This window comes from cyanobacterium endosymbiont of Rhopalodia gibberula (assembly GCF_003574135.1).
Taxonomy (GTDB): domain Bacteria; phylum Cyanobacteriota; class Cyanobacteriia; order Cyanobacteriales; family Microcystaceae; genus Rippkaea.
On sequence record NZ_AP018341.1, the window covers coordinates 2,768,230 to 2,825,900 of the forward strand.

The 57,671-nt window shown below is 33.7% G+C and carries 36 protein-coding genes and 3 pseudogenes (1 of these 39 running past the window's edge); 14 read left to right on the forward strand and 25 right to left on the reverse strand.

The genetic code is table 11. The features are described 5' to 3' along the window. The 3 genes from RGRSB_RS08985 to RGRSB_RS09005 form a co-directional block, all read right to left on the reverse strand. On the reverse strand, nucleotides 1–693 hold the 5' portion of the coding sequence (locus tag RGRSB_RS08985) for an Mrp/NBP35 family ATP-binding protein (RefSeq protein ID WP_119260755.1). It extends 369 nt beyond the left edge of the window; only the first 693 of its 1,062 coding nucleotides appear in the window; its start codon is at nucleotides 691–693; the stop codon falls past the left edge of the window. Between the two features lie 849 nt (nucleotides 694–1,542). Further along, nucleotides 1,543–2,136 (reverse strand): PAP/fibrillin family protein, encoded by a 594-nt coding sequence (locus RGRSB_RS09000; protein ID WP_119260758.1) that lies wholly within the window; start codon nucleotides 2,134–2,136, stop codon nucleotides 1,543–1,545. A gap of 96 nt (nucleotides 2,137–2,232) precedes the next feature. Beyond that, nucleotides 2,233–2,979, reverse strand: a complete 747-nt coding sequence (locus RGRSB_RS09005; protein WP_119260759.1) for a phycocyanobilin:ferredoxin oxidoreductase — start codon at nucleotides 2,977–2,979, stop codon at nucleotides 2,233–2,235. A 236-nt stretch (nucleotides 2,980–3,215) separates the two neighbouring features. On the opposite strand from RGRSB_RS09005, the gene RGRSB_RS09010 reads away from it, so the two are divergent. Next, nucleotides 3,216–3,383 carry a Sec-independent protein translocase subunit TatA/TatB gene (locus RGRSB_RS09010; protein WP_119260760.1) on the forward strand — a complete coding sequence of 56 codons (168 nt, stop codon included), beginning with the start codon at nucleotides 3,216–3,218 and terminating at the stop codon, nucleotides 3,381–3,383. Between the two features lie 884 nt (nucleotides 3,384–4,267). Then, nucleotides 4,268–5,557 carry a phosphopyruvate hydratase gene (gene eno / locus RGRSB_RS09015; RefSeq protein WP_119260761.1) on the forward strand — a complete coding sequence of 430 codons (1,290 nt, stop codon included), beginning with the start codon at nucleotides 4,268–4,270 and terminating at the stop codon, nucleotides 5,555–5,557. Nucleotides 5,558–5,850: 293 nt separating this feature from the next. Here eno and RGRSB_RS09020 read toward each other — a convergent pair whose 3' ends face one another. The 3 genes and pseudogenes from RGRSB_RS09020 to gmd form a co-directional block, all read right to left on the reverse strand. Then, nucleotides 5,851–8,271: a transglycosylase domain-containing protein gene (locus RGRSB_RS09020; protein WP_119260762.1), complete on the reverse strand. Its 2,421-nt coding sequence runs from the start codon at nucleotides 8,269–8,271 to the stop codon at nucleotides 5,851–5,853. 474 nt (nucleotides 8,272–8,745) lie between these two features. Then, nucleotides 8,746–9,655 (reverse strand): annotated as a pseudogene (locus RGRSB_RS09025) (NAD-dependent epimerase/dehydratase family protein). A gap of 296 nt (nucleotides 9,656–9,951) precedes the next feature. Further along, nucleotides 9,952–11,018 (reverse strand): annotated as a pseudogene (gene gmd, locus RGRSB_RS09030) (GDP-mannose 4,6-dehydratase). A gap of 413 nt (nucleotides 11,019–11,431) precedes the next feature. Here gmd and fumC point away from each other — a divergent pair. From fumC to RGRSB_RS09045, 3 genes are all read left to right on the forward strand, one after another. Further along, nucleotides 11,432–12,826, forward strand: coding sequence for a class II fumarate hydratase (gene fumC / locus RGRSB_RS09035; protein ID WP_119260763.1), 1,395 nt, complete (start codon nucleotides 11,432–11,434; stop codon nucleotides 12,824–12,826). A gap of 2,189 nt (nucleotides 12,827–15,015) precedes the next feature. After that, complete coding sequence (recF, locus tag RGRSB_RS09040; protein WP_119260764.1) at nucleotides 15,016–16,158, forward strand: DNA replication/repair protein RecF; 1,143 nt, start codon at nucleotides 15,016–15,018, stop codon at nucleotides 16,156–16,158. 290 nt (nucleotides 16,159–16,448) lie between these two features. Further along, nucleotides 16,449–18,299 carry a BRCT domain-containing protein gene (locus RGRSB_RS09045; RefSeq protein ID WP_119260765.1) on the forward strand — a complete coding sequence of 617 codons (1,851 nt, stop codon included), beginning with the start codon at nucleotides 16,449–16,451 and terminating at the stop codon, nucleotides 18,297–18,299. An 806-nt stretch (nucleotides 18,300–19,105) separates the two neighbouring features. Here the strand turns inward: RGRSB_RS09045 and RGRSB_RS09050 are convergent. Continuing rightward, complete coding sequence (locus RGRSB_RS09050; RefSeq protein WP_420822993.1) at nucleotides 19,106–20,287, reverse strand: class I SAM-dependent methyltransferase; 1,182 nt, start codon at nucleotides 20,285–20,287, stop codon at nucleotides 19,106–19,108. 676 nt (nucleotides 20,288–20,963) lie between these two features. Here RGRSB_RS09050 and RGRSB_RS09055 point away from each other — a divergent pair. Next, nucleotides 20,964–21,173 (forward strand): ssl0294 family protein, encoded by a 210-nt coding sequence (locus RGRSB_RS09055; RefSeq protein ID WP_119260767.1) that lies wholly within the window; start codon nucleotides 20,964–20,966, stop codon nucleotides 21,171–21,173. A gap of 257 nt (nucleotides 21,174–21,430) precedes the next feature. Here RGRSB_RS09055 and RGRSB_RS10240 read toward each other — a convergent pair whose 3' ends face one another. Then, nucleotides 21,431–21,727: a hypothetical protein gene (locus RGRSB_RS10240; RefSeq protein WP_172582088.1), complete on the reverse strand. Its 297-nt coding sequence runs from the start codon at nucleotides 21,725–21,727 to the stop codon at nucleotides 21,431–21,433. Nucleotides 21,728–21,767: 40 nt separating this feature from the next. Between RGRSB_RS10240 and RGRSB_RS11220 the strand changes: the two genes are divergently transcribed. The 3 genes and pseudogenes from RGRSB_RS11220 to RGRSB_RS09070 all read left to right on the forward strand — a co-directional run bounded on the left by RGRSB_RS11220 (nucleotide 21,768) and on the right by RGRSB_RS09070 (nucleotide 24,948). Beyond that, a complete protein-coding gene (locus tag RGRSB_RS11220) occupies nucleotides 21,768–21,929 on the forward strand; it encodes a pentapeptide repeat-containing protein (protein WP_172582089.1) in 162 nt (53 codons plus the stop codon). 256 nt (nucleotides 21,930–22,185) lie between these two features. Next, nucleotides 22,186–23,794, forward strand: a pseudogene (gene lysS, locus RGRSB_RS09065) (lysine--tRNA ligase); the annotation flags it as partial. A 689-nt stretch (nucleotides 23,795–24,483) separates the two neighbouring features. Further along, nucleotides 24,484–24,948 (forward strand): two pore domain potassium channel family protein, encoded by a 465-nt coding sequence (locus RGRSB_RS09070; protein WP_232014516.1) that lies wholly within the window; start codon nucleotides 24,484–24,486, stop codon nucleotides 24,946–24,948. Here RGRSB_RS09070 and RGRSB_RS09075 read toward each other — a convergent pair. Beyond that, nucleotides 24,945–25,286, reverse strand: coding sequence for a hypothetical protein (locus tag RGRSB_RS09075; RefSeq protein ID WP_119260770.1), 342 nt, complete (start codon nucleotides 25,284–25,286; stop codon nucleotides 24,945–24,947). The genes RGRSB_RS09070 and RGRSB_RS09075 overlap by 4 nt on opposite strands. A 675-nt stretch (nucleotides 25,287–25,961) precedes the next feature. On the opposite strand from RGRSB_RS09075, the gene cofH reads away from it, so the two are divergent. Further along, nucleotides 25,962–27,125: a 7,8-didemethyl-8-hydroxy-5-deazariboflavin synthase subunit CofH gene (gene cofH / locus RGRSB_RS09085; protein ID WP_119260771.1), complete on the forward strand. Its 1,164-nt coding sequence runs from the start codon at nucleotides 25,962–25,964 to the stop codon at nucleotides 27,123–27,125. Nucleotides 27,126–27,391: 266 nt separating this feature from the next. On the opposite strand, the gene purD is transcribed toward cofH, so the two are convergent. From purD to RGRSB_RS09125, 8 genes are all read right to left on the reverse strand, one after another. Further along, a complete protein-coding gene (purD, locus tag RGRSB_RS09090) occupies nucleotides 27,392–28,663 on the reverse strand; it encodes a phosphoribosylamine--glycine ligase (RefSeq protein ID WP_119260772.1) in 1,272 nt (423 codons plus the stop codon). A gap of 113 nt (nucleotides 28,664–28,776) precedes the next feature. Beyond that, the gene (locus RGRSB_RS09095) at nucleotides 28,777–29,067 is read right to left on the reverse strand and encodes a YkvA family protein (protein WP_119260773.1); all 291 of its coding nucleotides are present in this window, start codon (nucleotides 29,065–29,067) and stop codon (nucleotides 28,777–28,779) included. A gap of 2,005 nt (nucleotides 29,068–31,072) precedes the next feature. Continuing rightward, nucleotides 31,073–32,587, reverse strand: coding sequence for a GMC oxidoreductase (locus RGRSB_RS09100; RefSeq protein ID WP_119260774.1), 1,515 nt, complete (start codon nucleotides 32,585–32,587; stop codon nucleotides 31,073–31,075). A 38-nt stretch (nucleotides 32,588–32,625) separates the two neighbouring features. After that, entirely contained in the window at nucleotides 32,626–33,228 is a 603-nt protein-coding gene (locus RGRSB_RS09105) for a cytochrome c oxidase subunit 3 (protein ID WP_119260775.1), read from the reverse strand. 77 nt (nucleotides 33,229–33,305) lie between these two features. Next, complete coding sequence (locus RGRSB_RS09110) at nucleotides 33,306–34,979, reverse strand: cytochrome c oxidase subunit I (protein WP_172582090.1); 1,674 nt, start codon at nucleotides 34,977–34,979, stop codon at nucleotides 33,306–33,308. A gap of 123 nt (nucleotides 34,980–35,102) precedes the next feature. Beyond that, nucleotides 35,103–35,990, reverse strand: a complete 888-nt coding sequence (locus tag RGRSB_RS09115; protein WP_119260776.1) for a cytochrome c oxidase subunit II — start codon at nucleotides 35,988–35,990, stop codon at nucleotides 35,103–35,105. A 63-nt stretch (nucleotides 35,991–36,053) separates the two neighbouring features. Continuing rightward, the gene (locus tag RGRSB_RS09120; protein WP_119260777.1) at nucleotides 36,054–36,695 is read right to left on the reverse strand and encodes a DUF2231 domain-containing protein; all 642 of its coding nucleotides are present in this window, start codon (nucleotides 36,693–36,695) and stop codon (nucleotides 36,054–36,056) included. Continuing rightward, nucleotides 36,695–37,195, reverse strand: coding sequence for a DUF2231 domain-containing protein (locus tag RGRSB_RS09125; protein WP_119260778.1), 501 nt, complete (start codon nucleotides 37,193–37,195; stop codon nucleotides 36,695–36,697). The genes RGRSB_RS09120 and RGRSB_RS09125 overlap by 1 nt, the downstream gene beginning before the upstream one ends. Nucleotides 37,196–38,179: 984 nt before the next feature. On the opposite strand from RGRSB_RS09125, the gene RGRSB_RS09130 reads away from it, so the two are divergent. Beyond that, on the forward strand, nucleotides 38,180–39,547 hold the full coding sequence (locus tag RGRSB_RS09130; RefSeq protein ID WP_119260779.1) for an NAD(P)/FAD-dependent oxidoreductase: 1,368 nt from the start codon (nucleotides 38,180–38,182) through the stop codon (nucleotides 39,545–39,547). A 172-nt stretch (nucleotides 39,548–39,719) separates the two neighbouring features. Here RGRSB_RS09130 and RGRSB_RS09135 read toward each other — a convergent pair whose 3' ends face one another. Continuing rightward, entirely contained in the window at nucleotides 39,720–40,196 is a 477-nt protein-coding gene (locus RGRSB_RS09135; RefSeq protein ID WP_119260780.1) for a carboxypeptidase regulatory-like domain-containing protein, read from the reverse strand. 952 nt (nucleotides 40,197–41,148) lie between these two features. Here RGRSB_RS09135 and RGRSB_RS09140 point away from each other — a divergent pair. Together RGRSB_RS09140 and RGRSB_RS09145 are read left to right on the forward strand one after the other, a co-directional pair. Then, the gene (locus tag RGRSB_RS09140; RefSeq protein WP_119260781.1) at nucleotides 41,149–42,186 is read left to right on the forward strand and encodes an AI-2E family transporter; all 1,038 of its coding nucleotides are present in this window, start codon (nucleotides 41,149–41,151) and stop codon (nucleotides 42,184–42,186) included. Between the two features lie 36 nt (nucleotides 42,187–42,222). After that, nucleotides 42,223–43,083 carry an amino acid ABC transporter substrate-binding protein gene (locus RGRSB_RS09145; RefSeq protein WP_119260782.1) on the forward strand — a complete coding sequence of 287 codons (861 nt, stop codon included), beginning with the start codon at nucleotides 42,223–42,225 and terminating at the stop codon, nucleotides 43,081–43,083. Nucleotides 43,084–43,170: 87 nt separating this feature from the next. Here RGRSB_RS09145 and RGRSB_RS09150 read toward each other — a convergent pair whose 3' ends face one another. Further along, nucleotides 43,171–43,413 carry an NAD(P)H-binding protein gene (locus RGRSB_RS09150; RefSeq protein ID WP_119260783.1) on the reverse strand — a complete coding sequence of 81 codons (243 nt, stop codon included), beginning with the start codon at nucleotides 43,411–43,413 and terminating at the stop codon, nucleotides 43,171–43,173. A gap of 868 nt (nucleotides 43,414–44,281) precedes the next feature. Here RGRSB_RS09150 and RGRSB_RS09155 point away from each other — a divergent pair. Next, nucleotides 44,282–44,479: a hypothetical protein gene (locus tag RGRSB_RS09155; protein ID WP_119260784.1), complete on the forward strand. Its 198-nt coding sequence runs from the start codon at nucleotides 44,282–44,284 to the stop codon at nucleotides 44,477–44,479. 352 nt (nucleotides 44,480–44,831) lie between these two features. Here the strand turns inward: RGRSB_RS09155 and RGRSB_RS09160 are convergent, their stop codons facing one another. The 6 genes from RGRSB_RS09160 to ylqF form a co-directional block, all read right to left on the reverse strand. Beyond that, complete coding sequence (locus RGRSB_RS09160) at nucleotides 44,832–46,262, reverse strand: FAD-binding domain-containing protein (RefSeq protein ID WP_119260785.1); 1,431 nt, start codon at nucleotides 46,260–46,262, stop codon at nucleotides 44,832–44,834. Beyond that, nucleotides 46,255–46,815, reverse strand: a complete 561-nt coding sequence (locus RGRSB_RS09165) for an NUDIX hydrolase (RefSeq protein ID WP_119260786.1) — start codon at nucleotides 46,813–46,815, stop codon at nucleotides 46,255–46,257. Before RGRSB_RS09165 ends, RGRSB_RS09160 begins: the two co-directional genes overlap by 8 nt. Before the next feature lie 16 nt (nucleotides 46,816–46,831). Further along, nucleotides 46,832–47,323, reverse strand: a complete 492-nt coding sequence (gene folK, locus RGRSB_RS09170; RefSeq protein ID WP_119260787.1) for a 2-amino-4-hydroxy-6-hydroxymethyldihydropteridine diphosphokinase — start codon at nucleotides 47,321–47,323, stop codon at nucleotides 46,832–46,834. A 1,451-nt stretch (nucleotides 47,324–48,774) separates the two neighbouring features. Then, nucleotides 48,775–51,234 carry an ATP-dependent DNA helicase RecG gene (gene recG / locus RGRSB_RS09175; RefSeq protein ID WP_119260788.1) on the reverse strand — a complete coding sequence of 820 codons (2,460 nt, stop codon included), beginning with the start codon at nucleotides 51,232–51,234 and terminating at the stop codon, nucleotides 48,775–48,777. A 1,674-nt stretch (nucleotides 51,235–52,908) separates the two neighbouring features. Then, nucleotides 52,909–53,274 (reverse strand): phosphomannose isomerase type II C-terminal cupin domain, encoded by a 366-nt coding sequence (locus RGRSB_RS09180; RefSeq protein WP_172582091.1) that lies wholly within the window; start codon nucleotides 53,272–53,274, stop codon nucleotides 52,909–52,911. 1,456 nt (nucleotides 53,275–54,730) lie between these two features. Beyond that, nucleotides 54,731–55,570 (reverse strand): ribosome biogenesis GTPase YlqF, encoded by an 840-nt coding sequence (gene ylqF, locus RGRSB_RS09185; protein WP_119260789.1) that lies wholly within the window; start codon nucleotides 55,568–55,570, stop codon nucleotides 54,731–54,733. Between the last annotated feature and the right edge of the window lie 2,101 nt (nucleotides 55,571–57,671).

Here is a 57,671-nt window from a genome sequence, read left to right on the forward strand (position 1 = left end):
AACTGCTTGAGCGAGAGTTAATTGAGCGTCTCCAGTTCCTGGGGGCATATCTACCACTAAATAGTCTAAAGTTCCCCAATCAAATTGATAAAGAAATTGACGAATAATGCCATTTAGCATTGGACCACGCCAGATAACGGGTTGATCAGGGTCAATTAAAAAGCCCATGGACACTGTTTTTACCCCATAATTAAAGGCAGGCTCTAGGACTTCTCCGTGATCCCCCTGTTTTACCTTAAATCCAGCGTTGGCTAATCCTAACATAATCGGAGCATTGGGACCGTAAATGTCAGCATCGAGTAAACCGACTTTGGCTCCCGTTTGGGCTAAAGCAACAGCTATATTTACCGCAACGGTGCTTTTCCCCACACCTCCTTTACCACTCGAAATAGCGATAATATTTTTGGTTCCAGCGACAGATTGTTGATTTGGTAACACTTTTTGTTGAGGGATTTCGGCGGTTACTTCTACCTCAACGGTTTTTACCCCCGGTAATTGTTTAACAGCTTTTTGACAATCTTCAACGATCAATTCTCTTAAAGGACAAGCAGGAGTAGTCAAGACTAGGGTAAAATTAACTTTGGAGCCATCAATGACTACATCGCGAATCATGTTCAAGTCTACTAAGCTCTTTTGGAGTTCAGGGTCCTGAACTGAACGTAAGACTTCTAAAATTGATTTGGTATCGAACATTATAATTTTAAGTTCTCCTTGTAAGGCAATGTTAAGGATTTTTTATACTGCACTTAGGAAGATGTTAACGGTTTTAGGGACACAGATGTTTGATAGTAAGTAGGTGGGACTAGGATAAATAGGACTTGAAAGCACTAGTCAAAAAGAAAAAATCTTATCAGGGTAAAGTAAGAGCAAATATGTTTTGCCTGAAAATAGGGTGTGTGAAATTTTACCAATCCTCTCAAAAAACGTACCAATCAAATAAAAGGGTAATTTATAACGATTTTTTTAAACCCTCATGGAGTATCAAAACTATTAAAATGAGTTACTTTATGCAAAAAAGTTGTGGAACACCTAGGCTGGATGTTAAATTGGAAGAAATTATTACCTATTTTGATTAAGTAACAGTAGAAGGTATCAATAATAAATTGAAGTTGATTGAAACGAGAGCTTATAGATTCATAAATTTTGTTGATTTTTAACTTCGAAGTTTTCTGACCTAACTTACTAGTCAATTCTATGTCATCAGTTAGGTATAGTTCAGATTATATAATGTTATCTCTTCGTTTAATGGTCTTCCTAATAATCGGACTAGAAAAAAAATTTAGGTTAAGTAAAGCTCAAAAAGTTTCTCAAAGAACACGAGATAAAGCTAGTGTAATACATAAAGAAGATGTATATAAATTTGCGATAGCAGTTATAGGAGTCATCAAATTACGTTCAGGACAAAAGAGTTTTAGAAGTTATTAACCAGTAATTTACTCTACTAGAATTATGAAGAACCTGTATTTCTTACGTAATAAGTTTCAAATTATCAATAATCAATGAAAAAAGACATAACATTGGTTCAATACTTCTTAAAATCAGTTAAATATTTTTTTCTTTAGATAAAACAAATACATTACCTTCATTCCCTCTTCCTACTCGAAGATCCTCATCTAAATAAGTAATTTCTAACCATCCCTGTTGTTCTTGACTTTCGATATTGAAATCCAGAGGAAAAAACTTTTTTCCTACTTCAATATCTTCAATTAATTGGTTAGGTGATCGATATCCTAATAACCTTTGGGAACCAATAATATAACGTTCAAACTTAACATTAACTCGCCTGTCAGAGACGACTTCAAATCTAGCTATAACACTCACTAATCCTTCTAAAAAAGGTACTCCAATAATTTCAGCAATATTGTAAAGTTTCCCGTCAGCCATGCGAAGACATTGATAAATTTGTCCTAATTGCAATACGGGAAGGCGATCAAGTCCTAAAATTCCTTTACTCGTTGTATAGAGTAACCGCCAATTTCCATCGAGTAATTCTTTTGCTTCTAGAGTTTGAGGGGTGGGGTTATGATCTTCAAGTTGTTCTAAGTCCGAGAGAATTCTTACCCGATCCATTTCCGTTGCTAATAACCCTCGATTTTTGCCGGCGATCGCTTCTAACAGTCTTGCTTTCTCATTCATTCTCAAATATTTCCTCTAATTAATTCTTGGTAGGAAGTTATATATTTTTAACTAAAAACTTCTTTCGCTATCTTTTTAGAGTTACTTTTTAAGAGTTTATTTATCTTTGGTAGGTAGGTCAAACAACACTTGGGTCATATATTTATTAGCCCATTTTTTACCAAAAGCTTTTTCTAGAACCCGACGGGTTTTACCATTTTGTTGTTGTTTTGTACAATAGTAATGCTGTCCAGCTAAGTTAGACATTTGCTGTTTACTAGAAACAGTCTGAGAATCCACCGCAGTTTGACAGTGAATCTTCAAAAATTCAACCACACGGGACAAGAATTGAGTTTCTTCTTCTGGGTCAGTTGGACGAATAAATAAACAATAGTCAGAGAAAATATCGCCCCATGCGGGTAGTCCATGGGATTCAGAAAACTCTAAAACTGGTGATTGGGATAGGGCTTGATGGTATTCTGAAGAAAGAGTAAGTTCTCGGTTAGCGGGAGATAAATCCACGATCGCCACACTTACTTTTCTAGGACCCGCTACTATATCACAACCGAACATAGGTAGAGAATAACTCGGATGAGGAAACATCACACAATGAAGAATATCCAATTCCTGTCCTACTTTTGCGAATTCCAAATGGAGTTTACGGAACTGAGGAGTTTTATAGCATTTATTTTCAATCACCACCTTTTTCCTTCCGAGTTTTCCTTCCACATGTCCTAACCCGTCGGGTAATTCATAGGAAATTAGGGGAAAATACTGTTCCCAATGACATTCGATGATATCAGCGAGTAGTCTTATCAAGGGGTTGAGTTGGGAGAGAACAGAAACGGGCGAAGTGTCTAACATACCGCTTACTAGCTACGATTTTCGAATAATTGGCGATGAGTGCTACACAAGGCAAGATTTATCCAAACAATCCTCCATTAGCATCAAACTCAATTGTTGCAGCCTTGGCTATTCTAGCATTATGTTAAGACATTAATTCAGTGTTGTCCCTTAAACTTCGGTGTTTTTCTAGCATAAAATATTACTAGTAGTTTATTGATTAAACTGAATTAATCGTTATAGTATCTGGAGTTAATATGTTTGGATTAGGATCGACGGAAATAGTAGTTATTATCAGTGTTGCTTTATTGATTTTTGGTCCTAAAAAAATCCCTAAAATTGGATCTACTTTGGGAAAAACTTGGCGAAAATTTAAAGATGAAGTTAATCCTTCCGAGGATGATTATTTTGATGACAAAAATTGAGTATTATTGTTAATTAATGATTATTTGCTACCGTAATTATGGGCTAATCTTAAAATTTAACTTAACTCAATATCCTAACACTAGATTTAGTCTTAATAAGACTAGATTTAAGAATAATATATTTTTTAAAAATTTATTGTTCAGAAATATGATTATTCAAGTTTATCTTTTATGAAAGTAGACAAGAATGATTTAAACTAAACAAATATATTTATCTCCTTGTTGAAGAGTGAAAAGCGTTGATAAATTTATTTTTATCGTAATTCAAACAAACTAATGAGACCTTGTTTGCCTTAAGACCTGTTAAGAACAATTACGGGCGTTACTTACTAAAGTGCAACAGTTAACCTTCCCACACCCCGTCAAAATAGATGGCGCAATCGATAGAAATTAACTAAGGATAGTTAAAAAATAAAGTTGCCGATTTAATCAACCTATTGAGTAAAAAAAATACAAAGAAGTGATTAGCTTTATCCTGTCTATTGAACTCATTGCCGACAAAACTGAAGAAGTTGATAAAAATTTAATTGAGGTCAACTGAAGTCATTGAAGATCTTACTAAAATTATTATCAATGTAGTGGCTGCTAACGACTTTGTTTGTGTCAGAGATACTTGAGTCCTACTATGAAAACTGAAATTCTCCCTAGCAGACTTCAAACCAATTGGCAACAAATTCAGAAGACAAATTGTTTGTTTGAACGCATTGTTTAAGACAGGGGTGCGATCAGAGTCGAGTCTTGATAAGGTAAATGTGGTGATTGTGGAAACACAATTCCAGAAAGCGAATAAATGATTTTTCTTCATTTTTGATGAAAATAGCTGTATTGTCAGGATACATCTCACTTAATAATCAGATTTCTCTATTATTGGACAGACCTAACCCATGCTAAACAAACCTGAAGTTCTCATTGAAGCCATCACCGCTAGAGAGATTTTAGACTCCCGTGGTCGCCCTACCATTGAAGCAGAAGTATTTCTTGAAACGGGTGCATTTGGTATCGCCCAAGTCCCTAGTGGGGCATCAACAGGTAGTTTTGAAGCCCACGAATTACGGGATAATGACCTTAACCGCTATGGTGGTAAAGGGGTACTCAACGCTGTCCGTAATGTTAAAGAAAAAATTGCACCCCAATTGTTGAATACTAACGCCTTTGATCAAACTTCTATTGACCAGAAAATGATTGATCGTGATGGGTCTTCTAATAAAAAAGAATTGGGAGCTAATGCTATTCTCTCAGTTTCTTTAGCGACGGCTAAAGCAGCAGCGGCTGAATTACAGATACCTCTTTATCGTTATTTAGGCGGTCCTTTAGCCAATGTTATCCCTGTCCCTATGATTAATGTCCTTAACGGTGGCTCCCATGCAGATAATAATGTTGACTTCCAAGAATTTATGGTGATGCCCATTGGGGCCGATTCTTTTAAGGAAGGGTTGCGTTGGGGGGCTGAAGTCTTCGCCACCCTGAGCAAAGTTCTCAAAGAACGTAACTTGTTGTCTGGCGTGGGGGATGAGGGTGGTTATGCTCCCGACCTTCGTTCTAATCAAGAAGCCTTAGATTTGCTAATTGAAGCCATTGAACGGGCAGGGTATAAACCTGGAGAACAAATGGCTTTGGCCATGGATGTGGCTTCAAGTGAGTTCTACAAAGATGGACAATATGTCTATGATGAGTCAGCCCATTCTTCCCAAGAATTTATTAAGTATTTAGCTAAATTAGTGGATCAATACCCTATTATCTCCATTGAAGATGGCTTACAAGAAGAGGACTGGGATAACTGGAAACTTCATACTGAGTCTTTGGGTTCTCGCATTCAATTAGTGGGGGATGATTTGTTTGTCACTAACCCAACTCGTTTACAGAAGGGAATCGATATGGGGGTTGCTAATTCCATTCTGATTAAACTCAATCAAATTGGAACCCTCACCGAAACCCTAGAAACTATTGCTTTAGCAACTCGTAAACAGTATAGTTCAGTAATTAGTCACCGTTCAGGAGAGACCTCAGACACTACTATTGCTGACTTAGCTGTAGCCACTCGCGCTGGACAGATTAAGACCGGTTCTTTGTGTCGCAGTGAACGGGTTGCTAAGTATAACCGATTGTTACGTATTGAAGAAGAGTTAGGTGATTGCGCTCTTTATGCTCCTAAGGTAGGTTTAGGCCCTCAATAAAGACTTAAATTACTTAGGCTTTGATTGATTTATTTTGCCCACCTCGAAAGGTGGGTTTGTTCTTTTTATAAATTTTTATACTTAAAAGGCATACACGAAAAATACATCCAACGTAGAACCCCAAACTCATAAAATTGTAGGGTGTATTGACATAACGCAATATACTAAAAAACTATTTAGGTGCATTACGGCATAAAGAAAGGAGAGAAACTCTCCAAAAAATTGGATTTTGCTTAACGTTCCTTACTTAATGTTTTGCCTAGGTCAGGTATCCTGATTCCTCACTTAGGTATTCAATCAGCTTTACGTGATGCAGGAGGAGCTGGAGGTGCAAATTCAGCCTTAGGAGTAGGACTGGGCTTTATAGTACCACTAGGGGCACCAAGAGGATTAGAAACAAGGGGTTGAGTTTTGGACGTAACTGTTGTTTGTGGGGGAGGACTCGATGGAGTAACTGACTGTTGTCTTGTCTGAGTTGGATCTGCTTGTTGAAAACGATTGTAGACGCGCTGACGGCGAATTACGGTTTGTTTTCTGCGACGGTTACTGAGCATAGACCTTGAACGCGACGATCCAGATCGTGTAGCCACTGTATATGATTTCTCTTTCGGGCTGATGGGTTCGGACTTGATGATTGGTTTACGTCCTTTGATATCGGGAACAAGCGGAAAAGACTCAATGGGGGTACCCTTAACGGCTTCCTTCATAAATTCTTTCCAAATAGCTGCAGCTGTGGTACTTGATCCCCTCGTGGGACGGTTATTGTCGTTCCCTAACCACACACCCGCTGTTAACTGGGGAATATAGCCAATAAACCATAAATCCCTGGCTTTATCAGAGGTTCCCGTTTTTCCTGCTACCGGTCGCTTTCCTAATTGAGCAGAGGTTCCGGTTCCTCCAGTAACTACCCCCTGTAGCATAGAAGTCATAACGGCAGTGGTATCGGAGTCGATCACTTCTTTAGGAGGAAATTTAGCTTGATATATAATCTGCCCGTGACGATCAAGAACGCGATTAATACCGTGAGCGCGTTGATGAATACCGAAGTTGGCTAAAGTTCCATAAGCACTGGTTAATTCGAGTAAATTAACTTCCCAGGCTCCCAATGCTAAGGAATAGGTCGGTTTTAACTCCGATTCAATACCCATCTTTTTTGCAATTTCAATGATGGGGTTCCATCCCACTTTTACCAATGTTTGAACGGCTACCACATTTAATGAAGAGGCGAGGGCCTTACGGATGGAAACAGGAACGCCGCTATAGCGATCACCATAATTTTCTGGTCGATAACCATCAACTATGTAGGGAGAGTTTTGGAAGGTTTGGTCAGGTGAAAGTCCGGCAGCGATCGCGGTAGCATAAACAAAAGTTTTAAAGGTAGACCCTGGTTGACGTTGAGCTTGAGTCACCCGATTATATTGATGATTTTTGTAGTCTTTTCCCCCAACCATTACTTTAATTTGTCCGTTACGAGGATCAACCGCCGTTAATGCTGCTTGTTTAAATCCTTGCCATCGACCATATTCTGTCACGGCTTTTTCAATAGCGGCTTCGGCGGCTTCTTGCCATTGATTATTGAGGGTGGTTTCTACCACAATCCCTCCCTGTTGCAACACCTCTTTAGAGAGATATTTCGGCAATTGAAGTTGAATATAATCGGTAAAATAGGGAGCTTTTCGTTTTAGCCGTTTGGGTTTACTGGGTTTTAGGACAATGGGGTCAGCAATTGCTTCTTTTACTTGGGAAGCACTAATAAAGCCCTTAATTTCCATTCTTTGTAGTACGAGGTTTCGGCGTTCGATAGTGGCTGCCTTGTTCTGGATAGGAGAATAAACACTGGGAGCAGGTACAATTCCTGCTAGGGTCGCCGCTTCAGCTATAGTTAGTTGCTCGATAGGTTTACTAAAATAGACCCAAGCTGCATCAGCAACCCCATAGGCTCCAGAGCCTAGATAAACCAAATTGAGATAATGTTCTAAGATTTGGTCTTTAGTCAATTTTCTTTCTATTTTCTGAGCCAAGCGCATTTCCTTGATTTTTCTGACTACGTTGATTTCCTGGTTCAAGAAAACAATGCGTGCTAGTTGTTGGGTGATCGTGCTTCCTCCTTCCACTACTTCTCCCGCCAGTAAGTTAGAAAAAGCTGCACGAATAACTCCATGGATATCAACCCCTCGATGATTCTTAAAGCGATGATCTTCACTGGCAATAAATGCTTGAATAACTAGGTCAGGAATCTGCCAAATTTTTAGTTTTTCATGAGTAACTGGACCTACTTCTTTAAGAATAATCCCATCAGATGATTTAATGATTAAGGTTTTAGGAGGAGAATAGGTAAGGACTTCTTCAACTGGTTCTGTGATACTACTTTCAAGTAGATATATGCCATATCCTAGGGCAATCACACCACTACTGGCTCCTAATCCTATTCCAAACAACAGACAAAATTTTGGATCATAGCTTATAGAGACAATTCGTTTGACAGAATAATTAATAAAGGTTTGGGACATCTCTTGACATAAGCTAACCAATTGAGGCAAAGTCTTAAAGATTTTTACTGAGAAACTGATTTCAGGTTGGCTTTTATCTTGGCAAGACTCACTTTCATCAGAGTCACTACCTAGACATTGATTTGTCTCTTCAAGGTTGTTTGATTTTAAGTGCAGAATTTGATCTATTTTCTCCCTAAACTTTGACCCTAATTGATTAAACACGCCTACTCCTCACCAAATCTTAATAACGGGTGTGATCTATCTAGATAATACATAATTTTTTGCTTAATGGATAAGTTATTGCCATTCATTTTAATCTATCGAGTTTAATTATAATTTTATTTCCCACCTATTAAATTAGATTAATCTAATTTATAGATAATTGTTTCAGCTCTTCTATACTTGCTGTCAAAACAATCATAGTAAACACAAGCTCAAAATCTTGTCTTCTAAAGTTTTTAATAAGACAATACTTATTTTTATAAACATCGAGTTTTTAGTATTGTAGAATACGGTTACAATAAAAGTGTTGAAAATTATTAGCCACTAATTTATAAAAACTAATCTAGGAGGTCCATTATTTTTGTCTCTATATCAGAATAAATATTATTGGCAAAAAAAATAAAATTATTTTCTTTTAAAAAAAATTTATTCAGATTTACATGTTTATTTTATCGTTATTTTTACAATACAAATTTATAGTGTTTTTAACCCTTGTTTAAATTTAATCTGTGCTTTAAATTCTAATTTTTTTGCGCACAATTACTATCTAAAAAACAACTACGAAGCTGACCATTTTGTTTATCTATTCTCTAAATAATGTCTTTTTAAGATCCTATTAATTTATAGATTAATTTCACTATATTACAAATAAAAACTTTATAATTTCTTCTTAAGTTAATAAGGTCTTGATTACTATATAATTGAGTTCCCACCACAATTCCTCTAGCCACATCCGTTGAATATAAAAATTCTCTTGTAGGAGAACCATCACCCCAAACAGGAAGGGTTTTATCTCCTCGTCGTTGAGCTTCATATACCTTACGGATCAAAGTAGGAATAACATGGGAACTATGAGGCTTAAAATTATCTTCGTGTTCATACAAATTAACTAGAAGCAGATAACGTCAAATGCACATTTAAAGCGATAGAATTGAAGTTGAACTAATAAGGCTTTTTTAGCAAAAGCATAGGGAACGTTAGTTTCTTTAGGGTAGCCATTCCAAAGATTATCTTCGTTGAAAGGAACAGGTGTGAACTTCGGGTAATAACAAATTATTCCAACACAGATAAACTTTTCTATTTCTGCTTCATAAGCAGCGTGAATTAATTGAGTTCCCATTATCAAATAATCGTAATATAATTCGGCGGGTTTTTCTCTATTTGAGCCAATCCCTCCCACATGGGCAGCTAAATGAAGAATAATATCGTGTTGATTAGCTACACGTTGACAATTTTTTAAAACCAGTAAGTCACAGTCTTGATAACGGAGAATAGTAATTTTTTCCGTATTGGCTACTGCTTGGACTAATTGATTGACAATTTGTTTGCCCAAAAATCCAGCACTGCCTGTCACTAAGATTTGCTTATTTATTAAATCTAGTATGGGTCAATTCTACTTAGAATTTTACTTCTTCAATTATTAACAATTTGAGGGCTAGGGTTGAGGGTAGGGAAATATTGGTTGTTATCTAAAAATAGGGATTATATATAAATAGCATAGCCAACATTTTATTTTTTTATTCAGGGTTAATAATGAAGGCTCAAGACTTATCATAAAAGCTCTAAAAGGTTTACTATGAGTAGCAGTACAAAGCGTAGATTATGATGTTACTGTGAAATGAATAGTGCATGAGCATACAAAATTTAGTAATTCTATCAATACCCTTATAGATATCATCGTTAGTTCACGGTTAAGCCTGTGGATCGACGAATATAAACATTATCTTTAACTAGTAGTGTTCGGTTTTCTACGTTTCCATTGGGGCGACGAATTCCCAAGACTGCTAAGTCTGCTTCTACTACCATCAAATGGACTAATTTTTCGGAGGTGACATAAAGCTTCCACTCCAGTTTTATTTTAGCTTTAGTTGGATCGCCTAGTAGTATATCGATTTCAGTCGGGCGAAGATAGTGTTTGTCGAAAGCAACGTAATCTTCCCAGTTAAGGTGAACGTAACTAAAGGAAAAATTTAGTAATTCTCGGATAGGATGAGTTTTTCCTGTAGCCATGACATAATCACCTGGTTGTTCTTGTTGGAGCATTAACCATATGGCTTTGACATAATCTTTGGCGTGTCCCCAATCCCGCCTAGAGTAGAGATTTCCCAAAAAGAGTTCTTTCTGAGTTCCGGCGATAATACGGGCAATTGTTCTGGTAATCTTTCTGGTAAAGAAGGTTTCTCCGCGACGGGGGGATTCATGGTTGAATACAATCCCATTACAGGCAAATAGATATAAGATTCTCGATAATTTACCGTTTGCCAATGAGCGTAAACTTTGGCACATGCGTAGGAACTACAAGGATAAAATGGGGTAGTTGATTTTTGAGGAATCTCTTGAACCTTCCCAAACTTTTCTTATGATCTTACTTGGTAAAAACGTACTTCAATTCCTGTACGGTGTTGGTAGTCTCGAATAGCTTCCAGAAGTTGCAAAGTCCCAATTTCCACTGAGTCTACAGTATATTCTGGAAAATCAAAACTGACCCGAACGTGAGATTGTGCTCCTAAATTATAGATACCAATAGGTTTGACTTCTTCTAAAATTCGACGCAGGATGGTACCATCAGTTAAATCTCCATAATAAAGGAATAATCTCACCCGAGAATTATGAAGATCAATGTACATATGATCTATGTGATTAGTATTAAAAGTTAAAGTTCGTCGAATAATCCCGTGAACTTCGTATCCCTGTTCTAATAAAAACTCACTTAGATAAGAACCATCTTGGCCAGTAATGCCTGTAATTAAGGCACGTTTAGGTTGATTCGTAGATGGATAGTTGTATACTTTTTAAGTTAAAAGTATTCAAGATCTAAGTCACTGTCAGTTATACGCATCGCTTTAATTTTTGTCTTTTTTATTTTAAAGTTGTTTGGCATAATAAAAAATTACAAACCATAGACTCCTTAGCTTTTTAAGCTCTAAAGTTATTATGAAATAAAAGCTAGTAAATCTTCTCAAAAAGAGACTAAAATATACCTACTTGCTTTGACTCATAAATAGTCTTCAATTTTGTAGTTTTTAAATAAAAAATTAGATTAAGTAAATTTTTTCAAAAAGTCCATTACAAGGAATTAGTTTGGATTTTACAACAATAAGTACGGGAAATTCTAGAGTATAATACAATCTATAGTCATAGTACCTTATAAAGAGATTGCATGCGAACTGAAACCGACAGTCTAGGAGCTATTGATGTCCCAGATGATTGTTACTGGGGAGCGCAAACTCAGCGCTCACTCCATTATTTTGCTATTGGAAATGATATCATGCCTCCAGAAATGATTAGGGCTTTTGGTATTTTGAAAAAGGCGGCAGCTAAAGTTAATTGTGATTTAGGAAAATTGCCCTCTGATAAAGTTGTATTAATTACACAAGCTGCAGATGAAGTCATTGCGGGAGACCTTTATTCTCACTTTCCTTTGAGTATTTGGCAAACAGGGAGTGGCACCCAAACCAACATGAATGCAAATGAAGTTATCGCAAACCGAGGTATTGAATTAGCGGGAGGTATTTTAGGGAGTAAAGACCCTATTCATCCCAATGATCATGTTAATATGTCTCAGTCTTCTAATGATACTTTTCCTACAGCGATGCACATTGCTACGGTGGAGAAAATCAAGTACAATCTGTTACCAATGGTGGTTAAATTGCGAGATGCTTTAGCAACAAAAAAAAATGAGTTTGACGACATTATAAAAATTGGTAGAACTCATCTTATGGATGCGGTTCCTTTAAGTTTGGGACAGGAATTTTCAGGCTATATTTCCCAACTTGATAAAAATATTGATCGAGTTCAACGAATTTTACCTGACCTCTATGAATTAGCCATCGGGGGAACGGCAGTTGGTACTGGGTTAAATACTCACCCAGATTTTGCCCAACGGGTTGCGGATGAAATCGCTCAATTAACCAATTTACCTTTTGTTTCTTCTCCCAATAAATTTGCCGCTTTAGCAGCCCATGATGCTATTGTGATGACCAGTGGAACCATTAAAACCTTAGCAGGTTCTTTAATGAAAATTGCCAATGATATTCGCTGGTTAGCATCGGGTCCTCGTTGTGGTTTAGGAGAATTAATATTACCGGCGAATGAACCGGGGTCTTCAATTATGCCAGGGAAAGTTAACCCCACGCAATGTGAAGCAATGACCATGGTTTGTGTACAAGTAATAGGTAATGATTCAGCTATAGGCATAGCAGGGAGTCAGGGAAATTTTGAACTCAATGTTTTTAAACCTATATTAATTTTTAATCTTCTAAATTCTATTCGATTATTAGCTGATGTTTGCTCTTCTTTTACAGACCATTTAGTTTTGGGTATTGAACCTAACAGGGAGCAAATTGAGGATTATTTAAACAATTCTCTAATGTTAGTAACTTCGCTAAATCCTCATATTGGCTATGATAATGCAGCAAAAGTCGCAAAGAAAGCTTATGTTGAACAGATGACTTTAAAGGAAGCCTGTGTTAGTTTAGGGTTTCTGTCTGCTGAAGAATTTGATCTTTTAGTTAGTCCTGAAGACATGGCTTATCCTTTACAGGATAAACCATAAACTATTATGTTCATGTCTAAATCTAAAAGTTTCAATAAAGTCCAAAAAATGATTGCTAATACCTGCAAAAAAATTGTAAAATCAGGTAAAAATTATTACTTGTTTTAAACAAATTAAATCAAACTAATCTCTATACTAAGTAATGGTATTTTTTAAAAAATTAATATAGGGGTTCAATAAAACTTATTTAAATTAAGCTATGTAAGCTGCAACAAAGTAGTAGGACATAGAACCGTTTCTTCTATATTAAGACCTATTAGGCAATTAGGTGGACTGTCAACTCGTACTAATAGAACTGGAGAATTTCCTAGTATCAAAATCTCAAACCAAGCTTAAAATTAATATCTTTATTGATTGGCGTAAATTTGACATTAATTTTAAACTGTTGAATAGGGTTTAGACTATGGTTTTTCGAGTCCAATTTATATTCATTTTCAAACACTCTCCCAGCTCATTTATTCTATTTTATTTATTGCCATTTGTTTGTTTTTAAAAGTCTTTAATACTAGTCCATATAAAAACACTTTTCTTATTTAGAAGAAGTAATGTGTATTTCACCTTTACTTTTTTTTGTCGGTATGTTCAATTTTTCTTGCTCCTTTTTTGAATCAAGTAGATAATAAATTACAGGAGATTAAAGTTTGATTTATTTAAATAATTTAAACATATTTTTCTCAAAGTTTTGCAGAGTTTTCCATAATTCCATTAATCCAAGTTTATTTGATCGCTCAGATGTTGTACAAACTGTCAGAAATCTATTTTAAATAAATGGCAATTTTTTCTATACTTTTAACCCCATTAATGATAGCATAATCGCACTAAGAAAGTGACTCTAAATAAACGTAAAAGATAAATTTTCTGTGCTCTACATCTATTTGATTAGAGTTAATTTTATATTCCTTTAGTTTATCTATATCAGAAATAACTATTTGTAATAAATACTTTGTTTAATTACTTAATTAAAATTATTTTTATCTTTAAATATATTTCTAGCAATTTTATAAAATTTTATTTCATGTAATTTCTCTTTTGTTATATTTAGCTATGTACTATACATTAGCATAAACAATATATACAATATTTTTTTATTAAAATTTAGATAATTATTTGTTAAAATAAGCAGTTTTGTACTTTTGTTGGATCTCTTTCTGAAAAACTTCGTATCTTCTTGTTTCTAAGTTCTTTGTTTTCCACTTATCATAATTTCTTAAAATTATTTTCTTCCTAGACTGATTCATCCAGAAATTGTACTTTTTAATAATTAAACTTAGCCTGCAATTTTTTCAACTTGCAATCCTCTTAGCTTTAAACATAATATTTCTGCCATTGTTCTTATTTTTAAGATAATTTTCGGATTGCAAGTCAACTTTAATATTTTTTATTCTTCTGATTCTATTAGCTAAATCTTTAGGCAGGCTGAGATCTAGTAATCGTTTTTTAAAATTACTTTTTCATTTTAGGATTTATTTAAGTTCACCTATTTTACTCAAATAAAATTTTCTCCTACCCCGACTTTAAATACATCAGTTCATCATATACGATATTGTTCTTGGAAAAATTAAATTAATTCAAGAGAAAAAACCCCTTATTATGTCTATGGAAAATTTGGCTATATTGGTGGAATATTAAATTGTTAAGGGAAGATGACATATTTTCACCCAAGCTAATATTTCAATTCAATCTATTGAAGTATTTTTAATTTCATTTAAAATTCAAGAGTTGACTAATAATAACGATCTTATTTAGAAGACGGTTAAAACTGCACAGTTTGCTGCTTCAGAAAAAGCAACTCATCCAAAAACTAAGAAGTAATCAGAAATTTGTAGGCAATTTGTCAAGTAAGTTTATAATTTCCTCTCGGAAGAGTCGTGGGACGGGCTGATCTAAGAGTAAGGTAAGACTGTTAACTCACGTAAATCCCAACAAAAGAGACTCAAAAGTCTTACTATTGAATAGTGCCTCGGATGGTAGTTCGATTAAATCAGTAACTTTCCCTTATTTCTTGACGGCAGAATTAGTAAGACTTTAATTGATGTCTAGCCATTCTCAGTAACATTAATAATTTCACAAGTATTTGTCCTTGTATTTTCTTTATAATTGGGTATTACGTTGGAAGCAGAAGAGGAGGGTTACAATACATTCTACTTATCCTCTACTATCTATCCCCTTCTTTTCCATCTGCTTAGAAAATGTATCTCAAAACCCTGCATTTACATAATTTTCGGAATTATTTTGAGCAATCAGTTAAATTTGATCAGCAAAAAACTATTTTGTTAGGAAATAATGCCCAAGGAAAGTCTAATATCCTTGAAGCAGTCGAATTATTAGCCACTCTCAAAAGTCATCGAACAAACTGTGATCGCGATTTAATTTTTGAAGGAAAGAAGATGGGGCAAATTTTGGGAAATGTTGAACGAACCCACGGTAAATCGGACCTTAGTATTATCCTGCGTTCCCCAGGAAGACGAACCTTAACTCTGAACCAGGAAAATCTACGCCGCCATCTGGAATTTTTGGGAAGTCTTAATGCGGTAGGGTTTTCGTCCTTAGACTTAGACTTAGTTAGGGGTTCACCTGATACTCGTCGAAGTTGGCTAGACACTCTATTAGTTCAACTAGAACCGGTTTATACCCATATATTACACGAATACTATCAAGTTTTACGTCAACGTAATGCCCTACTAAAAAAATTACGAAGAACAGTCGCCGAACAGGAAACATCTGCTGATTTAGAGTTCCAGATATCTCAATTGCACCTTTGGGATCGGCAGTTAGTAGAAACTGGTTCACGCGTAACAAGACGAAGGGCTAGAGTAATAGAAAGATTAACCTCTTTAGCTCAAATCTGGCATAAAAATATCAGTGGAGGACAAGAAATCTTAGAAATAACCTATCTACCTAATATTTTCTGTGATTCAGATGATCCAACCCAAGTGAAGGAAGCATTTCTTGATAGGCTGGAACAGCGTCGCATTGCAGAACAACAATTAGGGACAAGCTTAGTAGGACCTCATCGAGATGATGTCAAATTTACAATTAACCAAACTCCTGCTAAATCTTCTGGTTCCCAAGGACAACAGAGAACTCTTGTATTGTCTTTGAAATTGTCCGAGCTTCAATTAATTGAAGAGGTGATAGGAGAACCGCCATTATTATTACTCGATGATGTATTAGCTGAACTTGATCCGAATCGACAAAATCAACTATTAGAAGCAATTCAAGGGCGATTTCAAACAGTAATTACGACTACTTATCTACATTCTTTTAATGCTCAGTGGTTACAATCTTCCCAAATTCTTAAGGTAAAAGCTGGCAAAATTTATCTTTGTTAAAGGCTAATTCAGTAATTCTTTTAAGAAGATTAAATTATTAATAGATGCTCTCAAATTTATCAAATTATGTTGAAAATAACGCTCTCGCCTATCTTCCAGTTTTCACACTCCCCGACTTCTCTGCCCTCTTCTTCTATTAAGATTTGTAAGATTTAATCTGTTTACCCCGTTTCCAGTATGACAGCCTGATATATATAGTAAGGATATAGATAGGTCACATCAGCTTGACTGAAAGAATACGCTCTACATCAACGATTAGCCTGCGGCTGCTTTTATTTAGGAGAAGTAATATGACGAATCAAATAGTTTACGAAATTGCCGCATTGATGCTTGTTTTAGGAGCTTCTTGGGTTAACTATTGGCAACTTCGTCGTAGTAGCACGAAACGGGAATTAGAACTAGTTGACAAACAAAAACAAATTAACCAAGAGAAGGAAACTCTACATGAGCAGCTAACTCGTGCTGTTATGTCCAATGAAACGTTAACTCATGATCAAGAGCAAATCCAACATCAACTTGATGAAGTCTCTTGTCAACTTACTCATCTAAGAGAGACTATCAATCAAATAGAATTTGATAAGAATAATTTAGCTAAAAATTTAGAGAAAAAGCAGCAAGAAGTTACTATTTTAATCAAAAATTTAGATAAAAACAAAGAAAAATTTATATCCTTGGAAAAGGAGCTTAAAGAATCAGAAAGATTAAGATATAAATTACAAATTAAGCAACAAGAGGAAGTTTCTTCCCTCCAACAGCAACTTGACAGTTTATGTCGAGAAAAGGACTACACAGTCAATACATTACAAAAAAAATTAGAGAAGATTACTACTTTACAACAACAAGTAGATAGTTTGACTCAAGAAAAGAAAAAACTTGAAGAGATTCTCGATAAAAGAAATCAGCGAATAGTGTCTTTAGAAATGGAACTTCAGGGGTTAGCCGGAGAAAAAGAAGCTTTAGAAGCTACTCTACAACAAAAAGTAGATAGTTTAACTCAAGAGAAAAAAACTTTTGAAGAAACTATAATTAAAGAACGTGAACAACTAGCTACTTTGCAAAAGCAAGCTAAAGAAAAAGAAGCTTTAGAAGCTACTCTACAACAAAAAGTAGATAGTTTAACTCAAGAGAAAAAAACTTTTGAAGAAACTATAATTAAAGAACGTGAACAACTAGCTACTTTGCAAAAGCAAGCTAAAGAAAAAGAAGCTTTAGAAGCTACTCTACAACAAAAAGTAGATAGTTTAACTCAAGAAAAAAAAACTTTTGAAGAAACTATAATTAAAGAACGCGAACAACTAGCTACTTTGCAAAAGCAAGCTAAAGAAAAAGAAGCTTTAGAAGCTACTCTACAACAAAAAGTAGATAGTTTAACTCAAGAGAAAAAAACTTTTGAAGAAACTATAATTAAAGAACGTGAACAACTAGCTACTTTGCAAAAGCAAGCTAAAGAAAAAGAAGCTTTAGAAGCTACTCTACAACAAAAAGTAGATAGTTTAACTCAAGAAAAAAAAACTTTTGAAGAAACTATAATTAAAGAACGCGAACAACTAGCTACTTTGCAAAAGCAAGCTAAAGAAAAAGAAGCTTTAGAAGCTACCCTACAACAAAAAGTAGATAGTTTAACTCAAGAAAAAAAAAATCTTGAAGAAACTATAATTAAAGAACGTGAACAGGCGTCGAATTTAGAAGAAAAAATCAAAGGGTTAGAAACGCAACAATCGAATATTAAAGATATAAGTATTGAAGATAGTGTTGCTAAACCTTATGATATTCTATCTCAATCACAATCGATATTAGAAGAGACTCAAAAAGTTAGGAGAAAATCAACTAGAGGAAATACACGAGAAAACAAAGAACACAAAGAAAGTTTAAAACAAGAGGGTTTATTTGAGGGTAAAAAAGTAGTTGTATTAGGGAATTTATCCCAAATGAATCGAGATGAAGCTAAGTCGTATATTCAAAAAGCAGGAGGAACTTTAAGCAGCTCCCCTAGTTTCAAAACTCACTACGTTGTTGTGGGAAAAACTCCTGGTGAGAAACTAAGAAAAGCTCAAAAGTTTGGTATTTGTCAACTCTCAGAAACTGAATTTATCGAACTACTTGAATCGGCTGGAGTTTATGTTGATGTCAACTCTAAATAGTTAAGGTTATCTAAATGAAGTTATTGTCTATCTTAATTAAATCCCTAGATAAAATGTCCGCATCTCAAGCAGTAATTTTCGCAAGTAGTGCTTTCACGGTGTGATCGCCGATGGGTAATTTTTAATGAGAATGACACAACTATTAATGGAAAAAGTAAGCAAATTATCTTGTATCTTTAATATTTAAGCAATTAGAGTTAAATTTATATTGTTTTAATCGACATTTTTTATAGTAACTTCTTTAATAAAGACTTTGTTGAATCGCTTTCTTTCGGCAATCTCATGGGCTTTTATTTAATGCTATCTCCCTTTTATTATCATTTTTTTAGTTTAATCTTAACTAAACTACTCATATGTAGTAAATAATTCTCAAAAACAATTACCATATCTATTCCCTTATCTTTACAGTATATAATCTAACTTTATCTGCAATTTTTTTAACTTTCTTTACTCTTATAAAGACAAGACTTTTGCTCTCATTCTGGAGATAATTTCTGGGTTACTAGTTAACTTTAACGATTTTTCTTTTCTAATTCTACTAGCTAAACTTTTAGTCCAGCTGACATTTAGTTATTGCTATCCTAGACTTTTTTATTTTCACAGTAGAAACAACAGCTTAGTTATAAAAAAAGTTGATAACCAAGAAAAAGTAAACTTTTGGAGTTGGATTGATTCCAATCAATTTAACCATTTATATGGTGTTAATTTTAATACAAAGTTTGCAAGTAAATCAGTGTTTATAGATTAATAGATGATGTTGTAATTATCGGTATTTAAAATGCTTAACATCCATGGTTAATTTTTAATTAAAAACCTTTAAGCTGTCGCCTTTTTTCTTCTTTTGTCAGTCCTTTACTTTGTAATAATACTCCAAATCCTCCTAACCCCATAGGATCGATTAATTGGTGAAGGGTATCCCGACGTTTAATCACCTCAAGAAAACCATACTTGCCTGTAGACAATTCCAACAGGCGACTGCCCAATCCTAATCCCATTAAAAATAATCCTTGTTGAGTAAATTTTATAGTTTCTAAATTTAATAAATTTCCTTGTTTTTCCAGAGCAGTAAAGTTAACATGAGATGTTATATCCTGCCGCCCAATATTAACATAAGGATTATCATGATGACGGTGTTTATAGTAACATTTTAACGTTCCTTTATGACGTTGAGGGTGATAATATTTACTAGCTATATGTCCATAATCTATTGTTAGTAGATAACCACGTTTTAATTTACTACATATTTTTTTTAACCAATCTAAAGCCTTCAAATTAACTTCTGTTCGATAGTTTTCAGGATATTTATTAGTATTTAAATTAATATCAATTAATTTAAAATAATCTATAATTTTTGCAGTTGACAATTCTGAAATAACTTCTTTTATTTTTCCTTCTGACTGCGTTATATATATTTCTGTCATTTTTTTATTCTTAATAGTTATCATATGAACTGGGAAAGCATCTATTAATTCATTGCTAAAAATACAACCAATTATAGACAAGTCTTCAATTTCATCCCATGATTTCCAAATAACTTTATTCTCCTTACCAGTCATACTAAGAATATTTTCTTGTTTTTCAATTAATCTTTGTGCTTCTTCAACAATAATATAGTTGGTTGCTTCATAGAAATCTGGATAATTATTATGTAAATATTTTAAAATATCAGCAGCACACCAACCACTTCCCGCACCTACTTCCACTAAATTAAAAGCTTTGGGAGAGCCTAATAATTTCCACATTTCTAAAAACTGCTCAGCTAGTAATTCTCCAAAATATGATCCTAAAGAAGAAGCTGTAAAAAAATCTCCCTGAGTTCCAATTTTTGCTCGTCCGGAAGAATAATATCCTTCTTGGGGGTGATAAAGGACTAGATTCATATAGTCAGCAAAAGTGATTTTTTGCTGTGGGGATTGTTTAATGGCTTCAATAATAAATTGCATAATCTCCAGAAAAAATATACTAAGATCGTTAGGGGATTTAAGCATACTAGGCTACTCTAACACGCTTAAAATACTAACTATTAAATGCCTGTTAAATTCACTTAATACGCTGACGATCAACTCCTAAATAAGTTCTCCTAAACGAGAAGCTAATCGCAGATCAATCACTCCTGTAACACCTCTTTAACTTTATTAATAAAAAATTATATACCATCAATAAATCCTATCTAATGATTAGTGAATTAAGCATAGAGATAACTATTAGCTTCTTTGATAATTTGAGTGCGATATTGATTTTCAATGATCTCGTTAAAAGTAGCGATTGCCCACGATATCCTACACTTACACGTGATGGAATCAATATAATGTTCGGAGTCAGAACTTTAAGAACTGATACAGTTGGGACTACTTGGATAAGCCGTCAGTCTTTGCTCCCTTGCACCCAAATTCTTAGGTTGTGTTACCTTAAAATAGTTGCAGTATCAGAGGCAACTACTCAAACAGTGATCCAAACGAACAAGATCCTAACAGAACAACAATCATCAGTAGATCTGGATTTATCCTTCTTGACAATTTAGCCATTGTAGACATAACCAAATTCTCCCATAAGTTTGTCCTAATTTACTTGGATTAACTTAACATTTAACAAGGGGACAATTAAAGTTAAATAGTTTTTCAAAAACCCTAGTTATTAATTTCATCAAACAAAAGGAGATTTATGATGTTTATCGACGAATTAAAGCCTATTTTTCAAGAATTTTTACAACATCCATTAGTATTTACTGGGGGTTTTGTATCTGGAAGTCTAAAACTAAAATTATCCGAAGATCCCTTAAAAAATTGGTTAGAAAGACAAGGATTTACCAATTTTACCTATACAGATAGCACTTCTAATAACGGAAGTGGTCCTCAATCAATTTCCATCGATTAACTTCTATAGAATCAGCAAGGCTACATTGAGAGACTTGCTGATACTTTATCTAAAGAAAAAATAGTCAACTTAGACAATTCTGATTATGTTCCTCAGAGAATACCAATCAATTAGACTACTCTAATTGATTGGTATTGACCCTTATTTGAATCCGATTAATCAAAGCCAAAAAATATGACGCCGGTGAGGCTTCATGAACTACTATACTAAAATTCGTCAATAGGACTCCACTTCAATTAAAAAACCAGTGTTAACCTCTAGGAATTTGTTTGAGACAAAAGAATTTTTGGGGTAATCTTTAGGTCTATCGATTTATTTGTTTCAAGAACTCCTATTTGTGTAGTCAAGCAATTGCATCCTGCTAGAGACAATTCCACCGTTTTCGAAATAGCTAAGCAATTATTTGAGCGCAAAGCCCAAACATAAAAGCCAAACATTAAGTCAAGTGGACGTACATCAACGGACAGATAAACGCAGCTAGTTTTGTACAAAGTTTTATGAAGTAACCCAAAGAACGTCAAAGCATTAAAATCTTGACTATGGTTTAGAAACATCAACAGGAATTAACTCCACTAATGAAGAAGCAGAATTGTCTTGTACAGATTTTGGATACGTAGAGCAAATCTCTATGACACTAGTTTTAGATTTACTAACCTCGCAGAGACTAATGTATGCAGTACCGATCTTACATTTGCTCAAATTACTCAGGCTAGACTCGAAACTACTAAAAACTCACTGACAAACTGTGATGTCTAATGGTAGACGTGGATTTTAGTAAAGACCAGAGTCTATTATCGTAGAAAACTTCATATTAAACATTTAATAACTACTGTAACTACAGTAAGTTAAAGTTATACTCCATTACTTAATTTTTTAAGCATAATATTTTGGTTAAATTGGGAGATATTTAAGAGTAACAAGCTATAATGAGACTCCGTTTAGGTTCCTGTTTGGGACCACCTCCAAACAGGAACCTAAACGGAGTTTTATACTATCTTAATTATCAATTACAATGTCTTCCAATCAGCCACCAAAAGAATCAAAGTCCGCCTCTCCTTTAGAAGAAATTCGCACAACACGTCTTGAGAAAGTTGAGCAGTTAAAACGATTGAATTTAGTTCCCTACGCTTATAGGTGGAAATCTACTAATACTGCGGCTGATTTACAGGATAAATATATTGATCTTAAAGATGGGGAAGAAATTGACTTAAAAGTGGCGATCGCGGGGAGGATTATTGCCCGTCGAGTGTTTGGAAAACTAGCTTTTTTCAACCTGCAAGATGAAACAGGAACCATTCAATTATACTTAGATAAAAAACAGATTCAATCCTCTATGGAGGATTTTCCTAATGCGTTTGATAATCTCAAAAAATTAACAGATATTGGTGATATTTTAGGGGTAACAGGAAACTTAAAAAGAACTGAAAAGGGAGAACTATCTATTAATGTTAATACTTATACTATTTTGACCAAGTCCCTGTTACCTTTACCCGATAAATGGCATGGATTAACAGATACGGAAAAACGCTATCGTCAACGCTATGTTGATTTGATTATTAATCCCCAGGTAAGACAGACTTTCCGTCGTCGTGCCCAAATTACCGCTTCAATTCGTCGCTATTTAGATGAACAAGGATTTATTGAAATAGAAACTCCTGTGTTACAGGGAGAAGCAGGGGGGGCGGAAGCTCGTCCTTTTGTCACTTATCATAATACTTTGGAGATGGATTTATACCTGAGAATTGCTACTGAATTACACTTAAAAAGGTTAATTGTAGGAGGGTTTGAAAAGGTTTTTGAATTAGGACGAATTTTCCGTAATGAAGGGGTTTCAACCAAACATAATCCTGAATTTACTTCCATTGAAGTATATCAAGCTTATGCTGACTACTTCGATATGATGGAATTAACTGTAAATATTATTACAACCGCGGCAAAAGCTGCTTTAGGAACTTTAAAAATTATCTACCAAGGGGAAGAAATTGACTTATCTACTCCATGGAGAAGAGTAACAATGCATGAAATTGTCAAGGAAAAAAGCGGTCTAGATTTTAATAAATTTAAAACTTTTGAAGAAGCAAAAAAAGCTGTTAAAAAAGCTGGAATTGAAGTTCCTGATGATTGTCTTTCTCTAGGTAAATTACTCAATAAAGCCTTTGAGCAAACCGTTGAAGAAACCCTGATTCAACCCACTTTTGTTCTTGATTTTCCAGTAGAAATTTCTCCTTTAGCTAAGCCTCATCGCTCCCAAAAAGGGTTAGTAGAACGGTTTGAACTATATATTGTGGGACGAGAATTAGCTAATAGTTTTTCTGAACTAACTGATCCCATCGATCAAAGACAAAGATTAGAAGAACAAGCTGTCCAAAAGAAAAAAGGAGACTTAGAAGCACAAGGAGTTGATGAAGATTTCTTAACCGCCTTGGAATACGGAATGCCCCCCACAGGTGGATTAGGAATTGGGATAGATCGCTTAGTAATGCTATTAACTGATTCAGTCAGTATTCGGGATGTAATTGCTTTTCCTCTTTTAAAAAGTCAGAGTGTTGTGGTTAAATCTTGTGAATATAATGCTGAAAAAAAAGTTGATAGTTAAATTTGCTAATGGAGGTATCTATCAATAGCAATTTGTCCACAAATCTCTTTACTAAAAATCAGAGAAAACCTTAAGAAGATAATCTTTTGATGATCAAAATCATTGCTCAATTCGGAGCTAATAGAGAGGTCAAAAATTCTAAGCTCAGATTGGTCTAAGTTGATTATTAGTGGAACTTAAGCATTAATTAAAGAAAAACTGACGATATAGTAGGAGATACTAACATTAATCTGAAGTTTTTTAACTTTACATTTCATTAGTTAATTCTGTATTCTTAAGTAAGTTTGAGAGAATTAACTTCTCTAGCATAAATCTTTTTAAAGAACTTTTGTTCTATGGTTTAAGCTCAGACAATCTTATGTGATTATCCATCCATCTTTTTCGAGGAGTGCGATGCAGGTAAAAATGTCAATCATCTTGTACAGACATTTCAAAAAAAGTTTGTTCCCAAATAAGATTACCTAAATTTCTAAACACCTAGTTTTTAAGTTGCCATATCTTTAAAATTCATTAAATATTCATGCTCGCTTTTACTTGAAAAACAACTTTTCGGTTAAATAGCTGTATTAATTTTTACAAAAACATTAAATAACTGTATTTTCTTTTACAAAAAAGTTTATGTTCCTAATCTGTAACATTTCTCTATCCCCCCACTAGGCTAATCCGATTTGGGGGTTTATTATTAGGATTGAATGTTTACTATTAAGGGTAAAGATGAGACAACCACTCAAGAGTATAACAGTAACCAAACCACAACTGACAAGAAACTCGGCTAATGTCCATCTATTTTCTAAACAAAAGCCCCCATCAAAATCCATGGAAGACTGGAAACAAGTAGAATCACTCTTGGACAAAAGAACTCGCACAGACAACACGTTTATTCGTGATTTTGTGAGTTATCTGAGTTTGTCTACTCTTTTTATCTTACTCGGACTTTTAGTCGGTATTATTGGTTATCATTGGACTGCCCATTTAAGTTGGATAGATGCTATGGTGGAAGCGTCTATGATTCTCAGTGGAATGGGTCCTGTTAGTCCACTATCAACTAATAGTGCCAAGTTTTTTGCCTCACTTTATGCATTGTTTAGCGGATTGATTTTTGTTTTAGCGATGGGGGTTGTTCTCTCTCCTCTTGTGTACAGTTTACTTAAACAATTGCGTTTAAATAAACCTGATTAGAGTTTTATTTTTAGTAATTCTTCATATCGTGTTTCTACTTGAGAAATTAATTCGCGTAAACTGGAGTCATTTTCTAGCCTCTCCCACACTTGTAAGATATAGTTATCGGAAACTTCCTCGAAAAGATAGTCTCTTGGAGGGAGAAGACTTAGGTACTGTCCTAATAATTGTACAGTTTCTCCTAACCATTTTCCTTGATTTTCTTGTTTTAATTGAGTGTAAACTGTTTTACCTTTCTCTAAAGCTTGTTTAATACGAGTCAATTTAGTTTTTTCCTGTTGGAGCATCCATTGCTGCATGTCAGTAGGATATTGATCGAATTTTTCTTTAATGTTCATACAATCAAAAGAGTGTTGCCCACATCCCCAAAATACACTGCGCTTTCTTATATCCTTTTGTAGATAACTTCATTATGCAATCACCTAACATTACTAACTCCTTAAATACTAAATGCTTTTCTCCAAAAATCCAACATTTAAGCATCTCCAGCTTAGAAATTTATCGATAGACATGCGAAGGAAAAGCCTATACCAAAACTGTTTCATTCCCGCCCCCATCCTGCTACAATTTCGTTGACGCTATCAGCCTTAAAACTAATACATGTAAAGCTATTCAAGAACTTCGATGTATATTATCTCCTATTTCTGAGATTGCTGTCATTGAAAGTGATCACTTCTGTGATAGAGATGATCCCCAGCACAGTCCGCCAGACTGGCTAATTGGAATTTGCTCTCCTTACCGAAGTACATTAAATGTATAGAACAAAATTCTAAACTGTTTTAGTAATGGGACTGGGCTTACTTAGTCAATCAGTATTCAGCGACAGCAAATTTAGGTTTGGGAAAATAAAGAATTACTATTGGTTTCTGCTAAAAACAACATACTTTCTACTCTCGATAGAAATAGGTAGTTATAGAGAAGACAGGGAGAATGAAAAAATGACTATATTTGGCGATCTAACAATGCATTTCAATTATGATTAGATTTCAACTAATTAAATTAGTTAAATAAGTATGATTTATAAAATAAAACCTATAGATATTATTTTAGATAAAGCCACAGAAGGAATTGATTTATTACCAGAAGAAGGGATTGTTTTATTAACTCAAACAGAGAAAGCATCAGTTGATTTTATTAGAAAAACAGCCGATAAACTGCGCTATAAACAAGTTGGAAATACTGTTACTTATGTGATCAATTGTAATATTAATTTTACCAATATTTGTGAACAACATTGTAATTTTTGTGCCTTTCGACGGGATGCAGAACAAACGGGAGCATTCTGGTTAAGAACAGATCAAATCCTTGAAAAAGCTGCCTATGCTGTCCAAAAACAAGCGACAGAAATTTGTATACAGGGAGGGTTACATCCCCAAGCTAAGTTAAATAAAACTTCCCTTGATTATTATTTAATTTTAGTAAAAACGTTAAAACGAGAATTCCCCCAACTTCATTTACACGCTTTTTCCCCCCAAGAAGTCCAATTTATTGCCAGAGAAGATGATATTAGTTACAGTGATGTCATTATCGCCCTGCGGGATGCAGGGTTAGGATCTATGCCAGGAACTGCAGCCGAAGTCTTGGATGATGACGTTAGGCGTGTTATTTGCCCTGAAAAGATCAATACACAAACTTGGTTAGAAATCGTGAGCACTGCCCATCGTTTAGGAGTTCCTACTACAAGTACCATGTTATCTGGTCATATTGAAACCCCGCAACAACAAATACGACATTTAATTCATTTAAGAAACCTTCAAAAAATAGCTATTGAAAAAAGTTATCCTGCTAGAATTACAGAGTTTGTTTTATTACCATTTGTTGGAAAAGAAGCCCCTCAACCCCTAAGAAAAAGAGTGGGGAGAGATCAACCAATATTAGAAGATAATTTATTGTTAACAGCAGTGGCAAGAATTATGTTAGGAAACTGGATCTCTAACCATCAACCCAGTTGGGTTAAATTGGGGCTAAATGGGGCATTAAAAGCTTTGCAATGGGGCTGTAATGACATTGGAGGAACGTTAATGGAAGAAAATATTACTACGATGGCAGGAGCAAAAGGGGGAACTTGCATGAAAGTAGAAACCTTACAGAAGGCGATCCAATCTATTCACCGTCCTTATCAACAAAGAGATACTATATACTCAGACCCTTTATCAATCCCTAATAGGAATCAATAGTAGTTTAGACTGCGGAGATTCAGAAAACATGTAGTATAGGGGTTTTAAGGTTTAGTTGTGTCTTTTTCCCATTACTGTAGCATAAGCTTTATAGTGCACACTAGTCGAAACTGCTGAAACTGTCACCGTGCAAGGCGCACCTAGTATTATAGGTAACTAGATAATTCTAAGCCATAACCCATAAGACTTTTAGCTAATCTTCTCTTAATCTGTACTTCTATATCTACCCCATAGCACAAAATTGCCACTTTAAAGTTGGAGCAATTTTAGCCTTTTCTAGATCGTGCCCGATGTCCAATATCTCGACGATAATATTTTCCTTCAAAATCAATGCAATCAACCCCTTGATAAACTTCAACAATAGCCTCACTAAAATTTTGTCTGATCGCTGTTACTCCCAAAACTCTTCCTCCATTTGTGACTAAGCGATCTCCTTTTAATGCCGTTCCTGCTTGAAACACCGTCACTCCCATTGCCTCCGCTTCTTGAATACCTGTAATTGGTTTCTCTTTCTCATACCTTTCAGGATACCCCGCAGAAGCTGCCACTACACACACCGCCGTTCCTGAGTGCCAACGTAGGGGAGGGAACTCTCCTAAACGCTGTTGTACACAAGCTAAAATTACTTGATCTAAAGGAGTTTCCAACAAAGGTAGCACCACCTGGGTTTCCGGATCACCAAAGCGACAATTGTACTCTAATACCTTGAGTTCTCCTTGAAGAGATACCATTAACCCTGCATACAAGACACCTCGATAGTCTATCCCACGGTCGCGTAAGGCGGTTACAGTGGGTTGCAAAATTTCCTTATCAACCCGTTGTAATAAGTCTGGTGTGGCGATTGGGGCTGGACAATAGGCCCCCATTCCTCCTGTGTTAAGTCCTGTATCCCCCTCTCCAATGCGCTTGTGATCCTGGGCAGGTAGCAGGGAACGAACTGTTATTCCATCAGTTAGAGCTAATATAGAGACTTCTTCCCCGATTAAGTATTCCTCTACCACAATCAGGGAAAATCCCGCTTTAAAGAGGTCATCAACTGCAGCATAGGCTTCTGAGACTGTTTGGGCGACGATAACCCCTTTTCCAGCCGCCAATCCATCAGCTTTAACAACAATGGGGGTTCCTTGTTGAGTGATATAAACTTTAGCCGCAGCTGCATTAGCAAAAGTTTTTCCTTGGGCGATAGGAACTCCCGCTTCAGCCATCAGAGTTTTTGCCCAGGACTTACTTGACTCAATTTTTGCTCCGAGTCGGGTAGGACCAAAAACAGGGATACCTTTTTCGAGAAGAAGGTCGCTAATTCCTAACGATAGGGGAACTTCTGGTCCAACTACTACAAGATCAATGTGATTTTGAAGGGCAACTTGGGCAATACCATCGATATCCTCTACCGCTAAGGGGATATTTTCGCACCTTTTTAATAAGGCAGTTCCTCCATTTCCTGGCACACACCAACATTGTTCAATTCGAGGAGACTGTAACAGTTTCCATACTAAGGCGTGTTCGCGCCCTCCATCACCAATAACTAAAACTTTCACCTTTTTCCTTATCAAACTACGTTTAAGATACCATCAATAATGGTACAGAAGGATCAAACTAAGAAGCTAAAAAATTGATGTTGTCTTCTTATTTTTAGAAAAAAGTAGATAATTCACTGAATCACTTCAACATCGATGGTGGTTGCGTAGGAAGAATTATCATCAACAGTTTGATCATTATGACTTTTTTTACTGTATCCACAAAATAAGCTAGAAAGTTCACTCACTAATAAAAATATTAGTAAGCTATCGTCAACCCATCCTAGAATAGGGATTAAATCTGGTGAGATGTCAATAGGGCTTAATAGATAAATGAGAGTTCCGAGAATAATAAGCCGGCGATACTGAGGACGTTTCATGGCATTTCGATACCAATCATAGAAAGCTTGAACTATATAGTTCATAGTTGTTGACCTAAAATTTATTTAATCTGATTAACTTAATCATAGTTTTACTTAAGTTGGCTAGATTAATCAAGGGAAAGTTTCCGTACCTAATATTAAGGTTGATTATTCAATACTCAATTAACAATTAGGGTTAAAGTCGTAATTAAGAGTTACACATTGACAAATTTAGTCAAAATATATTTGATACGGAACGGATAAAGCGATCACCATAACATTGGATTAACTCGAGATTGTTCAATAATAACTAAATTTCTGAGGAGATAAGGGGACTGAATTCTAGTTTAATGCTCTGAAGTAAAATTATGATCAACCTCAAGATATAATCCTCTTTAGATTTGACATTAAACATCATTTTAGTCTTTTGCTATCATTAACTCTGATTTAATAGAAGCTCGTACAGAACTAAAAAAGTAGATCAAGATCGACCCATATTTTCTTATTATATATTTGTTTAAATTTACGATAAGTCAGCATTTAAAAAAGTAAAATAATTAAATAGTTTTGCAAAACCTATAATGTAGAAATTAAAGACGTGAATACACAACTTGTTCGTCAGTAGTAAGTTCATAAAAATCTATACTTATTAGACAAACAGTATTCTAGTAGATTTTGTTCTTTAATTAAATTATGCTTCGATCAATATTTAACTTTATTTAAATCTAAAATCTCAAATATTAAACTAAGTTTAATATTTGAGATTTTAGATTTAGAAAAATTCATCATTAATCATTATCAGATTTTATACAAGATAGGAATAGTTTAACTTATAGAAAAAATAGACTTTATAGCAATCTATATTCATTAGAGTTCAACCACCGGAAAACTTCATTAAAATTATGAGAGATTTGCTTGAGGTAAAGCAATACCTGTATTTCAAGATGTATCGTAGTTAAATGAGATCTAATTAATGTGGAAATATCTTTACAAATAAGGTTTTTAAACCTAACTGAAAGATTGAAGATAAAAAATATTAAATAGGTCTTAAATTTTAAGATAAAGGATATGTCTAAAATACATAAATTGAGTGGATAATAAATAGAAGTAACACTCAAGTATTTAAGTTAAAATTACAGATAAACAATGTAAATTAAAACGACTAATAATTGATAAAACCGATATATCTGAGAGACAGATAAGTTATTATCCACTGTTTATCTATTTATACAAATAATGAGTTTAAAAAAATTAACTAGAAGCTAAAGAGTTTTAAAACATCAGTTAAAAAAATATGTCTTGGTTAAATAAGAGCAAATATGTTTTATATTAAAAAATATTCATGTTAATACCAAAAGTTCAATCAAACTAAGTGAATAAAATCTAATTAGTTTTTTAAATAATTTGGGGATAAATTATTACCTATTTTTATCAATAAGAAATTTAAGGAATAGTAGAATATTTTAGTAGAAAAACGAAGTTGATTGAAATGAGAACTTGTAGATTTAGAAATTTCGTTTATTTTACACTCTTAGGTCTCTTGACTTAGCATTTTAATTGTTAATTTAGAATTAACAGTTTGGGATAACAAGAAATAGCCATTTTAAAGTCACTATGATTATAGTCACCAAAACCTGTAATTTCAAAAGTACCTAAATCAAATGTTTGACACTTATTAAAGTTACCTGTTACTCCTGTAAATATTTTTACTTAGAGAAAACTCGTTAATAGCAGATAGTTATTTACTACATAAATATATTGTAGTAGAGCAGCTTGTATTTTGAAATGTACTAAGATAGCTAAAACAATTAAGGATCTTTTATACTAGCTATTACAAAATAATAACAAATAAAAAATAAAAATCTTACTCCATAAGATTTCTATAACTCTAAAAAACTTCTACGTTAGTCATATTGTTTATAAACGATTTAGTCCAATGAAAATAATAACAAAGGTTGAAGTTATATTTTCTTTGCTTCTATATATGGGGATTAAAAGAGTATTTATCTCCATCCCCACTTTAAAACCTTTTTATGGGTAAAATTGACTTTTAACTTCCGGTTTTCTGCTAAAACCTCTCTATCAGATAATCGCCCACCCGCAACGCATTAGCAATAATTGTTAATGCTGGAGGAACCCCTGAACTTGATGGAAAGAAACTACTATCAACAATATAAAGATTTTCAAGATCATGAGTACGACAATTCAAGTCAAGAACAGAATTAGTTGGATCTTCCCCAAAGCGACAAGTACCACATTGGTTAGCAACCGCCTGTATAGTTACTTCCCCACGAGGGTAAACTGCTAGCTTCTCAAAAACAGAATTTCCCAGCTTATTTTCTCCCTTTTTTAACACATCTATCCAGCGATAAATGAGGCGATCATGTGCCTCAATATTATTTGGGGTGTATTCAACATATAGCTTATCCCCACTGACTCTTACACGATTATTCGGATCAGGCAAGGTTTCCGTATACATCCACCAACCGATAGATCGTTTTGCTAACTGTTTAAGTCCAAAACCAGGCATACCTTTGGCTAAAACTGACAAAATGGGGGGAGATTCGGCAAAAATAATATCTTGAAGCAGTCCCCCCGTATTCTCAATATGACCCATTGGGTAAGGGAAATTTTCGTCACCCCAGTAAAAATCATTGATACTAACTGTTCTGAGAAATTGTCCCGAATTTGACTTGGCACTCAATTCTACCATTGCGGTTTGATGATGTTTCATGAAATTACGCCCCACCTGATCAGAACTATTCCCCAATCCGTTAGGATGTTTATGATTAGCAGAACGTAACAGTAAAGCCGATGAATTGATAGCACCGCACGCTAAAACAATTATATCTCCAAAAAATAGGTAAGATTGACCGCAAATTTTTGCTTCTACTGCTCTAACTGCTTCTCCTGAGGAATTAGTCAGCAAACAAACCACCTTTGCTGAAGTTTTAAGGGTCACATTGGAGTGTTTCAATGCCGGCACAATACCAAAGACTTCCGAGTCTCCTGTAGGATCATCTTCTGAGCGAGTTAAACTCAGAGGTAATGTCGCGGGACGTAAACCCTGTTGGGTTATCGCATCAACAATCTTTTGAATTTGGGGCTCGTTCTCTATCGGGGGTAAAGGATAATCCGAACTATGAAAAGGTTCAGTAGGATCATCCCCTGTTCGCCCATGAACCATGTAAAGTTTTTCCGCTTCGGTATAATAGGGTTCAAAGTCGGTATATTTTAGTCCCCAAGCTGGTGAAATTCCTTCTTGATGTTCCACGTTTTCAAAGTCTTTTTCCCGCATCCTAACTAATGCCGCGCCGTAGATTTTTGTATTTCCACCAACAGCATAATTTGTCTGAGGAGAAAACGTTCCTCCATCCTTGTCATACCAGCGTTCTGGCGCACGATAACGTTCTTTTCTAAAAACGTCAACGTTGGCTCTATTTTGTTCCTCCAGGGGCATAAAGTCTCCCCTTTCTAGAATTAAAATCCTCTTACCCGTAGGGGCTAGTTTATTAGCTAGAGTTCCTCCTCCTGCCCCCGTACCAACAATAATCACATCATAATGTTGATCATCAATAATCATAATTGCCTCTATTCTACTTATTACCTATTACCTATTACCTATTGCCATAGATAAATTAAGATAAATAAAATAATCCAAATAACATCAACAAAGTGCCAAAATAAAGAGGTTGCCATCACGCCAAAGTGTCCCCCTTCGTAATTCTTTGGAAAAAAAGAACGACCCAACATCAAAGTTTGTAAAATAACACCTATGAGAACGTGCAACCCATGAAATCCTGTTAGGAGATAAAACATTCCCCCAAATACGCCAGAGGTGAAGCGGAATTCTAGATTACTCCATTCAAGCATTTGTCCAATCAAAAAGTAGCTTCCCATGGTCATAGTCATTAACAGAAAAAACCGAAAAGCCCAAAATCGACTGTTTTCTAAACACTTTTCAGCAATATAGATAACAAAACTACTAGACACTAAAACCGCCGTATTAATTGCAGGTTCCTTAATTTCTAATCCTGTAACTCCTGCCGGCAGCCAATCAACTGCAGTAGTTTTGTAGACAAAATATCCGACAAAAAAACTGAGGAAAATAATACTCTCTGATAGAAGAAACACGACAAAGGCAAAGAGACTATTGCCCTCTGAATCGTGTCCATGTTTTTCTATTGCCCCATGCAATTGTTCTGAAGAAACCGAACTGTACATCATACTCTCCAAATTTTCAAGTCAGGGAATAAGAAATTAATAGCAACAATCGAAAACTATTAACTGTTAACTATTTACTACATCCTAATCATTGCTTCCTCATTAGCAACTAATGGATCTGATTTACCATAACCATAGGGACCAGAAACAATCACAGGAATATCTTCAAAATTTTCTACACTAGGAGGAGAGGAAATTATCCACTCTAACCCAATAGCACGCCAAGGGTTATTAGAGGCGATCGGTCCTTGCATCCAAGAACTAACCATATTGACAATAAAAGGCAATGTAGACATTCCTAGTAAAAATGCCCCCAAACTCGCTACCACGTTCCAAAAAGTATATTCAGGGTCATAAGAAGCTACCCGACGTAACATTCCCTGTAACCCCAAAGGGTGCATGGGTAAAAAGTTTAAATTCGTACCAATAAAAGCTAACCAGAAGTGTACCTGTCCCCAACTTTCATGATACATTCGCCCTGTCATTTTAGGAAACCAATGATAAATAGCGGCATACATTCCCATCGTGACTGTTCCATAGAGGACATAATGGAAATGTCCTACAACAAAATAGGTGTTATTCACATGAATATCCACGGGGACTGCTGACAACATAATGCCCGTTACCCCAGCAAAAATAAACATAATCAACGCCCCCAAAGCGAATAACATAGGGGTGTTAAGGCGTAATTTCCCTCCCCAGATAGTAGCTACCCAAGCAAACACTTTAATTCCAGTGGGAACTGACACACACATGGTAGACAACATAAACACCATCCGCATCCAACCTGGGGTTTCACTAGCATACATATGGTGTACCCAAACTAAGCCACTAACCCCAGCAATGAGTAATGAAGAAATTGCAACAATTTTATACCCAAACAAAGGTTTACGGGAATAAACCGGGAAAATTTCTGAGAAAATACCAAAGATGGGCAGGATAATTACATATACCGCAGGGTGGGAATAAAACCAGAAAAAGTGTTGAAATAAGACCGGGTTTCCTCCTCGAGAGGGGTCAAAAAAGCTGGTTCCTACAGTGACATCAAATAGTAACATCACTGCCCCTGCGGTGAGGGCTGGTAAGCCAAATAATTGAATAATTTGCGCGCTAAAAACTGCCCAAACAAAAATTGGCATCCGAAAGAAGGTCATTCCAGGGGCGCGCATTTTTACCACAGTAGTTACAAAATTGACCGCTCCCATAATCGAGGAGATTCCAGAAATAGCCACTGCTAACAACCAGAGAACCTGTCCTGTGATCAACTGTTCCGTGGGGTTTTGAATACTAACTGGAGGGTAAGACCACCAACCAGCCTGAGCTGATCCACTGGGAACAAAAAAGCTGGCTAACATTAATATTCCCACCACGGGTATCATCCAAAAAGCGGCCGCATTAAGACGAGGAAAAGCCATGTCTTTTGCCCCTATCATAATAGGAACCAAATAGTTAGCTAACCCGACTAATGAGGGAAATGTCCACAAAAACAGCATGATAGTGCCATGCATGGTGAATATTCCGTTGTACAAAGTTCGATCAACTAAATCTGCTTCCGGGGTAATTAATTCCCCCCTAATGACCATGGCGAAGGTTCCACCAATGAGGAAGAAAACAAAAGAAGTAACTAGGTATTGAATCCCAATGACTTTATGATCTGTACTAAAGCTAAAATATCTTCTCCAATTTCTGGCAGATAGGTCCGGGGAGCTGTCTGTAACAATGTTTGTGTCTTTTACTTTACGATCTGTCATGTATTTCTTCCTGACATAGAATGCGGCTAATTATAATCATTTGATGCTGGTTACAAATACTAATGCTCGATAAAAGAAGAAAAAACCGAGGGGATATTTTCAACTGCGAACCACGAACCCAGATTAGGTAGGATAATTGACTACTGGCGGTTCTGCTGGAACAATTGTCGGCCAGCCAGTTTTAAATGCTTTTTCTGTTTGTTGGAAATATTCTGAAGCTGCAACATTATTTGCGGGAGACGGTTTGCGTTTTGCTGCTTCAAATAACCACTTTTGATAAGCTTCAGGGGACTCCACTACTACATCTGTTTGCATCGTGGCAAAATAAGTTCCACTAAATTGAGAATCTCTTAAGCGATATTTCCCTTCCTTAATGGGAGTAAATTCAAAGTCAGTGGTTTTGTTAGGAACGATATCTTGCTTAACTCGAAAAGCTGGAATGTATAAGCCATGCAGTACATCTTTTGATTTCAATGTCAAACGAACTCTCTGGTTTGCGGGAAGATGCAATTCCGTACTGGTTACATCACTTTCAGGATAACGAAATACCCAAGACCATTGTTCTGCAACCACTTCAATGGCTTGACTAGGTTCTGGGATAACAGTAGCAGTTTGTCCAGAAACGATTGGTAAGGGGTTCAGTTCCATTGACCCGCGAATAGCGATTTGATCGTAAACCTGATAGCTATATCCCGCTAACCAAAATACCAAAAGAATGGGTATGGATGTCCAAACAACTTCTAGGATAACGTTTCCTTCAATATGAGGTCCATCACTATAATCATATTTAGCCGCTCGTTGAAAAATAACAGAGTAGATGATTACTCCAGTAATTCCTAAAAAAATAAAAGTGCCTAAAGTCACGAGAAAAGCAAACAATTTGTCAATTAATAGAGATTCTGCCGAAGCTTGAGGAGGAAACCAAGAATAAGAAACTTTTCCCATCCAAAGACTAATCAATGTTAGGGCAATCGCATAAACAATCAAAAATAAGATATTGCGAAGTTTCATAATTAATAAATATCCAGAACAATAAAAGTAATCCTTAGTTAATAGAAGTTTTACTCAAAAACGTCATGATTTTGATTTATACCCTTCAGGGGAGTTGACTTCTGACATCAATAACTTAGACTCTTGTCCTGATTCTAACAATTGGTCAGCTGTATTGTGGACCCCAAATTCTGCAGCAATTTGCGCCCCCAAGGTTCCATGAAGGAACAACAGAAATAGCATAAAGATACCCACCCCTAAATAAACCCACTGCACTTGGATGGTTCTTTCTCTACGCCAGAGAAACCGTTGGAATCCTCTCCAGATAGTCATTCCAATCATGAAAGCAAGGAGAAATACTCCCCCTACACCATGCCACAACATGGTGTCCATTGCACTAAGTCCCCAAGCACTTTCAACATCAGTGATTGGGTTGGCTAACATCATCTCGTAAAATCCGGCTGCTACTGTGAAAACAGTGATAATCGAGGCTGCTAAAAGATTGTACCAACCGACATCAAAAAAATTGCTACGGGTAGCGGGAATCGCAAAGAATTTAAACACAGGTTTTTGGAACCCAAACATTGCTCCCAGGGTATCAAAAGCAATGGCGACTATAAACAATCCTATAGTCAGATGAACTAGATTAGGATGAATAGGGACTGAATAAGGAAGTCCATTTGCGCCCAAATCAGCCGTGAATGTATCAATTACTTCAGGATTCATTATTGTAAAACTCCCTCCTTAATGGCTTCAACAACAGGGACGGTGTGGAGTCCATATACCCACACTAATTCGTCTCCGAGATAGACTTGAATACCAACAATTGTCACTAGAACTAATACCAATCCTAGATAAGAAACTGGCAGCTTTTCGGGGGTTTTTGAGCGAATTACATAACGCCACCCCGTGATTCCCGCAATGATTCCTGACAATGACCAACCAATCAACGTATGAAGATGTAATACAGGTTGTACTGCTTCATAAGGTTGGGCTAACCCCGCTTCATATTGACCGAAAATAATAGCTATAAAAATAGAAGCGGTAGCAACCAACATATTCCACCAACTTACCTCATATAAACGAGTGTTGCGAGTGAAGTAACCAATTACATCGCATGAAAAAGCAAACAAAACCATTGCAATAACGAAATGTACAACGATGGGATGAATGGTATCGGGATAGGGTAAATTATGGTCATTTAAAGGTGGAAGATAATTAAACATAAACATTTTCTTGGCAGATCTTCACCTGTCAGTACATTTCTTTAGTTGTTCCATAATGAATATATGAGATTTATAAAAAAATATTTGTATCTTTTATGACTTTTTAATTGACAAGAAAATAGTATAATGCTTGTCTTCTTCTTTAAGATTTGATTAAAATACAGTCAAAATTTTGTATTTTAATTATCTGACGTTTTTCTGTTGCATTAATTTTGTTAATCAGAAATTGTGAATTGACAAATTACATCAGATATGCACTCTTCAAAAAAGATGATGTAATTATTTTGTTATATATTTTTACTAACTTAAAGTTGTTCAACAATAACTAAATTTTTTAAAAAATAAGGGCACTAAAAGGGCACTAAATTTTAGTTTAAATACTATCAACATAAAGTTACTTTTAAATCAAAAGATAATTAGAGTAATTATCTTTTGATTTTCTTTGTTTATTCTAACTTAATAAAGAGTAGCAAACAACTATAAAAATAGATTAGTATCACCTCAATTTATGCTAAAAAAACATGAATTTATAAAAAAAAATCTAAGAAGACTGATAAATTAACTTAGAATTCAACCATATTAGCTTAAATTTTGCTGATGGTTATCACAAATTTGATCGATAAGCAATTACCCAAATCTTTCAACTTAACATTATCTAGTTTTTGTTTTAAATATCAATAAATCTTAACATTCTACTGAAGATAAATCAAAATATTTGGTAATAAATCAGTCTTCTAATAATTAAATAGTATTAACTTATACTTTAAGTTCTTTTCAAATAAATTAGGCTATTATGTTAGAGTTAAGTACAAACCTAGCACTAACCAACACTCCAAAGAATCACTTCAATGGAATTTTTAATCTCAAACACATCTTAAATCAAGATTGTTTAAACAATCTTGATTTAAGATGTGTCGGTTTTGTTTGAGTATTCAGTATTTCTAAAATTTTTCCAAACTAACCTAACTCAAGAGACAAGAACTTATGGTTAATCAACAAAAAAATAAAACTGACCTTCATCATGTTGTGATTATTGGTGGTGGTTTTGGGGGACTTTATGCTGCTCAAAAACTTGCCAAAGCCCCCGTTAAAGTCACCCTGATTGATAAACGTAATTTTCACGTTTTTCAACCATTGCTGTATCAAGTAGCTACGGGAGGATTATCCCCGGCTGATATTTCTTCTCCCTTACGGGCTGTGTTGAGTAAGAGTAAAAATACGGAAGTACTAATGGGAGAAGTATCCACTATTGATCCCGAAAAACAAACGGTGAAACTCCGTTACCGAGAAATTGAATATGATTCTCTGATCGTGGCGACAGGAGTAACCCATCAATACTTTGGCAATGACTGGGAAGAAAAAGCTCCCGGACTAAAAACTATTGAAGACGCCCTAGAAATTCGTCAGCGGGTATTTATCGCCTTTGAGTCAGCTGAAAAAGAACCTAACCCTGAAAGAAGAAAAGACTGGTTAACCTTTGTCTTAGTGGGTGGGGGTCCGGCTGGGGTAGAATTAGCTGGATCCTTAGCTGAACTAGCTCATGGAACCCTAAAAGAGGATTTTCGTAATATTGATACTTCCCAAGCTGAAATCGTACTCTTACAAAGTCCTCAGTATATTTTACCCACTTATCCTCCTCATCTCTCCCTTAAAGCTCAGAAATCCTTAGAAAAGTTAGGGGTGACAGTCAAAACTGGCGCAAGAGTTACTGACATTAAAGGTCAGCTGGTAACTTACAGTCAGGGCGAAACTATCGATCAAATTCGCACTCGTACAGTTCTTTGGACAGCAGGGATGAAAGCATCTGCTATGGCTAAGACCTTAGCAGATTGTGCTAAGGCTCAACTAGATAAAGCCGGACGGGTTATGGTTGAACCTAACTTCAGTTTATCCGAGTATCCCAATATCTTTGTTATTGGAGATTTAGCCCATTATCCTGACAAAAAGGGTGGTATTTTGCCTGGTATTGCCCCCGTTGCCATGCAAGAGGGGGAATATGTAGCGCGTTTTATCCGCAATAGTCTCCAAGGCCGTCCTTTATCTCCTTTCAAATATACTGACTGGGGAAACTTAGCGGTGATTGGAAAACACCAAGCTGTTGTTGATATGGGGTGGTTGAAACTATCTGGTTTTCTCGCTTGGTTTGTCTGGTTGTTTATCCATGTATTCTACCTACTTGAATTTGACAATAAATTAATTGTCATGATTCAGTGGGCGTGGAGTTATTTCACGGATAGCAAGGGTGCACGTTTAATTACCACACCCGGAAAAAATCCTGAAATCAAGCTTGAGGATGATCATGAAACGATTGTTTGTAAAACAGGAGCTGCTCACCATGTAGAAGTTAATTAACTTGACTCAAACTCATAGTTAGTAGCAGCCGAGAGAGACCTAACACCTAGTGGATAGGGGGATAGTTGATTATGCTCCTATCATAAGTATTATGAGTAAATGGCTGAGTTATCTCTTTTGATAATTATCAAGGGTGGTTAGTGCAGCTTCAACAATTAAAATATAGCAAGGTCTAATATTTTTTTCGGAAAAGAAACCAAATAGCTCCAACCCCACTAATAATCAAAAGAGATTGCCAAAGATTGAGAGAAAGATAGTGAGTGTCCTTTTTTTCGGACTGACTAATCTTGTCAGGATCGACTCCTTTTTCGCTGACCGGAACTGTTAAAATATCCCCGTGGCCTTCCTGTTCAAATTCCACTTCCCAGTTGCCAGGAATCGAATTATCGGGTAGGAAGGAAAAACGACCTTGCTCGTCAGTTTTCCCTTCTATCCAAGGTTTATCGGGATTATTCGGGGCATAGACTAAAACATTAGCATTTTTAGCGGGTTCTCCATCACTATAAAACGACTGAAATTCTAATTCTTCTAAAAATACATAATTAGTCTGCATTGCATGGGCTAGAGTTTTTGCTGGTATTCCTAAGATGCTCAAGGACAAAGCAAAGAATAATAATGTTTTCTTCACGGCAGGTTTCTCCTTAGTCATTTATGCTGTTCAAACTATAGCAAACTCCTTATTTGTATGGAAGTTCTAGGTTTAGGCATAGTTCACAAAATCAGACTGCAGCCAGATTGTTTAACAATTTTTTACAACTAATGGATTGAGACTAAAGTTCGACAACAGCTTACCATATCTATGTTGCCTTTTTAACTAACTAAGGGCAGTCCGTAAATTGTAGAAAGCAGCTCGTATCAGTCCAAGTTTATAGTAAACTTTTCCCCGATTAAGACTAAGTGTAGGGCAGACCAGAATTCAAACCAATTATTTCTTACTTACGTGAAATAGTTAATGGTAATTTGATAATTCCTATTTTTAGGATAGAGACAGCTACCATTATGACAGCTTATCTCATTAACCTTGTCTGAGGTGATAGACTGAGTTAAATAAGTCGTTATCAATATTATTTAATTTGATGTGAACTAAAACACAATTAAAGTATCCTCTAAATTAGTTACTTAAGTTAAATTATCAGGGACTTGCTGATAATGATAATTGTCTACATTTTATATTCTCTGAGCTAATTGTTGGTATAATTTAGATATAGTAGTAGTTTTTCAAACTGTTTTGATCAGTTTTTATATACAGAAAATAAAATGATACAAAACGAGAATATCTTCAGTATTTTTTATTCCTTATTATCATTGTTAACCTCTATTTAGATTAACTAATCTTAAACAGGACTTATTTTTTGTTTTCCTTTTTAAAAAAATCTTATGTAAAGTTATGTTATTATTTAAAATAATTGTAAAAAAAATTAAGTAATAAATTACTAGTAAAAAAATTTATGTTAAATAAAAAATTCTCTATTATTATTTTTAATACAAGGGAAAGTTTATGGTTATTGCCCACATGTCCAGATTTTTGACATTGATCAAATTCCGGTTGAATTTTATGATTAAAATAATCAATAATGTAGATATATTAGTCTAATAAATCTGTGAAACTTGGTCAATGGCTTGGACTCTCTAGCTTAGTAATTTCCGGTTATATTCTCTGGGAAATTCGTCAACTTTTATTGTTAGTATTTACAGCAGTTGTATTTGCTACTGCACTTAACCGACTTGTTAAATGGTTAAGACAATTCCAGGTTAAAAGAATGGTTATCGAACGCAATATGGCTGTTGTGATTATTCTTTTAGTCATTTCTTTATTGACTAGTCTATTTTTCTTATTAATTGTTCCACCTTTTATTGGACAATTTTATAAATTTCTAGAATTGAGCCCCATAGTTTGGGAAAAACTTCGAGAAAATTTAATTCTATTAGGACAAAAACAGTTTCGGTCAGATTGGCTTGTTACTCCTTCTTCTCTGATAAATTTTATTGAACAATTACAGCCTTTATTCGCCAAAATATTCAGCAATTTTTTTGCTTTTTTTTCTAACTCAGTAGCGGCAATTTTCCAATTATTTTTTGTATTAGTGTTAACAATTATGATGATAATTAATCCTCAAGAATATCGGGATTTTTTATTAAAAATTTTTCCATCTTTTTATCGTCGTCGAGTTGATGAAATTCTAAATCTATCAGAGATTGCTCTGGGAAATTGGCTAATGGGCATTACTATTAATTGTCTATTTATTGGCATTCTAAGTGGAGTTGGTTTATTAGTTTTGCAAGTTAAGTTGGTATTAGTACATGCATTGTTAGCTGGACTACTTAATTTCATCCCCAATATTGGACCGGCTTCTAGCGTTATTTTCCCTATTATGGTTGCTCTCTTAGATGAGCCTTGGAAAATTTGGGCAATTTTAATCTGGTATTTCATTATTCAAAATATTGAGAGTTATTGGCTAACACCAACGATTATGGCTAAACAAGTTTCTCTATTACCTGCTGTTACTTTAATGGCACAGATTTTCTTTGCTCAATCTTTTGGCTTATTAGGGTTGTTATTAGCTCTCCCTCTAACTGTTGTTGCTAAAACCTGGATTGATGAGGTTTTATTTAAAGATATTTTAGATTCTTGGGTATAAAAAATTTTTTGGTTGTTTCTCTCATCTAATAAAAAAATGAATTCAAAAAACCTGCTATTTCTGAGCACTTTAACCTTACTTCTATCTTTTTCCATATCAGTAAAGGCACAATCTAAATCAATTCTCAACGAAATTGTTCATACAGGGTTACTTAAAATTGGAATAAGGGAAGATGCAGTTCCTTTTGGTTATAGATATTCAAATAATAATCTCGCTGGAGTTTGTTTGGATTTTATTTATATTTTGAGAGAAAAGTTAAAAGAAAAATTAAATAAAGAAGTTATCCTAGTGAGATTATATAAGTCAACTTTTTTAAATCGATTTGAACTAGTTAATGATGGCATAATTCATTTAGAGTGTGGACCAAATGTAATTCGTGAAATTTATGGATTAAATGTTATATTTTCTAATTCTTTTCTCTCAACAGGTACTCAACTTCTAATCAATAAAAAAAAACATAATAATATTAATTTAAGTGGTAGCTTAGCAGGAGTTAATATTGGAGTTCTTGATAATACAGGTAGTCAACAGTTAATAGAAACAAAGTATCCAGCAGCTAATATTATAAAATTCCAAGGAATTACAGGAAGATTTCGAGGTATACAAGCTTTGCAAGGAGAAAAAATTGATGCTTTTGCTAGTGATAGCATTCTGTTAATTGGTGAAGTCATTTTACAAGAATTAAATCTAGGGAAAGAGTACGTTTTAGTACCAAAAATGCCTTTTAATTGTAAAAAATATGGACTTATACTGCCAAATGACGACTCTCAGTGGCAAGAATTTGTTAATTCAGTTATTACAGATACTAACTTAAGCAAAATTTTTAAAAAATGGTTTAATGGGGTTCTTCATGAAATTGAGACGATTAAAAATTTCTGCCACTCCCAGCTCAATTAAAATCACTAGTAAACTAGGACTTTATAATCTCTCTATAGTTTGAGCAAATATAAAAGTTGCAATACTATCAAGAAGTTCAGTTGATAATTAATCATTGTGACTAGTTAATAATTCTCGTTGTCTACCTGGCTTATTGAGTAGGCCTCCTGCATGAATAATTGCATAACCAATACCTGATTTAATCAAATACTTTCCTGCTTTGCGTTTCCAAATTAAGATTTTTTCCTCGCCAATATTATTAAGATCATAATTAGGATTTGTCCCACTCATTGAACCTACTAAAGTGATCTCTTTAATCTCCACTGCTTTAGCTACATTTCCTTTTGGCATTCTCCGATTTAAACTCAAATTGAGAACGCTAATCTTCTTTGAGCGGTATTTTTATCGTAGAAACAGCGCCAGTTAAAGTAAGAAGAGAATTACATCCTTTAATCGCAGACCTTTACATTAACTAATATAGATAATTTTTAGTAAAAAAATATTCTATCGAGACCAATAATTTTTTAATATTCATTAAATAGCTAGCAAAATCAACTACTTTAAATTCATCAAGATACTGCCCTATTTGTTTTCCAAAAATGTAACCTTTTCTTTCTATAATTTCTATTACCAAAACTTTTGTAATTGGTATATTTAACTAATTAATAAGACACCAATTTCATCATAAGCAGGAACCTATTCTCCCGACAACTTGATAATAAGAACAGAGAAACTCAAAATATCTTCTGCATATTTAGAATATTAATATAATCTCTCTTATTATATCGTTACGAAAAACCTTACATGTTTATATATATGTTAACTAACACGATATATGCAATGATGATAAACGTATTTATTGAATTTATTAATATCATTGCTTTAGCTCTTCTTTTAAAGAGAACTCAGAATATAAAGCAGTAGAAAGCAGGCAAAAAATATCAAAATAACTTGAATATCTCCAAATCAGAAGTTGAGCTTACTTTGCGTTATGCCTAACCTATTTTCCATCAGTTCCTTATCAATAGTAATATAGGTTAATCGATGTAGAGTAGTTAGAACAAGTGTTCGATTAGCCAGAAACTGTTTAGAAAAATCGTTTTCATTCGAAGTTTATAGTAAAGGATTGAATTCTATTTATTAGACACGCTCCAAAGGAAATTACTGGGTAGAAGTGGAACCAAGAATTTAGAAAAGTGGAATTAAAAATTTAGAAAAATTGAACAACCTTGTTGTAAGTCTTGCTGAAGATGTTACTCAAGAGGCTACTTTTACCTTTGACAGTGGGTATGATAGTTTATCTACTTTTAAAAAAAATGTTGACAGTGTTACTCTTACTCTATTAAACTCTTTCCCAAGAAAATCTTTGAAAGCCAATAATGATATTTTTAAGCCAATAGCTATAAATAAACATTAAAAACATAAATTATTGCTGCCTCTATATTGAAGTAGTTTAATTTAAATTTATATTGCTTTAATTGATACTTTGTTTAACTGCCTTAGCTAAATTATATTAATTTTCAAATATTTCTCTAGAACCCAGTGGGCTTTTATTCGATGTAATCCCTTTTCTATTATATAGACTTCTAGAATATAAGTCTGTATAAAAAATAAATATAATTATCTTCCTTTTACGTTTACATTCTCAATTAGAAATTAAAATTTTCAATGAAATCGATCTAAACACAATTCATCAGCTACTTTCTTCTTTATTGAAGAAATAATTTGTGATACTTATTTAGATAATTTAGCCAAATAAGTATCACAAATTATAAATTTTTAACTTTCTTATATCGTTTTTTAAATTCTCTTTGTTGTTGTTCATGATTCTCAATTGGTTGAGGATAGCCACAACTATGACAATCCAGGGGAGAAATTTTTCCTGTTACTAAACATTCCGTATCAAGAAAATTTAATTCAGGTAACCATCGACGAATATATTCTCCATCAGGATCATATTTCTGTGCTTGACTTGCAGGATTGAAAATTCGCAATGGTTTGGGATCCATTCCTGTCGATGCACTCCATTGCCATCCCCCATTATTAGAAGCTAAATCACCATCAATTAATTTTTGCATAAAGTATTTTTCTCCCCATTGCCAATTAATAATTAAGTCTTTAGTTAAGAAACTAGCCACAATCATTCTGCAACGATTGTGCATCCATCCTGTTTCATTTAACTGTCTCATTGCCGCATCTACAATAGGATATCCTGTTTTTCCTTCACACCAAAATTGAAAATTATCTTCATTATTATCCCAAGGAAATACTTCGAATTCTTTTCGATAAGGTCTTTCTACTAATTCAGGAAAAAAGTATAAACAGTGTTGATAAAATTCTCTCCAAGCTAACTCTTTTTGCCAAGTTTCAATATTTTCTCTCGTTTCATCACTACGACTATTTTCATAGACACTAACTGTTGCTTGCCAAACAGTTCTAATGCCAATCGCACCAAACTTTAGGGCAGCACTTAGTTGGGAAGTTCCTTCAATAGCTGGAAAATTTCGGTTTTCTTCATAAGAATTAATTGCGGAATTACAAAAAAATTCTAATCTTTCTTGAGCTGCTGTTTCTCCTGGTGAGAGTACCAAACGATTACCCCAGTTGAACCCTAGTTCTGTAGCCGATGGTAACTCAATAGTACCAATTTTTTTTACTTGTTCTAGTTCTATTTCAGTTAATCCTTCCAGACTATTTAAAGGATTAGGAATAGAAGATTTCTCTTGTTGTGATAAATTTTTCCAAAAAGGAGTATAAACCTTATAAGGATATCCTGATTGATTCATTATTTCTTCAGGAAAATGTAATAGTTGATCCCAATAACTTTGAGATTTAATCCCTTTTTCTTCTAGAGCTTCAATAACTTGTTGATCTCTTTTTTTGCTATAGGGTTCAACATCCCGATTCCAGAATACTGATTCAGCTTGAATACTTTCTGCTAAATGGGGGATCACTTGACTGGGATTTCCTTGAATAAAGAGTAGTTTACTACCTAATTTTCGGTAGTTTTGCTCTAATTCTTTTAGACAACCTATCATATAAGTTATCCTTACAGGTGCAATATCATCCCGTTCTAAGATATCAGTATCAAAACAAAATACTCCAATAACCCTAGAGCTTTGCTGACGGGCTTTGGATAAGCCAATGTTGTCAGAGATTCGTAAATCTTTACGGTGCCAAAAAATAATCAAATTAGCCATTGATTTTATCTAGAAATAGTCGGGTCATCAAAAAACTGCTAATGGATTTAGCATCAATAGGTTCTCCTTTTAAGATAGCTGTTTCAAATTCTGAAAACGTCATTAACACCACTTCAGTATGTTCTTCCTCATCTTGTCCAGGAGGGTGTTTTAACTTTTCTAAATCCTGTGCTAAAAAAACATAAATATACTCATCAGAATAACCAGGGGCTAAAGAAAATTTACCCAAAGAATGCCAGGTATTAGCACGATATCCCGTCTCTTCTTGAATTTCACGCTTAATAGTTTCTAATGCTTCTTCATCTGGTTCTATAATCCCAGCAGGAAATTCTAACAATCGTCCTTCTACAGCAAAACGATACTGCTTAACCAAGACCAGTTCACTCTTTGATGTAATAGGAACAGCCAACGCTCCTCCTGGATGACGAATGCATTCCCAGTCTACCTCAACCCCATTATGTAAACGTAGGGAATGAACGTCAAAATTAAATTTGCGCCCCCTATAAAACAGACGTTGCCGTAGATAGGTAGGAGATTCATTGAAGACAGACATAAATTTGCATATTCAGTTAGTTGGGTTGGTAAAGACTGACTCCAGAACAGTTTACCTCGTCAAGGAGCTGGATGATCTCCTTTTTGCTTACAGGATGCACCCAATTAGGAGAAATTTCTGCTAAAGGAATTAGTACAAATCCCCGTTGTGTCATACGGGGATGAGGAATTTGGAGCGTATCAGTTTTTAGAATTAAATCTCCATACAATAGTAAATCTAAATCCAGAGTTCTTGGTCCCCATCTTTCTCGGCGTACTCGTCCCCATTGTTGTTCAATATTGAGTAAGGTTTCTAACAATTTATCAGGGACTAAATAGGTTTCTAGGATAGCACAACCATTTAGATAATTTGGTTGAGGAGGTCCGATAGGGATAGTTTTATACCAATGGGAGTGGGATTTAAGATAGACTTCTGATAATTGGTCGAAAATTTGGATAGTTTTTTCTAAAATCTTGAAAGAATTTCCTAAATTACTCCCTAAAGCAATAGCACATTGAATCTTTTTCATTAATTTTCGATTAAAAAATTGTTAGGCAAACCCCGAACATCGTACACGACAATTTTAAGTCATTTGTGACAGGGAGTTTTACTCACTTTTTCCGACTAAGTCTAATTATCTAGAATTAATAGGTATATATAAACTACTTGCTTAAAATAAATTTTTGGAAAACTTTTTTTGGGCTAACTCTACATAGTTACACCTTCCCAGATTTTTTCAAAATTATCCTATAACTGCTGTTGTATTTAGGTAAGTTAAGTGAATTGAGCTAAATAACTCTTCTTATATATCTACTGTTAAAATGTAAAATTTTACCCTAAATTAAACTGCTATCAATACTCCTTAGTCTCTAAATTTTATCAAAAAAACTATATTATTAACCAATATTAAACTCAGTTAAGTAGAAAGTCATACAGCTTCTTAGGTTATTGGTGAACAAAGAATCGAGGCGACTCAAACTTTTTTAAATAAAAATTTATATTCTAGAATATAAATTTTTATTTAAAAAAATCTCTTATTATGTTTATATTTATATGAATAATCTTTTTTCTTAAAAAACATTGTTCCTACAACTTAAGCTAACTATATTATTAATAATACTTTTTATAGCAAACTTTTTATTAGTTTTTATTTTAAATCACTTAAAACAATATTATTGCAGTAATTGACTGTGTAATTACTGCAATAATATTGACCTAATCTTCGGGACTAACTAAACTCTACATAACGAATATTAGACAGTATTAGTAATAGCTTGATCCACCACTACCACCGTAAAATTTAAAGCAATTTATTACAACTAAATACTTAAGTAAATGTCTGAAAAAACAGCCGGTTCTGCTATAATAAAAGTTCGTTTAAAGCGCAGAAAGTTTAACAAAAAAGCAATATTTTGATGTAGCTAAAATTATAGAATACTAGTTTCTCCAAATAACCCCAATAAGTTACTCCATAATGAGCTGATTTCAGTTTAGTTAAAAGCGAAGTAAGACAAAAAATCCTTATTGCCTGACAGACTTATACAAGCAATCCAGACATCAGTTTTCCTTGCTAATTAATAAAATCAATAGTGTTATTATCCACTTGTTCTGTTACTATCTAAGTAACTCCTAAAACCATTAAAAAAATACCTAACTAAGCTAAAAAAAGTCATTTTAAAAAAATAAAGGCTAAAATTACGATAAGCAAGAGAGAGAGTAAAAGTCTCCATTAGTAAAGTTTATTTAGGTCCCAAACATTTTAAAATATTAAAATAAGTACTATCTCCAATGGTAATACCAATAATACTACTTACCCATAATAGTCTTGTTATTAACAACCCAATATCAAGCAATAAATTGCTTCCTATAACAATTATTAATAAAAACAAAGCTGCTAATAAGGCTGCACATTATCACCGACAGTCTATTAGATTAAAAGACTGTATCATTAAATTCTTAGATATTTTAATACAATAGTAATTATGTTAAAATGTTCACTCCAATTAGTTTTTTATAACGTTGTTCTAACTCTTTTTTCAAAAATGGCATTCCTCTTAGATGACTATCAGCCATAATAATCTTTTCCGCAGCAGTTCTGGCTAATACTAAAATTTCTTGATCTTCAACTAAACTTGCTAAAGCAAAATCAGGTAACCCTGATTGACGGGTTCCCAAAACGCTTCCTGGTCCGCGAAATCTTAAATCCATTTCTGAGATAAAAAAACCATCTTGGGACTGTTCCAAGACACTTAACCGTTGCCGTGCATCAGGAGTTTTACTATTACTCATTAACAAACAATAGGATTTATGAGAACCCCGTCCTACTCTTCCTCTTAATTGATGTAATTGGGACAATCCAAACCGTTCTGCATTTTCAATTAACATTACTGTTGCATTAGGTACATCAACACCTACTTCAATTACCGTCGTTGAAATAATGATTGGATTTTTATTATCTCGAAAATTATTTAAAACTTCATCTTTTTCTACTGAACTCATACGGCCATGTAATAATCCAATATTTAACTTAGGAAATACAGTTTCTGATAATTTTTTATGTTCTTCTACTGCGGCACGAATATCTAAATTTTCTGATTCTTCAATCATGGGAAGAATAATATAAGCTTGTCTTCCTTGAGCAACTTCTTGCCGAATTAAATTATAAGCTTTGGTGCGTTCTTTGCCAATTAATACTGTGGTTTGGACAGGCTGTCTTTCTGGAGGTAATTCATCAATTTGGCTAATATCTAAATCTCCATGTAAAGTTAATGATAAGGTTCGAGGAATGGGAGTAGCTGTCATAGTTAAAACATGAGGAGATTTACCTTTAGCTAATAATTTAGCCCGTTGATGTACCCCAAATCTATGCTGTTCATCAATTACTACTAACCCCAATCTTTGGAAGTTGACTTTATCCTGAATAAGGGCGTGAGTTCCCACTAACAAAGGTAATTCTCCAGTTCTCAATTGACTATAAATTTCTCTTCTTTTAGCTATTCTTGTTGAGCCAGTTAATAACTCAACAGGCAAATATAAGAGATTAAACCAAGATACTAATTTGTGATAATGTTGTTTTGCCAACACTTCTGTCGGAGCCATCAAAGCAGCTTGATAACCAGACTGAATAGCTGCCAATATAGAAAATATAGCAATAATTGTTTTTCCTGATCCTACATCTCCTTGTACTAAGCGATTCATTGCAGTTGATGAATTTAGATCATCTAAAATTTCATTAATTACTCGTTTTTGTGCACGGGTTAAAGTAAAAGGTAATAATTTATTAAAGTCTTCTATTAATTTCCCTTTTGGAATAAAAAATACACTGTTTTTTATTTGTTTTTGTTCTTGACGACGTTGTAAAAATTTTACTTGTAAGTAGAAGAATTCATCAAAAACTAACCGTCTTCTGGCATGAGTCAAAAGATCAGTAGTTTGAGGAAAATGAATATTAGTAATCGCCTCTTTTAATTTAATTAATCCGTATTGATCCCTTAATGCTATGGGAAGGGGATCTCTAATTTGTTTGGTTGCTCCTAAACAACTCACAATAACTCGTCTAATTAAATCAGTGGAAATACCTTCTTTTAAAGGATAAATTGGCAAAATACGCCCAATATTTAGCGATTCTATATTTGCCCCAAACCCATCTAAAACTTCAATTTCTGGGTTGTCTAAAGTAACGTTATATTCATTCTTTTTTACTAATCCTGAAGCAGCAATGATAGAGCCTAAAGGGTAGAGTCGTTTTTGTTTTTCTTGCCAACTACGATTAGTAAAACGGGTTCCTGCAAAAAAGCGATTTAGTTTAATTGTTCCGGTATTATCTCGTACAATCAACTCAAAAATACTCAATTTTTTATTCTTAGGACTGGTAAAACAAGTGCATTTTATCACACTTCCTACTATTGTTACCGTTTCCCCTGGATTGAGATGAGAAATGTTCACTTGACGTGCATAGTTAATATGATCGCGAGGATAATAAAACAGTATATCTTTAACGGTAAACAATCCTAGTCTTTTTAGTAATTCGCCTTTCTTATAGCCTACTTCCACTAAAGTACTAAGGGATTGCTCTAAAGTAATTTTGCAGGGATAGGCTTGCTTTTGCACCACAGAAACGGTTCGGGGTAATTTAGAAGAAGGTGGTTCAGAAGCAGTTTCTAACGAAAGTTTAAGTTCATGCAAAAACTGTCGAGTTTTGCTGATTAAACTCTGGCGTTGAGAGAGAGATAATTGAGAATATTGAGCATATTTAACTGCAAAACTCTGCCAGCGACTACGATCACTAGCAAGAGTTCCTAGAGGAGGAGTTTTACCAAAATTAAGGCATAAAAACTCACTAAAGCGATATTTATTTCCCTGAATGTCAGTGTAACCGCTTTTTGCTTCAATTGAGAGAGATTTATCTAAGCGTATCCAATCTGATAGTTCCGTAGACATTGTTCTCTAAATAGTTTTTTAAAAAATAGTTTTTAAAGAAATCACACGTGATAATTAATTATTATATCTAGAGATACTAGACTTAAAATATTAACTTAATTTTAGAAATAAAAATCCCCAGTATTATATTCTTTAAACTTTCTTTATTTATCTTTAAAAAAGACAATTAAACCATAACGCAATATTTTTATTTTAAATTCATAAAATGATATATTCATTTATTTTTTATTTAAAGTAAAAATTAATTTTTTTTATAAACTTATAACATTATTTTAAATTTAAATAGATTTCCAATTTTTACGATTTCTATCAACTTAATCTAGAGTAGTTAATTTAAATCAATCTCTGAAGGTAAATTGTTATTGTATCATCAACTGTTTCAGAAACAAGTAGTAAAAACTTTAAATAAATCTAATAATTAGCCATCTAAGCTGAATAAGAAGGAATGGAAATTTAAATTGATTCACTACTGGATTCCCCTTTGTTTGGATGTGCTTTGATAGCTTGATATTTCTTGTATAAAACAGAAAAAATGGGAAATATTTCCCGTTGAACGGCAACGAAAAATTGTTCAAGTTTGTTCTGATTTTACAATTGAGTTTTTATTTTTAATAAAAACTCAATTGATATTTAGAAAATATAAATTTATTTTCGTTAAAATAATACTAACGTTTAATTTTTATACAAATTTGATAGAGTCTGGACACAATCTTTATTGTCAGAAATTTTTTAAAAATCAGAGATAGTTTAGTAACCATTAAGGAAATCATTTTAAGTTCTATTTGTTGTTAATTTGCTTAGTTTAACTTTGAGGTTTAGTTGATAAATTTTTAATTTAAACAAAATTAATTTACTAGTTTTATAGTTTATAAAATTCTATATTTAGAGCTGAGTACTTTTTATAAGAGAAGATTGAAAATAGTACTAACTCATAGTATTGGATTTATTTATTTCTTTTGAATAACAATTATTTCGAACCAGTAATTTAAAATTAAAAAGTATAAATACCCAATATTATTACTAATAATTAAGCTTATCAAAAACTATAGTTATATAGCTGGTACCATAGCAGGTTTTGTGTTTTAATCAAATCAAACTAAACTCGATAACTTTACTTGACTTATATCAATAACATTAGATGCTCAACTAAGTTCAATGAATAAGATTTTAAAACCAAACACCAACTTGTGTTTATTATAATTTAACCATCAGAAAACTTTATGAAGATAATGAATTTAAGTATGAGAGATTCGCCTTAGGCAGAGAAAGTCATTTCTCTCGAGATTGATATTAGAAATTATAGAAACAAGAAAATTTGGAGGAATAGCAAAATATTCCTAAGCTTAGAAAAAGATATTTTAACTAAGATTTAAAAGGTTAGTAGAGATTTGAGGAAGCCCTCTCAAAATACACCAATTAAAAAAAAATTTTAGAAAAATTTTTGATAAAAACTTAGACAGGGTATCAGGATTATTACAATTAGCTGATTTGGGTTAAAAAAATTTGTCTATTATCCTCAAAAGGCTGTGAAACAATTGGGTGTTGGAGTAGAGAAAGTATTAATAATAAATTGAAGTTTATTTAAAGGGGAACCTATCGCTCCCAAATCGCACCAACTTTTAACTCTAAAGTGTTTTAACCTTGTATTCCACTAGTTAATTCTACACCATAAGTTCAAGTAGAACCTGAAAAACGAATAATATCATCGTCTTCCAAATATTCTCCATTTTGTACTTCAATCATTACCAACGGAATCACCCCAGGATTTTCAAGACGGTGGCGAGTGTTCATGGGAACATAAGTAGATTCTTTTTGTTTGAGAAGTTTTTCTTGACCATTACAAATAACTCTAGCAGTCCCTGAAACGACAATCCAATGTTCACTACGATGATAGTGCATTTGAGTGCTGATATGCTCTCCAGGTTGAACTACAATACGATTGATGCAGTAACCATTCCCCTTTTCTAAAACAGTTACAGTTCCCCATGGCGGCGTTCTAGTTATCATAGTGGCTGTTCGAGATTCCGATATGTTACTCATGATTCTCTCCATAGCTTATTCATTGAATCACTTCCACGTTATTTGTAATAGGTTCGCCATAAAACTCAAACTGACTAACCTATTTAAGTATATCCCGTTGCTGCAAAATACTAATCCTCATTGGTTAGCTGTTTCAATTTAATCCTAGACAGCAAGTTACAAACCATAGAGTATCTCATCGAATATTTCCCCTAATAAGTTTTATTAAACCCTTTATCTTCTTTTATATTAATGCTCATTTTAGTGAAAATTTTATTGGTAAACGAGTAAAACTTAAACCATCAGCATTAACCTTTAATTTTTTCTAGTTAAACTAAACACCAATAAAAAATTTTATAATCATTTAATGATTGTCAGGTGATCGCCTTAACCTCTATACTTCTTGGGAACAACGGAAAATCTCATTTTGACGTCCTCTATTCCTAACTTAATCAACTGGTCAATTGTTAGTTATCTTTAAATGAACCTATGCCACGATCAATTCGTCTACTTCCTAAATCTCGTAATCAAGCAATTGTAAGGGAATTAACCATGAGAGGCCATTTAAATCCACTTACTTACTAGCTAGTCGCGACTTCAACATTTAAACTTTTTTATCCGTTATGGCTACATGTCAAAGTAGTCGATCACTCCTTTGTAAAATAAGTTTTACTTACACAATAATAACTTTATTTTTACGACTCACTCTAGGTTTGGCAATCAATAATCATCTGACTTTCTGATTTATTTTTAAATAATTGCAGGAGGTTTTAGAGGCAACCAATCAAGATACTGTCTCTTCCTTTCTTAGTAAGAAGATTAAATTAAAGGATCTCGTGTAATCGCTATTATTTCTGCACTCATTATTATAGTTTTTATAGGTTCCTATGTTGCAGCCTAATTAATAATAGTAAATAAAACGATAAATACAGTTATTTACTGTATTTAAACAACAAAAATATTATATAAGCGAAGAATTGGTTAATTATTACTTTTTGAGAAATTTACACTTCAGCCTAGGCAAATTCTCCACAGTCTACCCTGATGATCGATTTCCTGTTACTGTTAATTCGAAATTAGCTATTTCTTATCTATCTTTGTAGTCATTCCAAACTTGCCAGTAGTTTCTTATTTAAATAAGTTAATCAAAAACTCTATGAATTAAAATTAGAGAAGTTAGCTTTATTTTCTCGATTTTTAGATTTTCTTAAGTAGTAGATAAGTAAGAATTATCGAATTTTTAATACGTCACTCACTTCTAAGTTAAATTCTTAATATCTCAAATGTAGCTTGTAACTTGGCTAAAAGTTGAAGTCTATTTTGTAACTATTCATTAATGGCTCCTCTCGTCTGTGTTTTTTTTTCTCTAAAAAGAGCAACTGAATTCCCTAATTTTTGAATACAATGGCATTTTTAAACCCGCAGGTTTAAAAATGCCATTGTGTTAAGTTTTCTTCAAAAACGTTAATATCATTAGTTACTTCATCGGTGGTAATTCTAAAGGAACACACCCCATAAGTCCTTTTCGGAAATCATTCAATAACTGCCTACTTGCTCTTTCAACATCCCCCTGATAACGTTTATGACCTAGAGTTTGAATATACTCCTCCCCTGTCACGTCTAGGGGAGCAATATGATAACGTGATCGCAAGATTTCCTCAAAATTTAATTCAACTAGAAAATCAACCAACACACCCGCTACCTGTTGATTATCGTAAGCTGCCTCCCCAATATCCTCACAAATTGCTAATTTAACAGCATCTTTTTGGTTTTCTATATTACCAGGGATAATTCCTGGTGCATCTAATAGTTCAATGGTATCAGAAATTCGAACCCAACGCACTTGACGAGTCACCCCCACACTTCTAGCGCTAGCGACGATTTTACGTCCCAAAAGACGATTAATTAAGGCAGATTTTCCCACATTTGGCAATCCAATGACAACTGCGCGAACTGGACGAGGTAGCATTCCGCGGTCGTGTCTTCGTTGGTTTATAGCTACTCCTACAGTCTGAGTAGCTTTATGGAGTGCTTTCACACCTTTTCCTTGTTTTGCATTAGTAAAATAGGGCGTTTCCCCATGATTTTCAAACCAAGTTATCCATTGTTGACGGACAAATTCCGGTATCATATCCACGCGATTAAGCACAAGAATTCGAGGTTTTTCGCCGATCCATTGGGGAACTTGGGGATGGTGAGATGCTAGAGGAATTCGTGCATCAAGAACTTCAAGAACAACATCAACCTTGTTTAATTGTTCTTTGAGTTGTCTTTCTGCTTTGGAAATATGACCGGGGTACCACTGAATTTTAGACATAGTTTTTCTAATTTCTAATTAGTAATTGATAATTTGTGGGAAGTAACCCATATTTGAATATAATTGATTATAATTTTTTTGTATTGATTAAATATCTCTGTTTTCTAGTTTAGTACATAATTATTTATTATACTTATATTATGAGAAATAATTTTATATATAAAAATGTGTTTATATTACGACTTTATAGGTTACTTTTTACCTAATCTTAGATAAGAGTAATTTTATGAAACTGATAAATTTTGTAAATTAATAGCTATAAAATCTGTTAATCTAGTTTACTTAAGTTTCAAGTTTTTATCTCCAGTAATTCTAATTAAATGCAAACATTCATTTATCGATCTATAAAAAAATGTTCATTTTAATATAAATACTAATAATTAAACATTCTTGAATATTTTTAACTTTAAATATTAGTTAATATTTAAAGTTAATATAAAGTTGATAAATAAACTGATCCAAAAAATTGACATTTTTTTACTACCAAAACCAACGTTTAAATCTATTTAATAGAAAATTAAACTATAAATTACTAGCACTACAGCTATTAATAGCATAGAGTTATTTAATAAATCAACATAATAATAGAAGAAATAATGATTAAAATTTATAAATAAAAAGCTAATAATCCGATAGCTACATCAGTTTTTCTTAATAAACTAATTATCCTAATCAAAGGAAGAATAATAATTATAGTGAGAATATTTTAAATTAAAAAGACACTAATAAAAATCAATATACAAGTGTAAATAAATATAAAAATAGCTATCAGATTTATGCTTATATAAGGGAATAATTCAACCATTTAACTAGAAAATATTAATAATTAAAATCGATAAAAGTAACTATTTTTTTGTATATATATTTTTATGTTAACATCATATATATAATAAATAATACAATTATATTATTTATATTTTTTTATCATAAGTTGTCTAAATTAGATTAATAATATCTATAAATACTATTTAAAATAAAATTGGATACAGTCCTATTGATTTCATAATAATAACAAGATAGTTACTTTTATTAAATTTTTTTTCTTAGGTGAGATCTATTAAAAATAGATGATTTATAAGATTGCGACTAACCTAACCTCAACCTCAAAGTTTTTTTCAAAAATTTAAATCGCTATCTCTTTTTTTAGAAAACTTCCAGATCACAAAAATAAACAAATTAGTTATTAATAACTATTCTAGGTAAGATAGATTAAGATAACAACATACTTTTTTATAGCTAGCAATCATATTTTATAAGGTGATCTCAAGATTGTTAAAATCTTATGAGATATATCAAATATGATTTAAGCTAATATCGAAATTATATTCAATTTTTGATATTATCTAGGATAATAATTAATTCTTTTTACGTATTTACAAAGGAAGTAAAATTTAATGAGTATAAAAACGTAAAGTAATCGCTAAGAATAAAGGTTAGAAAACTGATTGATCAAATGAAGGAAGTTATCAAAATAGAAAATATTATCGGAAATCTTACAGAAAAATCTACAGCTAAGTATTATTTATACTTCATATACTTGATATCTGATCGCTGAATCAAAATATTCAAGCTTTGGTTGTTTATCTGAGATGTTTAAAGATTTATCTCATGAAGATGTAAACTGTTTCTAGTTAGGGAAAGTTGTAAACCTGTTGGTTTATAGAATGAAGTTAAATGAGATGTCTAATTTTGAGATAAATTTGTATTTAGTGATTGCTCTTTTTGAACTACTCCTCCATTGCATACTTCTTTAGGCTTACCCACTTAATTGTCTAATGTGGAGAAGAATTACAAATAATAATTTAGTAAAAAAGTACTTTTTTTTAAAAAAATTACTTGTGGTAATATGCTATCATAATTAGCTAAAATCAAGACTTTCTTTGCAAATACTTTTAATTATCAAGCTATGCTAAACATTTATTTTAGACTAATTATTATACTGAATATTTAGTCCAAAATTTATTCGTACTAAATCCGATTAATACACTACCTAAAAAATATAGAAAATTTAAACAATAATAAGTTAACTCTTTAATTTTTGCTTTTATTTTACCGAGATAATTAAAACTATTTGGTAATAATTTTTGTTCTATTAATTATT

What these genes read in the sequence shown, in the direction of transcription:
- RGRSB_RS09130 (WP_119260779.1), top strand. Translation starts at nt 38,180, where the DNA reads ATGGTTAATCAACAAAAAAATAAAACTGACCTTCATCATGTTGTGATT.
- RGRSB_RS09000 (WP_119260758.1), bottom strand. Translation starts at nt 2,136, where the DNA reads ATGAATGAGAAAGCAAGACTGTTAGAAGCGATCGCCGGCAAAAATCGA.
- RGRSB_RS09045 (WP_119260765.1), top strand. Translation starts at nt 16,449, where the DNA reads ATGACGAATCAAATAGTTTACGAAATTGCCGCATTGATGCTTGTTTTA.
- recF (WP_119260764.1), top strand. Translation starts at nt 15,016, where the DNA reads ATGTATCTCAAAACCCTGCATTTACATAATTTTCGGAATTATTTTGAG.
- RGRSB_RS09110 (WP_172582090.1), bottom strand. Translation starts at nt 34,979, where the DNA reads ATGACAGATCGTAAAGTAAAAGACACAAACATTGTTACAGACAGCTCC.
- recG (WP_119260788.1), bottom strand. Translation starts at nt 51,234, where the DNA reads ATGTCTACGGAACTATCAGATTGGATACGCTTAGATAAATCTCTCTCA.
- folK (WP_119260787.1), bottom strand. Translation starts at nt 47,323, where the DNA reads ATGAAAAAGATTCAATGTGCTATTGCTTTAGGGAGTAATTTAGGAAAT.
- RGRSB_RS09135 (WP_119260780.1), bottom strand. Translation starts at nt 40,196, where the DNA reads ATGACTAAGGAGAAACCTGCCGTGAAGAAAACATTATTATTCTTTGCT.
- RGRSB_RS10240 (WP_172582088.1), bottom strand. Translation starts at nt 21,727, where the DNA reads ATGTTTCTAAACCATAGTCAAGATTTTAATGCTTTGACGTTCTTTGGG.
- fumC (WP_119260763.1), top strand. Translation starts at nt 11,432, where the DNA reads ATGCGAACTGAAACCGACAGTCTAGGAGCTATTGATGTCCCAGATGAT.
- RGRSB_RS09010 (WP_119260760.1), top strand. Translation starts at nt 3,216, where the DNA reads ATGTTTGGATTAGGATCGACGGAAATAGTAGTTATTATCAGTGTTGCT.
- RGRSB_RS09125 (WP_119260778.1), bottom strand. Translation starts at nt 37,195, where the DNA reads ATGTTTAATTATCTTCCACCTTTAAATGACCATAATTTACCCTATCCC.
- RGRSB_RS09120 (WP_119260777.1), bottom strand. Translation starts at nt 36,695, where the DNA reads ATGAATCCTGAAGTAATTGATACATTCACGGCTGATTTGGGCGCAAAT.
- RGRSB_RS09150 (WP_119260783.1), bottom strand. Translation starts at nt 43,413, where the DNA reads ATGCCAAAAGGAAATGTAGCTAAAGCAGTGGAGATTAAAGAGATCACT.
- cofH (WP_119260771.1), top strand. Translation starts at nt 25,962, where the DNA reads ATGATTTATAAAATAAAACCTATAGATATTATTTTAGATAAAGCCACA.
- RGRSB_RS09105 (WP_119260775.1), bottom strand. Translation starts at nt 33,228, where the DNA reads ATGTACAGTTCGGTTTCTTCAGAACAATTGCATGGGGCAATAGAAAAA.
- eno (WP_119260761.1), top strand. Translation starts at nt 4,268, where the DNA reads ATGCTAAACAAACCTGAAGTTCTCATTGAAGCCATCACCGCTAGAGAG.
- RGRSB_RS09055 (WP_119260767.1), top strand. Translation starts at nt 20,964, where the DNA reads ATGTTTATCGACGAATTAAAGCCTATTTTTCAAGAATTTTTACAACAT.
- RGRSB_RS09005 (WP_119260759.1), bottom strand. Translation starts at nt 2,979, where the DNA reads ATGTTAGACACTTCGCCCGTTTCTGTTCTCTCCCAACTCAACCCCTTG.
- RGRSB_RS09050 (WP_420822993.1), bottom strand. Translation starts at nt 20,287, where the DNA reads ATGCTTAAATCCCCTAACGATCTTAGTATATTTTTTCTGGAGATTATG.
- RGRSB_RS09070 (WP_232014516.1), top strand. Translation starts at nt 24,484, where the DNA reads ATGAGACAACCACTCAAGAGTATAACAGTAACCAAACCACAACTGACA.
- RGRSB_RS09165 (WP_119260786.1), bottom strand. Translation starts at nt 46,815, where the DNA reads ATGTCTGTCTTCAATGAATCTCCTACCTATCTACGGCAACGTCTGTTT.
- RGRSB_RS09160 (WP_119260785.1), bottom strand. Translation starts at nt 46,262, where the DNA reads ATGGCTAATTTGATTATTTTTTGGCACCGTAAAGATTTACGAATCTCT.
- RGRSB_RS09075 (WP_119260770.1), bottom strand. Translation starts at nt 25,286, where the DNA reads ATGAACATTAAAGAAAAATTCGATCAATATCCTACTGACATGCAGCAA.
- RGRSB_RS09095 (WP_119260773.1), bottom strand. Translation starts at nt 29,067, where the DNA reads ATGAACTATATAGTTCAAGCTTTCTATGATTGGTATCGAAATGCCATG.
- RGRSB_RS09145 (WP_119260782.1), top strand. Translation starts at nt 42,223, where the DNA reads ATGAATTCAAAAAACCTGCTATTTCTGAGCACTTTAACCTTACTTCTA.
- RGRSB_RS09115 (WP_119260776.1), bottom strand. Translation starts at nt 35,990, where the DNA reads ATGAAACTTCGCAATATCTTATTTTTGATTGTTTATGCGATTGCCCTA.
- RGRSB_RS09100 (WP_119260774.1), bottom strand. Translation starts at nt 32,587, where the DNA reads ATGATTATTGATGATCAACATTATGATGTGATTATTGTTGGTACGGGG.
- ylqF (WP_119260789.1), bottom strand. Translation starts at nt 55,570, where the DNA reads ATGTCTAAAATTCAGTGGTACCCCGGTCATATTTCCAAAGCAGAAAGA.
- RGRSB_RS09180 (WP_172582091.1), bottom strand. Translation starts at nt 53,274, where the DNA reads ATGAGTAACATATCGGAATCTCGAACAGCCACTATGATAACTAGAACG.